The following is a 55,730-nucleotide window of genomic DNA, read 5'->3' on the forward strand; positions in this document are numbered from 1 at the left end:
GTCGGCCTCCCTGGAAGCGTGCTTCCTGGCCTCGGGTGAGCCGGACGAAAACACCCAGTGGACTGAAGTGCTGTCCGCCGTCGAGCTGCAAGGCAACAGCCACCACTACCACGAAATCAGCAACGACCAGGCGTTCAGCCACCTGCGCTTCAACATCTACCCGGATGGTGGCGTGGCCCGTCTGCGTGTTTACGGTATTCCGTTCCGCGACTGGTCCGCAGTGGGCGACAACGAGCAAGTTGATCTGGCAGCAGCCCTGAACGGTGGCCGCGCCCTCGCTTGCTCCGACGAACACTTCGGTCGCATGAGCAACATCCTCAACCCGGGCCGTGGCATCAACATGGGCGACGGCTGGGAAACCGCACGTCGTCGTACGCCAGGCAATGACTGGGTCATCGTCGCGCTGGGTCATGCCGGCGAGATCGAAAAAGTCATCGTCGACACCCTGCACTTCAAGGGCAACTACCCGGACACCTGCTCAATCCAGGGCGCGTTCGTGAAGGGCGGCACCGACAGCCAGATCGAAACCCAATCGCTGTTCTGGCGCGAATTGCTGCCGGCGCAGAAACTGGAAATGCACGCCGAACACACCTTCGCCGAGCAGATCAAGGCGCTGGGGCCGATCACCCACATCCGCCTGAACGTGTTCCCGGATGGTGGTGTGAGCCGCCTCCGCGTTTTGGGCAAGGTCGCTAAATAAGCGGCTGATGAAAAACCTGTAGGAGCACAGCTTGCTGGCGATGGCGTCAGTGAGGGCCCCATCGCCAGCAAGCTGTGCTCCTACAAAGGGCAATACAACAACGAATTCAAGGTAAGAAGACCAGCATGCGCACATTGACGATTGAACCGCTGACCAAAGAAGCCTTCGCCCCTTTCGGTGACGTGATCGAAACCGACGGCAGCGATCACTTCATGATCAACAACGGTTCGACCATGCGCTTTCACAAACTGGCGACGGTTGAAACCGCCAAGCCAGAGGACAACGCGATCATCAGCATCTTCCGCGCCGACGCGCAGGACATGCCGCTGACCGTCAGCATGCTGGAGCGTCACCCGCTGGGCAGCCAGGCTTTCATTCCGCTGCTCGGCAACCCTTTTCTGATCGTGGTCGCGCCACTTGGCGATGAACCTGTATCAGGCTTGGTCCGCGCCTTCGTCACCAACGGCAGGCAGGGCATTAATTACCATCGCGGCGTTTGGCACCATCCGGTGCTGACGATCGAAAAGCGGGATGACTTCCTGGTGGTTGATCGCAGTGGCACAGGCAACAACTGCGATGAGCATTTTTTCAAAGAGGATGAGCGTTTGATCCTCGCCCCCCACCAATAAGAGAAGGTCTGATCACTCGACAACAGAGTGACAGGCGAGAGGTAAAGACTGTGGAAGCACATCTGTTGGAATGGCTGAACCTGAGCGTGCGCTGGGTTCACATGATTACTGGCGTGGCCTGGATCGGTGCGTCGTTCTATTTCGTCTGGCTGGAAAACAACCTCAATCGGGTCAACCCGAAAAGTGGTCTGGCGGGCGATTTGTGGGCGATCCACGGCGGCGGTATCTACCACCTGGAAAAATACAAACTGGCCCCACCGACCATGCCGGACAACCTGCACTGGTTCAAATGGGAAGCCTATTTCACCTGGATGTCGGGGATCGCGCTGCTGTGCGTGGTGTTCTACTCCAACCCGACGCTGTACCTGCTGGCACCGGGCAGCAGCCTGACCGGCCCTGAAGGGGTCGCACTGGGCATTGCCTCGTTGTTCGTCGGCTGGTTCGTCTACTCCTTCCTCTGCGACTCGGCCCTGGGCAAACGCCCTGCCCTGCTAGGCGTAATCCTGTTCGTGCTGATCATTGGCGCCGCTTACGGCTTCAGCAAAGTGTTCAGCGGTCGTGGTGCGTACCTGCACGTCGGCGCGATCATCGGCACCATCATGGTCGGCAACGTGTTCCGCATCATCATGCCGGCACAGCGTGCACTGGTTGCCGCGATTGCCGAAAACCGCACACCGGATCCGGCGCTGCCGGCCAAAGGCTTGCTGCGTTCGCGTCACAACAACTACTTCACCTTGCCGGTGCTGTTCATCATGATCAGCAACCACTTCCCGAGTACCTACGGCAGCCAATACAACTGGCTGATCCTGGCCGGGATCGCGGTGCTGGCGGTGTTGGTGCGTCACTACTTCAACACCCGTCATGACAGCCACAAGTTTGCCTGGACCTTGCCCGTCGCAGCAGTGGGCATGATCTGCCTGGCTTACGTGACTGGCCCGGCGCAGATGCCCAGCGCCCCTGAAGTGGCCAAGGCGCCTGGCACCATCGAGTACCAGCCGTTGCCGGAAACCGCCCTCGGTGGTGGTGCCAAACCTGACGCGGCGAAACCTGCTGCGCCTGCCGCTGCACCGGCTCAGGCGTCCAACGCCGGCCCCGGTTTCGACAAGGTGCACAGCGTGATTCAGGAACGTTGCGCGGTTTGCCATTCGGCCAAACCGACCAGCCCGCTGTTCAGTGCCGCACCGGCCGGCGTGATGTTCGATACCCCCGAGCAGATCCGCCAGAACGCGGCGCGCATCCAGGCACAAGCCGTCACCAGCCAGATCATGCCACTGGGCAACATCACCCAGATGACCCAGCAGGAACGTGACCTGATCGGCGCGTGGATTGTTCAGGGAGCCCCCACCAATTAACCGTTGAAAAGCATCGCGGGCAAGCCTCGCTCCTGTAGGAGCAAGGCTTGCCCGCGATTGGCCGCGCCGCGGTCCCTGATGCACAAAATCACAAGAATAAAAAAGATCCGAGGTGTTGCATGTCCGAGCTATCCAAAGCCCGCATCCCCGACGCACCCGCCATTCAGCGTTTACCCCTTTTGCAACTGATCCTGGTTGGCCTGCAACACGTTCTGCTGATGTACGGCGGAGCCATCGCGGTGCCGCTGATCATCGGACAGGCCGCTGGCCTGAGTCGTGAAGAAATCGCCTTCCTGATCAACGCCGACCTGCTGGTGGCCGGGATCGCTACCATCGTGCAGTCGCTGGGCATCGGCCCCATGGGCATCCGTATGCCAGTGATGATGGGCGCCAGTTTCGCCGCCGTTGGCAGCATGGTCGCCATGGCCGGCATGCCGGGCATCGGCCTGCAAGGGATCTTCGGCGCGACCATCGCCGCCGGGTTCTTCGGCTTGATCATCGCGCCATTCATGTCCAAAGTCGTACGCTTCTTCCCGCCTCTGGTGACCGGCACGGTCATCACCTCGATCGGTTTGTCGCTGTTTCCCGTGGCCGTGAACTGGGCCGGCGGCGGTGCAGGTGCCGCTCAATTCGGCTCGCCGATTTACCTGGCCATCGCCGCGCTGGTGCTGGCCACCATTCTGCTGGTCCACCGCTTCATGCGCGGTTTCTGGGTCAACATTTCCGTGCTGATCGGCATGTGCCTGGGTTACGTGCTCTGCGGCCTGATCGGCATGGTCGACCTGAGCGGCATGGCCCAGGCGCCGTGGCTGCAATTCGTGACCCCGCTGCATTTCGGCATGCCGAAGTTTGAACTCGCACCGATCCTTTCCATGTGTCTGGTGGTGGTGATCATCTTCGTCGAGTCCACCGGGATGTTCCTGGCGCTGGGCAAAATCACCGGCCAGGACGTCTGCCCACGGATGCTGCGTCGCGGTTTGTTGTGTGATGCCGGCGCCTCGTTCTTCGCCGGTTTCTTCAACACCTTCACCCACTCCTCTTTCGCGCAGAACATCGGCCTGGTGCAGATGACCGGCGTGCGTTGCCGCTCGGTGACCATCGTCGCCGGCGGTTTGCTGGTGGTGTTGAGTCTGTTGCCGAAAGCAGCGTTTCTGGTGGCCTCGATTCCTCCCGCCGTACTGGGCGGCGCGGCGATTGCGATGTTCGGCATGGTCGCCGCCACCGGGATCAAGATTCTTCAGGAAGCCGACATCGGTGACCGTCGCAACCAGTTGCTGGTGGCGGTGAGCATCGGCATGGGGCTGATCCCGGTGGTCCGTCCGGAATTCTTCGCCCACCTTCCGCTGTGGATGAGCCCGATCACCCACAGCGGCATCGCCATGGCCACGCTCAGTGCGCTGTCGCTGAACCTGCTGTTCAACATCCTCGGCGGCGCCGAACGCGCGGCCATCAACGACTGCCACGCGCACCCTCACTGATCGAACTCTGTGGCGAGGGGATTTATCCCCGTTGGGTCGCGAAGCGGCCCCAGCATTCTCTCAAGCAAACCGCATTCGCCTGTTTTACGACTGCTTCGCAGCCGAACGGGGATAAATCCCCTCGCCACGAACAATAAAAACAAGAGGGAGCAACAGATGATTCGCACACAGACAAACCTGCTGTTAGGCGGTGGTCTATTGGCCGCCAGTCAGGCCATGGCCGGCGATTTACTGCTGTGGCAGACCAACAGCCTGAGCTATCTGTATGGCAAGGATTTCGCGGTCAACCCGTCGATCCAGCAGACGATAACCTTTGAGCACGCCGACCGCTGGAAGTACGGCGACAACTTCCTGTTCGTCGACAGCACTTACTACAACGGCGAGAAAGACCGGAACAAAGGCGTTCACGCCTATTACGGCGAGTTCAGTCCGCGCCTGTCTTTCGGCAAAATCCTCGACCGTCGTTTCGAATTCGGCCCGATCAAGGACGTGTTGCTGGCCATGACATACGAGAATGGCGAAGACGACACCGAGGCCTATCTGATCGGCCCCGGTTTCGACCTCGCAGTACCGGGCTTCAATTTTTTCACCTTGAACTTCTACTATCGCCAGACCGAAGGCTCGCGTCCCGGCGACGATGTCTGGCAGATCACGCCGGCCTGGTCCTACACCCTGCCATTGGGCAACTCGAACCTGTTGATCGACGGCTACATCGACTGGGTCGTGGATAACGACCAGAACTCACAGGGCACCTACCACGCCAACCTGCACTTCAACCCGCAGATCAAATATGACCTGGGCAAGGCCATGGGCTGGCGGGAGAAGCAGGTGTACGTCGGCGTCGAATACAGCTACTGGAAAGACAAGTACGGCATCGAAAACAGCACCCACTTCGACACCAATGAAAACACCACCAGCCTGCTGGTGAAGGTGCATTTCTAGATGATCCGCAACCGTGCTCCAAACCTGTCGTCGGTGCGCTGTTGCGGGGCACTTGAGACCTGGCCAAGGAGTCAGTATTCTCCGCGGCCGCCCGAATCTGGTCTAAAAAAAAGCCCGGATTTAATTCCTGACCAGAAAGCCAACTTATCCCGGCGCTGGACGGTACCAAGGCACTCCAAAACCTCTCTCAATCGACTGCTCTTGAGCAGCCGAGCGGGAGATTTTTGGCTTTTCAAAAGCCTTGGCTCAGCTCTTGCTAACAGCACTGAAGCTGACCGAATGGATGATTTTTTACAGCTACAGAAAAAGGCGCCACACCAGAGCGCCGACCTTAGAAAAATAACGTGGAACACCTACTTTTTGGGAGCAACCGAATGAAACGTACGTGCACTAGCCTGATGCTGGCGGGATCTTTGCTGGCCGGGGGCCAGGCCATGGCCGGCGACTTGCTGCAATGGCAGAACAACAGCCTGACCTACCTGTATGGCAAGGACTTCCAGGTCAACCCGCGCATTCAGCAGACGGTGACCTTCGAACACGCCGATGGCTGGAAATACGGCGACAACTTCATGTTCGTCGACAAGATCTTCTACAACGGCAAGGAAGATTACTTCGCCGGTGAGAACACCTACTACGGTGAAATCAGCCCGCGCCTGTCGTTCGGCAAAATCTTCGATAAGAAACTCGAGTTCGGCCCGATCAAAGACGTGTTGCTGGCCATGACGTACGAGTTCGGTGAAGACGATACCGAGTCGTACCTGATCGGTCCCGGTTTCGACCTGGCCATCCCGGGCTTCGACTACTTCCAGCTGAACTTCTACAACCGTCATACCGAAGGCGACCGTCCAGGTGACAATATCTGGCAGGTCACGCCGGTCTGGTCCTACACCATCCCGGTGGGCGATTCGAACATCCTGGTCGATGGTTTCATGGACTGGGTGGTCGACAACGACGTCAACAAAAAAGGCGAATACCACGCCAACCTGCACTTCAATCCACAGGTCAAATACGACTTGGGCAAGGCGCTGAACCTGGGCGAGAAGCAGTTGTACGTGGGTGTCGAGTATGACTACTGGAAAAACAAGTACGGCATCGAAGACAGCCAGGGTTTCAAGACTGATCAGAGCGTGACCAGCTTCCTGGTCAAGGTGCACTTCTGATCCGGCGGCGTCTGTAAGGACGCCATCGCGGGCAAGCCCGGCTCCTACAGGTTTTGTGTCGTTCACCAATTATGTGAACGACACAAAACCTGTAGGAGCCGGGCTTGCCCGCGATGGCCGCACCGCAAATCTCAAGCAGTGACCGCTGCCTCGGCTATCCCGAGAAACCGGCACAACTCCCCGCGCTTGGCCAACGCATCCCGCCGCCCCAAATCAATCAATTCGCTGCAATACCCCGCCTCGAACAGCAGATAACTCAGCACCCCCGCCCCGCTCGTCTTGGTCGCCCCCGGCCCGCGCAGAAACAGACGCAGCGCCGCCGGCAACTCCTGTCGATGCCGCGCCGCAATTTCATCGATCGGCTGACTCGGCGAAATAACCAGCACCTCCACCGGCGCCACACCCAGCGCGCGCGTCGGCGTGCCATCGGGCAGCAGATGACTGAACTGATTGAGCCGCTGCAGCAACTCGATGTCACTTTCCAGGCTGTCAATGAACGTGCTGTTGAGCATGTGCCCACCGATCTGCGCCAGGCTTGGCTGCTGGCCGGTGTAGGCGCGTTGCAGCGGTTGTTCCGGGTCGACGCCGCGGGGGTTGCCGCTGACGCCCACTACCAGCACTCGGCTGGCGCCCAGGTGCAGCGCCGGGCTGATCGGTGCCGACTGACGTACCGCGCCGTCGCCGAAATACTCTTCACCGATTTTCACTGGCGCAAATAACAGCGGAATGGCTGAACTGGCCAGCAAGTGATCGACCGTCAATTGAGTGGGGACGCCGATTCGCCGATGGCGCAACCAGGCATTGATGGTGCCGCCGCCCTGATAAAAGGTCACCGCCTGACCGGACTCATAGCCGAACGCGGTCACTGCAACCGCCTGCAACTGCTTCTGTGCAATCGCCTCGGCAATCCCGCTCATCTGCAGTTTATCGTCGAGCAATCTGCGCAGTGGCGAACTGTTGAGCAAGGCCACCGGCACCTGAGCGCCAATCCCGAGCAAACTGTGGCTGACAAAACGGCTGGCCTGGTGGATCACGCCCGGCCAGTCGCTGCGCAGCACCAGATGACTGCGAAAGCCCTGCCAGAAGGCTGTCAGACGTTGAATCGCACCCCGGAAATCCATCGCCCCACTGGCGAGGCTGACCGCGTTGATTGCGCCAGCCGAGGTGCCGACGATCACCGGAAACGGATTGCTCGCGCCGACCGGTAACAGCTCGGCAATCGCCGCCAGCACACCCACCTGATAAGCCGCCCGAGCCCCGCCGCCGGAAAGAATCAACCCTGTAACCGGTTCAGCAGGACTCATCGCAACACTCCATGGTGCTTATAAGGACGGTGGTTCAACCGCGTTTTGCGTACAGCTTTGGCTCGCCCGGTGGACGGCTCTTGAAGCGGCGATGAGCCCAAAGGTATTGCTCCGGACATTCGCGCAAGACGCCTTCGACCCATTGGTTGATCCGCAGGCAATCGGCCTCTTCGGTTTCGCCGGGGAAACCCTCGAGCGGTGCATGAATCACCAGTCGATAACCGCTGCCGTCCGCCAGACGCTCCTGAGTGAACGGCACCACCAGCGCCTTGCCCAACCGCGCAAACTTGCTGGTGGCGGTGACGGTAGCAGCCTGAATCCCGAACAGCGGCACGAAGATACTTTGCTTGGCGCCATAGTCCTGATCCGGTGCGTACCAGATTGCCCGGCCTGCGCGCAGCAATTTGAGCATCCCGCGCACGTCGTCACGCTCCACCGCCAGCGAATCGACGTTATGCCGCTCGCGCCCCAGGCGCTGGACGTAGTCGAACAGCGGATTTTTGTGTTCGCGGTACATGCCATCAATGGTGTGCTGCTGGCCGAGCAACGCCGCGCCGATTTCCAGCGTGGTGAAATGAACGGCCATCAGGATCACGCCTTTGCCGTCGCGCTGGGCTTTTTTCAGATGCTCCAACCCTTCGACATGGGCCAGCTTCGCCAGACGCTCGCGCGACCACCACCAACTCATGGCCATTTCGAAAAACGCGATGCCCGTTGAGCCGAAGTTTTCCTTGAGCAGGCGCTTGCGCTCAGCAGCGGTTTTTTCAGGGAAACACAGTTCCAGATTGCGCTTGGCAATGCGCCGTCTGTCGCCCGCTACTCGATACATCAATGCACCCAGGGCGCGACCGATCGACAGCAACGCCGGATACGGCAGCTGGACAATCAGCCACAACAGCCCCAAGCCACACCACAGCGGCCAGAAACGTGGAGATAGAAATGCTGTTCGAAAACGCGGGCGTTCCATTAAAGGTTCCGGAAAGACAATGGCCGCGCATTCTACATCGTTCGACCCGGCTTGCGGCTCGCGGGCGTTCTCGTTATAAGTCTCGGCACTTTTAGTGACAAGTCGTTGTATGCCGACCATGAGCCAAACCGAACCGCTAGACCAAGATCCCGTGTTCCAGCTGAAGGGCAGCATGCTCGCCATTACGGTGCTGGAACTGGCTCGTAACGACCTCGAGAACCTCGATCGTCAGCTGGCCGCCAAGGTCGCCCAAGCGCCTAACTTCTTCAGTAACGCGCCACTGGTGCTGGCCCTGGACAAACTCCCGGCCGGCGAAGGCGCGGTCGATCTGCCGGGCCTGATGCGCGTCTGCCGCCAGCATGGCCTGCGCACCCTGGCGATCCGTGCCAGCCGTATCGAAGACATTGCCGCGGCCATCGCGGTCGACCTGCCGGTGCTGCCACCGTCCGGCGCCCGTGAGCGTCCGTTGGACCCGCTCGAAGGCCAAGTCCAGAAAAAACCGGAAAAACCGCCGGAGCCGACTATCAAGCCAACGAAGATCATCACCTCGCCCGTACGCGGTGGGCAGCAGATTTATGCCCAGGGCTGCGATCTGGTGGTGATCTCGTCGGTCAGCCCGGGGGCGGAACTTCTCGCCGATGGGAACATCCATGTATACGGCCCGATGCGTGGTCGAGTGTTGGCCGGCGTCAAAGGCGACACGAAAGCCAGGATTTTCTGTCAGCAAATGAGCGCTGAACTGGTTTCCATCGCAGGCCACTACAAGGTTTCGGAGGATCTGCGTCGCGACCCTTTGTGGGGCGCGGGCGTACAGGTCAGCCTGTCGGGCGATGTGTTGAACATCATTCGGCTTTAACGGATACTGCCGCATTTTCCAAACATCTCTAAAACGTAGCGAAAACGGCTCAAACGAAGTAGGAAAAAGGCCATAAGCAGTGTTTACCCGAGGTAAGCGCCGTTCTGGACCGAATTCCAGCCAAGGCTGTCCGACTGCAGTAGTTTTTCTAGAGATGTTTTTCAGGGGCTAAATGTCCTTTTTCCTTAGGGGTGAAACACCTTGGCCAAGATTCTCGTGGTTACATCCGGCAAGGGTGGTGTGGGTAAGACCACCACCAGTGCTGCTATCGGTACCGGCCTCGCACTGCGCGGTCACAAAACAGTTATCGTCGACTTCGACGTCGGTTTGCGTAATCTCGACCTGATCATGGGTTGCGAGCGCCGTGTGGTGTATGACTTCGTCAACGTGGTAAACGGCGAAGCCAACCTGCAACAAGCCCTGATCAAAGACAAACGCCTGGAAAACCTCTACGTACTGGCCGCCAGTCAGACCCGCGACAAAGACGCGCTGACCGTCGAAGGCGTGGAAAAAGTGTTGATGGCGCTGAAAGAAGACTTCGAATACGTGGTCTGCGACTCTCCGGCCGGCATCGAAAAAGGCGCCCACCTGGCCATGTATTTCGCAGACGAAGCGATTATCGTGACCAACCCGGAAGTGTCCTCGGTTCGTGACTCGGACCGCATGCTCGGCCTGCTGGCCAGCAAGTCCCGTCGCGCTGAAAAGGGCGAAGAGGCGATCAAGGAACACCTGCTGCTGACCCGCTACAACCCGCAACGGGTCAGTGACGGCGAGATGCTCGGCGTCGAAGACGTCAAAGAGATTCTGGCGGTCGCCCTGCTGGGTGTCATTCCGGAATCCCAAGCCGTACTCAAAGCCTCCAACTCGGGCGTGCCAGTCATTCTCGACGACCAGAGCGATGCCGGTCAGGCATACAGCGACGCGGTTGATCGTCTGCTGGGCAAAAACGTGGAGCATCGTTTTCTCGATGTAACGAAGAAGGGATTCTTCGAGCGCCTGTTTGGAGGTAGATAATGAATCTTTTTGACTTCTTTCGTGCCAGCAAAAAGGTCAGCACCGCGTCGGTAGCGAAAGAGCGTCTGCAGATCATCGTGGCGCACGAACGCGGCCAGCGCAGTACACCGGACTACCTGCCAGCCTTGCAGAAGGAATTGGTCGAGGTCATCCGCAAGTACGTCAATATCGGGTCCGATGACGTGCACGTCGCTCTGGAAAACCAGGGCAGCTGCTCGATTCTGGAACTCAATATCACCCTGCCAGATCGCTAGTCGATCAGACAGGAGCCACGGCGGCTCAGGCTTGCGCTCTGTAGGAGCCGAGCTTGCTCGCGATGCAGACAACTCGGTCTACCTGATAAACCGAGGTGATGCTATCGCGAGCAAGCTCGGCTCCTACAGAGTGTGGGGGCCTGAGCCGCCGTTGGCGTTTGTTACGAGGCTGTTTTAATGCCGCTGTCCAACATCCGCATCATCCATCAGGACGCCGCCGTACTGGTGGTGAACAAACCGACCCTGCTGCTCTCTGTCCCTGGCCGGGCTGATGACAACAAGGATTGCCTGATTACCCGCCTGCAAGAAAACGGCTACCCGGAAGCGCGAATCGTCCATCGTCTGGACTGGGAAACCTCCGGCATTATTCTGTTGGCCCGTGATCCGGACACGCATCGCGAGCTGTCTCGGCAATTTCACGACCGCGAAACCGAAAAGGCCTACACCGCCCTGTGCTGGGGACAACCGGAACTGGACAGTGGCAGCATCGATCTGCCCTTGCGCTACGACCCGCCGACCAAGCCACGCCATGTGGTGGACCATGAATTCGGCAAACATGCCCTGACCTTCTGGCGGGTATTGGAGCGTTGCGGCGACTGGTGTCGTGTCGAATTAACACCGATCACCGGCCGCTCCCATCAGTTGCGCGTGCACATGCTTTCCATCGGCCACCCACTGCTGGGTGACGGGCTGTATGCCCACGAGCAAGCACTGGCGGCCTGGCCACGACTCTGTTTGCACGCGAGCATGCTGAGCTTCACTCACCCGCAAAGCGGCGAACGCTTGCGCTTCGAGTGTCCTGCTCCTTTTTAAGCAATCGCCGAACTAAAAAACACCCTTCCATTGAAGGGTGTTTTTTTATCTCTTGTTACAAATCGCCATGGAAATGACGTGAAAATATTGTCATGAATTTGTAATGAAACGTAAAATGCCGGTACTTGATATCAGGCAGGAAGTCCTCGTGCTGAGCAACAAGACACTCAAAGACGACTACCCGTTCACCTTCTGCCTGTTCAACACCACGCTACACCTTCTCGAGCAACCTTCAGCCGAAGCACAACAGGCGCTTGAACAGCTCATACACAAACGACGCGCCCACAAGCTCACCCGTGCAAGTGCGCCGCTTGCCTCCGGCGATACGCCGCTGTTTGCCAAGGTCCAGCCACTGAATACCCTGAAGGCAAAAGTGCGCGTGACCTTTGGCAAACCACAGCGCAATGGTCGATTCGACTGGCCGCTGGAAGAATTGATCAATACGCTCGAAGCGCAGCGCCGTGGCGTACAAATGCCGCCGCTGCAAGGGTTCGGTTACACCAAGGACCGACTGGGGCTGACCCGGGAATTTTTCATTATCACGCGCCTGCTCGACGATCATATCGACGGCGTGCAATGGCTTAGACGCAACCCGGACAGCGTCGAAACATTCGTTCTCGACGCCTTCGAATTGCTGAGCTCCTTGTCGCGCAAAAACATCACGCACATGGATTTCTGGGCTGGCAACATCATGATCCCGCAAACACCACAGACTTCGCTCAAAGCCATCGACTTTGAAAACTGCTTTGCCGGCCAGACAAACCATCAAAGCGAAACCCTGGGTTTTCAACTGGGCTACTTCTATCGCCGGGACATCTACAAGCTCATCACCGAAGCGGCCTATGACCGACTGGTGGACGAGTACATTCGACAGATCCCGGGGATATCGAAGGAAAAATTCAACGAGGTGTACCTCGCGAGCAAACATAAATATGTGGGCCGCAAGCAACGCCGCGAAGTGTTCCTCAATGGCAACCTGATCACCGGCTGACTCGTCCTCTTCGCCAATCGGCAGCTGACGTACGTCGAACGGCATTGTCTCTGCAATGCCGTGAGCCAATACGTTAAACTTGCGCCATTGCTGTCTGGAGCTACTTATGCGCGAAGAGTTGAACCAAGGCCTGATCGATTTCCTCAAGGCCTCCCCTACCCCATTCCATGCCACCGCCAGCCTTGTTCAGCGCCTGGAAGCGGCGGGCTATCAACGCCTTGACGAGCGCGAGCCATGGGCCACCGAAGCCAACGGTCGTTACTACGTCACCCGTAACGACTCGTCGATCGTCGCGTTCAAGATGGGCCGTCATTCGCCCCTGCACGGCGGCATTCGCCTGGTTGGCGCGCACACCGACAGCCCGTGCCTGCGGGTCAAACCCCAGCCGGAACTGCAGCGCCAGGGCTTCTGGCAACTGGGCGTCGAAGTCTATGGCGGCGCACTGCTGGCACCATGGTTCGACCGTGACCTGTCCCTGGCCGGCCGCGTGACCTTCCGTCGTGACGGCAAGGTCGAGAGCCAGCTGGTCGACTTCAAGGCGCCAATCGCCATCATCCCGAACCTGGCCATTCACCTGAACCGTGAAGCCAACATGGGCTGGGCGATCAACGCCCAGACCGAACTGCCGCCGATCCTCGCGCAATTTGCCGGTGATGAGCGCGTGGACTTCCGCGCCGTGCTCACCGATCAACTCGCCCGCGAACATGGCTTGAACGCCGACGTGGTGCTCGACTATGAGCTGAGTTTCTACGACACCCAAAACGCTGCGGTCATCGGCCTGCATGGCGACTTCATTGCCGGGGCGCGCCTGGACAACCTGCTGTCGTGCTACGCCGGCCTGCAAGCCTTGCTGACTACCGAAACCGACGAAACCTGCGTACTGGTCTGCAACGATCACGAAGAAGTCGGTTCCTGCTCGGCCTGCGGCGCCGACGGCCCGATGCTGGAGCAGACGCTGCGTCGCCTGCTGCCTGAAGGCGATGAATTCGTGCGCACCATTCAGAAATCCCTGCTGGTCTCGGCTGACAACGCCCACGGCGTGCACCCCAACTACGCCGACAAGCACGATGCCAATCACGGCCCGAAACTCAACGCCGGCCCGGTGATCAAGGTCAACAGCAACCAGCGCTACGCCACCAACAGCGAAACTGCCGGGTTCTTCCGCCACCTGTGCATGGCCGAAGAAGTGCCGGTACAGAGCTTCGTGGTGCGCAGCGACATGGGTTGCGGCTCGACCATCGGCCCGATCACCGCCAGCCACCTGGGCGTGCGCACCGTCGACATCGGCCTGCCAACCTTTGCCATGCACTCGATCCGCGAACTGTGCGGCAGCCATGACCTGGCGCACCTGGTCAAAGTGCTGAGCGCGTTTTACGCCTGCCGCGAACTGCCGTAATCCGTGTAGGAGCATGGCTTGCCAGCGATGGCGATCTTAAGGACGCCATCGCTGGCAAGCCATGCTCCTACAGGTGTTTGCCACTGATCGCTCAAAAGCCACCTAGACTTTAACTACCCCCCTTCGACAAGGCAGTCGCTCATGATCTCGTTGTCTTCGTTTCACGCCATGCTGATTCCGATTCTTGCCGGAATGATCATGCTGGCAATCGGTTTCAATTTTCGCGACAAGAACGTCGGCGTTTTCGCGATGTGGATCGGCATGCTGATGATCCTCGCCACCGTGGTTTTCAAGATCCTCGCCAAACTCAACGAATAAATCCTCGCCCCTGGCTCGCATTGATTTTGACGGGCTCGTACACTCGGTCGATCCGCTCATCCCGAGGTTGACCGCCTAGTGTTCGCTCGTCTTTTTGCCCTGCCGTGTTTATTCCTTGTCTGCCTCATGACGCTGCTGCCGATGGCACCCGCCCAGGCGGTCGGCTTGCCCAGCCTGCTCAACAGCTCGGCAAAACAGCCAGAGGCGCAAGAGCCCTTGGGACAATCCCTGGACGAAGTGATCAAGTCGCTGGAGAACGATCAGCAACGCACCAAACTGCTGGCAGATTTGAAGAAGCTGCGCGATGTCACCAAAAAGGCCCAGCCGATCACCGAAGTAGGCGTCCTGGGACTGATCGGTGGCACCCTGGCCAGTTTCGAAAAACAGTTTTCCGGAGCGGACAGCCCTCTCACTCGCTGGTCCGAAGAATTCAAACTGGCTGAGGATGAACTGACAGCGCTGGTGCTGCCGGCCAATGAATGGCTGCCGATCATCTTTGCCTTTGCCATGATCCTGATGCTCTGGAGCTTGCTGGCCGCGGCGTTGATCTGGGTCAGCCACCGGGTGCGGATGCGCTTCGGCCTGACCGAAGAACTGCCGCAGCACCCCAAGGCCCTGGACATGTTGCGCTTCGCCCTGCGCAAACTCGGGCCGTGGCTGATTGCGTTGGTCATGACGGTCTACATGAGCTACGCCCTGCCTTCGTCATTGGGCAAAAGCCTGGCCATGGTGCTGGCTTATGCGCTGGTGGTCGGCACCTGTTTCTCGGCAATCTGCGTGATCGCCTTTTCGCTGCTCGACGGCCCACACCGTCACCGCGCCTTGTACATCCTGCGGCACCAAGCCTTTCGGCCGCTGTGGCTGATCGGCAGTTTCGCCGCCTTCGGTGAAGCCCTGAGCGATCCGCGACTGGTCGAAAGCCTTGGCAATCATCTGGCGCACACCGCCGCGACGGTCGCCAACGTACTGGCGGCGTTGTCCACGGGGCTGTTCATCCTGCGGTTCCGTCGCCCCATCGCCCACTTGATCCGCAACCAACCACTGTCCCGACGCCTGACCCGCCGCGCCCTCAGCGACACGATCGAGATTCTCGGGACCTTCTGGTACATGCCGGCGCTGGTGCTGGTGGGTATTTCGCTGTTCGCCACGTTCGTCTCGGCCGGCGATACCAGCACCGCGCTGCGTCAGTCGCTGATCTGCACCGTGCTGCTGGTGTTGTGCATGGTCATCAACGGCCTGGTGCGCCGCCATTCACTCAAACCACAGCGCAGCGTGAAGCGTCACGCACTGTATTCGGATCGCCTGAAAAGCTTCTTCTACACACTCGCCCACTTGGTGGTGTGGCTGGCGTTCATCGAACTCGGCCTGCGGGTCTGGGGCATGTCGCTGATCCGCTTCACCGAAGGCGAAGGCCATGAAGTCAGCGTCAAACTGTTCAGCCTCGGCGGCACGCTGATTTTTGCCTGGCTGATCTGGATTCTCAGCGACACTGCCGTGCACCACGCCCTCACCCGCTCTCGCAAAGGCCTGGCGAATGCCCGCGCGCAGACGATGATGCCGTTGATACGCAACGTCTTGTTCGTCGCGATTTTCATCATTGCGCTGATCGTCGCCCTGGCAAACATGGGCATGAACGTCACGCCATTGCTGGCCGGTGCCGGCGTGATCGGTCTGGCCATCGGTTTCGGCGCACAGTCGCTGGTGGCGGACCTGATCACCGGGCTGTTCATCATCATCGAAGACTCGCTGGCCATCGACGACTACGTGGATGTTGGCGGCCACCTGGGCACCGTCGAAGGGCTGACCATTCGTACCGTGCGCCTGCGGGACATTGACGGCATCGTCCACACCATTCCGTTCAGCGAAATCAAAAGCATCAAGAACTACTCCCGGGAATTCGGCTACGCGATTTTCCGGGTGGCGATACCTTCCAACATGGACATCGACAACGCGATCAAACTGATGCGCGACGTCGGCCAGAAGATGCGCACCGACCCACTGCAACGGCGCAACATCTGGTCGCCACTGGAGATTCAGGGTGTCGAGAGTTTCGAGTCAGGCAACGCGATTCTTCGCGCCCGGTTCAAGACCGCGCCGATCAAGCAATGGGAAGTGTCCCGAGCGTTCAACCTGTCACTCAAGCGACACCTGGACGAAGCCGGACTCGACCTGGCGACGCCACGCATGAGCGTGCAGGTGATCACGGCAGGTGGCGGCTCAGTAGTGGAATAACCCTGTAGCAACTGGCAGGCAAAAAAAATCCCCGAACCAGTCGGGGATTTTTTATGTTCGATCAATCAGCCCGAGAGCGGATCAATCTTCGCGATAGCGACGCAGCTTCAACTGCTTACCAGCAACGCGAGTGTCCTTCAGCTTGGTCAGCAGACGCTCCAGACCATCTTCCGGCAGCTCAACGAGGCTGAAGCTGTCACGCACCTGGATGCGACCGATTGCTTCGCGAGCCAGACCACCCTCATTGAGGATAGCGCCCAGCAGGTTCTTGGCAGCGATACCATCACGCGCACCCAGCGCGGTACGGCAACGAGCACGACCTTCGGCCAATGGAACCGGAGCACGACGCTCACGATCACCACGGTCCGGACGATCACCGGTACGCTCTGGACGATCGCCACGCGGTGCGTTGTTCGGCACCAGTGGACGTTCTTTCTCGATGGCTGCCAGGGTCAACGCCTGAGCATTGGTTGCCTTGCGCAGCAGAGCAGCGGCCAGTGCACGTGGGGTGCAACCGATGTCGGCGGTCAGGCGATCCAGCAGATCACCGTGGGTCGATTCGGCATCAGCCACCAGCGGCGACAGGCTGTTGGTCAGTTTCTTGATGCGGGCATCGAGAACAGCCTGAGCGTCCGGCAGGCGAACTTCGGCAACTTTCTGACCGGTTACACGCTCGATCACTTGCAGCATGCGGCGCTCACGTGGAGTCACCAGCAGCAGTGCACGACCTTCGCGACCGGCACGGCCAGTACGGCCGATACGGTGAACGTAGGACTCTGGATCGTACGGCATGTCAACGTTGAACACGTGAGTGATGCGCGGAACGTCCAGACCACGAGCAGCAACGTCGGTCGCCACAACGATGTCCAGACGGCCATCCTTGAGGGATTCGATCACGCGCTCACGTTGGTTCTGAGCAATGTCACCGTTCAGCGCAGCGGCTTTGTAGCCTTTGGCTTCCAGGGCACTGGCCAGGTCCAGGGTCGCTTGCTTGGTGCGCACGAACATGATCAGGGCATCGAAGTCTTCAACTTCCAGCAGGCTCAATACAGCCGAGGTCTTCTGGTCAGCGTGAACCAACAGGTGAGCCTGTTCGATCGCGGTAACGGTCTGAGTCTTGGTCTGGATCTTCACGTGTTGCGGATCGCGCAGATGGCGCTCGGCAATGGCACGGATCGACTGCGGCAAGGTAGCCGAGAACAATACGGTCTGACGGGTTGGAGGCAAGGCCTTGAAGATAACTTCGAGGTCGTCCATGAAACCCAGTTTGAGCATTTCGTCCGCTTCGTCGAGAACCAGGTGGTTCACGGTCGACAGAACTTTTTCGTCGCGACGCAGGTGGTCGCACAGACGACCCGGAGTGGCGACAACGATCTGTGCGCCATTACGGATTGCTTTCAGTTGTGGACCCATAGGGGCGCCGCCGTAAACGGCCACAACGGTAACGCCCGGCATTTGCTTGGCGTAGGTTTCGAAAGCGGTTGCTACTTGCAGCGCCAACTCACGGGTTGGCGCCAGGATCAGGGCTTGCGGCTCGCGCTTAGCAGGATCGATGCGATGCAGGATCGGCAGGGCGAACGCAGCGGTTTTACCCGTACCGGTTTGCGCCTGACCAATCATGTCGTGACCGGCCATGATGATCGGGATCGATTGCTGCTGAATAGCCGAAGGTTCTTCGTAGCCAGTCGCGATGACGGCTGCAAGAATATTCGGATTAAGATTAAAAGCGGCGAAGCCGCCGGTTTCCTGGGTCATGGGTCTGCCTCTAAGTGCATCCGCAAAGACCCATGCTCCAAAGCTGCGCATGCCGTGTAAGACTCAAGAGTCGCCCTGGCTGCTTTGTCGGCGGGGATTTGCGAAAACGAATGAATGAAAAAGATTCGTCAAGGGAGAGTCCGCTGTGCGGACGTGCAGCCGAAGCTGACTTCGGGGAATTGCGCTACCTAAACGCGGCCCGGTTAAAGGCCGGCGCGCACTATACCGGAATTCGCTCAAAAAGGGAGCTTTATTTGTCGGAAAACTGCCGCGTACAGCGTTCTGTCACACGCTTTGCAGACAATCGGGCAACAGTCTATTTTTCAAAGGCCCAGCCCTGCTGACGATCGCGCTAAAACGGTTCACCCTTGTGACGCAGACCTGCCGTCTGACACATCCTTCCCGCCCGAGGAAATGCACCATGAATCAGCCCTGCTCCAGTCGTGTGAGCCGTGAACGGCACGGTCATGTCCTGATGATCGGCCTGGATCGGGTGGCCAAACGCAACGCCTTCGATCTCGACCTGCTCAATGAACTGAGCCTGGCCTATGGCGAGTTCGAGGCCGACAGCGAAGCGCGGGTGGCGGTGGTGTTCGGCCATGGTGAGCATTTCACCGCAGGGCTCGACCTGGTCAGCGCCAGCGCGGCCCTGGCTGACGGCTGGCAGGCACCGCCCGGCGGCTGCGATCCGTGGGGGGTGTTCGCCGGCCCCAGGGTGAGCAAACCGGTGATTGTCGCCGCGCAAGGCTACTGCCTGACCATCGGTATCGAATTGATGCTGGCCGCCGATATCAACCTGTGCGCCAGCAATACCCGCTTCGCCCAGAAAGAAGTGCAACGCGGGCTCTTCCCGTTCGGCGGTGCCACGTTGCGCCTGCATCAGGTCGCTGGCTGGGGCAATGCCATGCGCTGGCTGCTGACCGGCGATGAGTTCGATGCCCATGAGGCGTTGCACCTGGGGTTGGTGCAGGAAGTCATGGCCAGCGAGGACCTGCTGCCACGGGCGATGGAGTTGGCTGAGCGGATTGCCCGGCAGGCGCCGCTTGGGGTTCAGGCGACGTTGATGTCTGCGAGGCAGGCGCGTTATGAAGGGGAAACAGCGGCGGCTCAGGCATTGCCGCCGATGGTGAAGAAGTTGCTGACCAGTGAGGATGCCAAGGAAGGCGTGCGGTCGATGATCGAGAAGCGACCCGGCGTGTTCAAAGGGGTTTGAGGGATGTATTGGCTGTAAGGACCTCTTCGCGAGCAAGCCCGCTCCCATAGGGGAATGCATTTCAAATGTGGGAGCGGGCTTGCCCGCGATGAGGCCCTCACAGACGCCGACTTAGGTCGCCGGGCGGATTGCCTTGATCAACGACTGCAACGAATACCCCAACCTCGGCGCCAGCCCTTCGGCGCGGGCGATCAAGCCGTCCATGTCCAGTTCCTGATCCAGCTCCGAAGGCACGAGCAGAATCACATTGCCCTCCTTCACCGGCAGTTCCCAGTAATGCCGGTGATAGAGCCCGCGAAACAATGCGGCGCCCAACGGCTTGCCATCGTCGGTGGCCCACTGATTGATCACCAACCAACCACCCGGGTTCAGGCGTTTCTGACAGTTTTCCAGGAAACTCCACGCCAGATGCCCGACACCCGGCCCGACATCGGTATAAAGGTCGACAAAAATCAGATCCGCCGGCTCAGCGGTATCGAGCAGTTCCAGCGCATCGCCCACCCGGATATACAGCCGCGGATCGTCATCCAGCCCAAGGTATTCAATGGCCAGGCGCGGCACGTCGGGGCGCAGCTCGATGGCTTCGACGTCTTCCAGCGGCAAGAACTTGAGGCAAGCCTGGGTCAAGGTGCCGGCACCGAGGCCGAGGAACAGCGCGCTTTCCGGCTGCTCGTGGCACAACGCGCCAATCAGCATGGCCCGGGTGTAATCGTATTCGAGCCAGCTCGGGTCAGCCGTGAACACGCAGCTCTGTTCGATGGCATCACCGAACTCGAGAAAACGGTAATCGGCCACTTCCAGCACGCGAATCACGCCGAACTCATCCTGTACCTCGGCGAGCAGATGCTCGACGCGCTCCTCAGTCATTTCGTCTCCTGATCGTTACCGGGCCCGGCAACGCAATAAACCGCAGGGTTGAAGCGGCAAAAGCGCGATTGTCCGCGAAGCGACGGGAACAGGTCACGCACTAATTGCTGATAACATGACAGTCCGAGCGTAAAACACTAGAGACCGTGATGAGCCAACCCTGGAGCCCTGACAGCTGGCGCGCCCTGCCGATCCAGCAACAACCCCATTACCCCGACGCGGCGCATTTGCTGCACGTCGAGCAAACGCTGGCCAGTTATCCGCCGCTGGTGTTTGCCGGTGAAGCCCGGGAGTTGCGCCGTCAGTTTGCCGAAGTGACCCAGGGCCGCGCGTTTCTGCTGCAGGGCGGCGACTGCGCCGAAAGCTTCGCCGAGTTCTCCGCCGCGAAAATCCGCGACACCTTTAAAGTCCTGCTGCAAATGGCGATCGTCATGACCTTCGCCGCCGGTTGCCCGGTGGTCAAGGTCGGGCGCATGGCCGGGCAGTTCGCCAAACCGCGTTCGGCCAACGATGAAACCATCGACGGCGTCACCCTGCCGGCCTACCGTGGCGACATCGTCAACGGCATCGGCTTCGACGAAAAAAGCCGCGTGCCGGACCCGGAGCGCTTGCTCCAGTCCTACCACCAGTCCACCGCGACCCTGAACCTGTTGCGCGCCTTCGCCCAGGGCGGTTTTGCCGACCTGCATCAGGTGCACAAGTGGAACCTGGACTTCATCGCCAACTCGGCGCTGGCCGAGAAGTACAGCCACCTGGCTGATCGCATCGATGAAACCCTGGCGTTCATGCGCGCCTGCGGCATGGACAGCTCGCCACAACTGCGCGAAACCAGTTTCTTCACCGCCCACGAAGCACTGCTGCTGAACTATGAAGAAGCCTTCGTGCGTCGCGACAGCCTGACCAACGACTACTACGATTGCTCGGCGCACATGCTGTGGATCGGCGACCGCACCCGTCAGCTCGACGGCGCCCACGTCGAGTTCCTGCGTGGTGTGAACAATCCAATCGGGGTCAAAGTCGGCCCGAGCATGAACCCCGAAGACCTGATTCGCCTGATCGATGTGCTCAACCCGGACAACGATCCGGGCCGTCTGAACCTGATTGCGCGGATGGGTGCGAACAAGGTCGGCGATCACCTGCCGCAACTGATCCGTGCCGTGCAGCGCGAAGGCAAGCAAGTGCTGTGGAGTTCCGACCCGATGCACGGCAACACCATCAAGGCCAGCAGCGGCTACAAGACCCGCGACTTTGCGCAGATTCTTGGTGAGGTGAAGCAGTTCTTCCAGGTTCACGAAGCCGAAGGCACGTATGCCGGCGGCATCCACATCGAGATGACCGGACAGAATGTCACTGAGTGCATTGGTGGAGCGCGGCCGATTACCGAAGACGGGTTGTCGGATCGGTATCACACCCATTGCGACCCGCGGATGAATGCGGATCAGTCGCTGGAGTTGGCGTTTTTGATTGCTGAAACCCTGAAGCAAGTCCGCCGTTAAATCGCGTTAAGCCCTTCGCGGGCGAGCCTTGCTCCTACAGGATCTTTGTCGCTCATAGAACCTGTAGGAGCAAAGCTTGCTCGCGATGGCGTCAGCTCAATCACCACTGAACTGTGCCAATGCCACCCTCAACCGCGCCGCACTCGCCCGCGGGCAGTTCAACTGAACCCGCTCAAGCCCCAGCCAATCCGCCATTCGCCGCAGATTGACCGCCAACGCCAGCATCCCCTCGTCATCCAGCCCCGGCTCTTCCTCATGCACAGCGTGCACCGCCAGCCGGCCCTGCGCCCGCTCGGCGCGTAGATCCACCCGAGCGGCAATCCGTTCATTGTGCAAAAACGGCAAAACATAGTAGCCGTAGACCCGCTTGTCCTGCGGCGTATAAATCTCCAACCGATAGCGAAAATCAAACAGGCGCTCGGTGCGACTGCGCTCCCAGATCAGCGAGTCGAAGGGTGAAAGCAAGGCGCTGGCTTCGACCTTGCGCGGCACTGTCGGCTCAGGCAGACAATAGGCCGGTTGCCGCCAGCCCTGGACTTCACAAACCAGCAATTCACCCGCCTCCACCAGTTCCGCCAAGCGCGGACGGGCATCACCGGGACTCAGGCGAAAGTAATCCCGCAAGTCTTTTTCTGTTCCCACGCCCAACGCTGTCGCGGCATGCAGCAACAGGCCGCGCTGGGCCTCGGCCTCACTCAGCAGCGGCTGCGCAAGAATCGCCGAAGGAATCACCCGCTCCGGCAGATCATAAAGCCGCTCGAACCCGCGCCGCCCGGCCACGGTCACTTCACCGGCGGCAAACAACCATTCCAGCGCATGCTTTTCCGCGCTCCAGTCCCACCAGGGCCCTGCCCGTTCCTGACGGGTCGACAGGCTGCCGGCACCCAGCGCGCCCAGCTCCTGAACCGAGGCCAGCACCCGGCGAATCGTGTCCTGCCGCTCCCGACCGAAACGTGCCAGTTGCTGATAGATATCTTCGCCACAGGTCGCGCGCAGCATGCGCCAGCGCATCAACGGGTACATCGACAAGGGCAGCAACGAGGCTTCATGCCCCCAGTACTCGAAGAGCGTGCGCCGCCGGCCCGAACTCCAGGCAGCCTGGTCGAGCAAGTCGGATGAGTAATTGCCGAGGCGGGAAAACAAGGGAAGGTAGTGCGAACGCACCAATGCATTGACCGAATCGATCTGCAGAATGCCCAGCCGCTCGATCAGGCGATTGAGCTGGACCGGTTTGATCGCCGCTGGCGGCTGGCGCCCGTTGAACCCTTGGGCGGCCAGCGCCAGACGCCGAGCCTGTTTGATGGAAAAGGACAGTGTTGCGCGCATGAGCATCTCCTTGTCTGCTCGCAACCTACCTCACCGGAAGACGGTTTGTGTAGTTGTGTATGACTCATTTGTGCATCGGGTCATCCCAGAATGGGCGGATGGTTTCGTGCTCGACATCCGCACGACTGAGCCCGATGTCCTTCAACGCTTCATCACTCATGCCCGCCAACATTTCACGTTCACGGTGCAGTTCGTACCAGCGATTGAATTTGTGCAGCAAATCAGAGATCAGGTGCACCGAGTGTTTTTCTACGTCGACATAACCTTTTTGACCTTTCATCTTGTTGCCCTCCGTTTGGATGGCTCAAGTGTCGCGCCGGGGCTAAGATCAATCCAACGAATGTTTCTTATGTAATACATCTCGGAGATTGATGAATGTCTACCTACCCGAGTATCGACACCGAAGTGCTGCGCACCTTTGTTGCCATCGCCGACCAGGGCGGTTTTACCCGTGCCGGCGAGTTGGTCAACCGCACTCAGTCCGCCGTGAGCATGCAGATGAAGCGGCTGGAAGAGGATGTGGTGCAGCGTCAATTGTTCCAGCGCGACGGACGACAGGTGCGGCTGACAGCGGAGGGCCAGGTGTTGCTGGGCTATGCCCGGCGCATCCTCAAGCTGCACAGCGAGGTGTTCAATACGCTGCGCGAGCCGCACATGGTCGGCATGGTGCGCATCGGCACGCCCGACGATTACGTGATGCGTTTTTTGCCGGGGATTCTGCGGCGATTTGCCCAGACGTATCCGCTGATCCAAATCGAGGTGCACTGCGAATCATCAAAACAATTGCTGATGCGCCAGGACCTGGACTTGACCATTGTCACCCGCGAGCCGGGCAACGAAATTGGCCAGTTACTGCGCAAGGAGCATTTTGTCTGGGCCGAGGCACAATGTTTCAGCGCCCATGAGCAAACGCCACTGCCGCTGGCGATGTTCAACAGTGATTGCTTCTGCCGCTTATGGGCCTGCAATGCGCTGGACGCCATGGGTCGCGATTACCGCGTGGCGTACAACAGCGACAGCCTGTCGGCAATCATGGCGGTGGTCAGCGCCGGACTGGCCGTCACCGCGCAACTCGAAAGCCTGATCACGCCCGACATGCGCATTCTCGGTGAAGCCGAAGGCCTGCCGATCCTGCCCGAGGCCAGCATCATGCTGGTGCGCAACCTGCACAACCCGTCGCCGATCACTGAGTGCCTGGCCGAACACATCGTCGAAGGCTTCAAACTTTAAGGGCGAGCATCACCGCGCAGAACACCAGGAACCCACAGAACAACCCGCGCAGCAGTCGCTCTGGCAGTGCGTGGGCGATCCTCACGCCCCAACTGATGCTCATCAGACCGCCAACCGCCAAGGGCAAGCCGATCATCCAGTCCACCTGATGGTGCACCGCGTAAGTCACCAGCGTGACGCCAGTACTCGGCAGCGCCAATGCCAGCGACAACCCCTGCGCAACCACCTGACTGGTGCCGAACAAACTGGTCAGCACCGGCGTTGCCACCACCGCCCCGCCCACGCCAAACAGCCCGCCCATGGTGCCGGAGGCGGCGCCGAGCACACCCAGCCATGGCCATGAGTAATTCATCTGCGCAGACACTGGCGCGTTGGCGCAGAACATTCGCACCAGGTTGTAGGTCGACAGCACAATCAGGAACGCGACAAATCCGACGCGCATGGTTTGCGCATCAATGCCCACCGCCCAGATCGAACCGATCCAGGCAAAACAAAACCCCATCGAAGCCAATGGCAGCGCGTGGCGCAATTCAATGCGATTACGCTGGTGGTAACGCCACAGCGCCAGCATCACGTTGGGCACCACCATGACCAGCGCCGTGCCTTGGGCAATCTGCTGATCGAGGCCGAACAACACACCCAGCAACGGAATCGCGATCAAACCACCGCCAATGCCGAATAACCCACCGAGGGTTCCGAGGGCGGCGCCAAACACCAGGTACATCAAAAACTCAATCACAGGCGATTTTCCCTTCACGTCAGGCTATTCATCCTACGCAGTCGGCGCTGGCGGGGAAACGCACAGCAACGCACAATGGCTGTGCCAATTTCGCACAAGCGCAGACAACACCATGAACCCCAATCAATTGACCGAACAACTGGGTCTGTTCCTCGACGTGCTGGAAACCGGCAGTTTTTCCGCCGCGTCCCGCCGCCACCCGCTGACCCCTTCGGCGGTGGCCCGGCGCATCGACAGCCTGGAAAACGCCGTCGGCAGCCAGTTGTTCGTTCGCAGCACCCACGCCGTGCGCGCTACCCCGGCGGGTTTGGCGTTTGCCGAGCGCGCACGACGGATCGTGGCTGAACTGCGGCTGGCTCGGGCTGAAGCGGTATCCTTGAGCAGCGCACCAGAAGGCTTGATTCGGATCGATGCACCGGCCGCATTCGGACGGCGACATCTGGCGCCGGTGATTGCCGACTTTCTGATGCTCTACCCCGGCCTCGACGTGCAGTTGCACCTGATCGACAGTTTCGTCGACATGCAGGGTTTGAATCTGGGCAAGGTCGATCTGGTGCTGCGCGCCGGGCAAATGGCCGATACCCGACTGGTGGCCACGCCGCTGGCGAGCATGGTGCGCATCGCCTGTGCCAGCCCCGAGTATTTGCAACGGCGTGGTGTGCCGACCGATCCGGCGCAGCTGATTGAGCATGATGGCCTCGACTGGGATGGCCTGGCCCCGCCGTTCGCCTGGCGTTTCGAGCGGGACGGGCAGATGCACTTGCACCGCCCGGCGCGCATCCGCATGAGTGCCAACAATGCCGAGGCGTTGGTCTGCGGCGCTTTGGCCGGGTTGGGTATTGCGCACTTGCCAACCTGGTTGACCAGCGAATACCTGTTACGCGGTGAACTGCTTCCGCTGTTCTGCGAACACGGCCTGCCACCACCGGAATCGACCGGCATTTATGCCTTGCGTCTTGAGCAACAACCCAATCCCCGCAGCCGCTTATTGCTGGAATACCTGAAGACCCGCTTCAGCCCGATCCCGCCGTGGGATCTGGCCCTGCAAAGTACCCTCGACCGGCACTAGGCTAGAATTGTCTGGTGCATTAAAGATTCGCCCGCTAGATTTATGACGATCACTGATCAAGGCTTCGAAATGACCACCGAGCGCAACACCCCGGATAACTGCGACGACCTCCTGCTGGATAATCAGGCCTGCTTCGCCCTGCACTCCACCTCGCTGCTGATGACCAAGGTCTACAAGCCGCTGCTGCAAGCACTGGGCCTGACCTATCCGCAATACCTGGCGATGATGGTGTTGTGGGAACAGGACGGTTTGACCGTAGGCGAAATCAGCACGCGCCTGCTGACCGATCCTGGCTCACTGACGCCCTTGCTCAAACGCCTGGAAGTCGAAGGTTTACTCAGCCGCACCCGCAGTCGTGAAGACGAGCGGGTGGTGATTGTCGAACTCACCGAACAGGGTCGCGCCTTGCGGGAGCAAGCCCGCGGTATTCCCCGGTGCATCCTCGGCGCCAGCGGGATGACCCTGGAGAGACTGCAGAAACTGCAAGCGGAGCTGCAAGCGCTGCGCAGCAATCTGCAGAACAGTCTCTGATCTTCAAACCACCACCCATCCCCCTGTGGGAGTGAGCCTGCTCGCGATAGCGGTAGGTCAGTCAACGTTGAAGTGACTGATCCACCGCTATCGCGAGCAGGCTCACTCCCACATTTGTTTTTTGTGGTGTGCTTCAAATCTTATTCGCCATCCAGTCAAAAAATTCTTCGCTAAAAATCCTTCCGCGACCGCTCTAACTCAATACATCCAATCAGCGCCCACCTCTCAAACCAAAACCTTTTCAAAAATTTATCTTGCGCGCTAAATATTCGCGAGCTACATTTATCTCGCACTTACTTAGCGCGCAAACATTTAGCGCAAAACACCCAACTCCGAATGAGGCTTACACCATGCAAACTCTCTACACCGCTATCGCAACTTCCACCGGCGGCCGTGACGGTCGTGCGGTTTCCAGCGACAACATCCTCGACATCAAACTCGCCACGCCCAAAGAACTCGGTGGTGCCGGCGGTGCAGCGACCAACCCTGAGCAACTGTTCGCAGCCGGTTACTCCGCCTGCTTCATCGGCGCGCTGAAATTCGTCGCCAGCCAGACCAAACGCAAAATCCCGGACGACGCTTCGATCACCGCCCATGTCGGCATCGGCCAGATTCCTGGCGGTTTCGGTCTGGACATCGACTTACACGTCAGCTTGCCGGGTCTTGAACAAGCCGATGCACAAAGCCTGGTCGACGCCGCACACCAGGTCTGCCCGTACTCCAACGCCACCCGTGGCAACGTCGATGTGCGCCTGCACGTCACCGTCTAACCGCTGATTCCCAGGCCCGAACCAGGAAACGCACATGAGCACTTTCAGTAAAGTCTTGACCGGTACCCTTCTCGCCTTGTCCATCCACAGCGTGTTCGCGGGCGACGGGGTTGAACACAACACCCAAGCGTTCCTCGACGTTCTGAATGCCGGCACCGGCAAACCGATGGAACAACTCACCCCTAAAGAAGCCCGCGCCGTGTTGGTCGGCGCGCAGGCCGGGGTGAAACTGACGCTGCCAAAAGCCGATGTCAGCGAGAAGACCATTCAAGTTGACGGCCAACCGCTCAACCTGACCATCGTCCGGCCGGCCGGGGTCAAAGGTGAGCTGCCAGTGTTCATGTTCTTCCACGGCGGCGGCTGGGTGCTGGGGGATTTCCCAACCCACGAGCGCCTGGTTCGGGATTTGGTTACCGGTTCGGGGGCGGCGGCGGTGTTCGTCAACTACACGCCTTCGCCGGAAGCGCATTACCCGGTGGCGATCAACCAGGCTTACGCCGCAACCCAATGGGTGGCCGAGCACGGTAAAGAGATCAACGTCGACGGCAAACGTCTGGCCGTGGCCGGCAACAGCGTCGGCGGCAACATGGCGGCCGTGGTTGCGCTGATGGCCAAAGACAAGGGCACACCGGCGATCAGGTTCCAGGTGCTGCTGTGGCCGGTGACTGACGCCAGCTTCGAGACGGCGTCCTACAACCAGTTTGCCGAGGGGCACTTCCTCACCAAAAACATGATGAAGTGGTTCTGGGACAACTACACCACCGACGCCAAACAGCGTAACGAGATCTACGCGTCGCCGCTGCGGGCAACCACTGCGCAACTCAAGGGCCTGCCACCTGCGCTGGTGCAAACGGCAGGCGCCGACGTGTTGCGCGATGAAGGCGAAGCCTACGCCCGCAAACTCGACGAGGCTGGCGTGCCGGTTACCGCCGTGCGCTACAACGGCATGATCCACGACTACGGTTTGCTCAACGTGGTGAGCCAGGTGCCGGCGGTGCGTTCCGCGATGCTTCAAGCCTCCGAAGAGCTCAAGCAACACCTGAAATAACATCGCCCCCCGTAGGAGCACGGCTTGCCGGCGATGGCGTACTTGAGGCCGCTATCGCCGGCAAGCCGTGCTCCTACAGGGATTGGGTTGTGTATGCACCGCCGTGCGCTACAACGGCATGATCCACGACTACGGTTTGCTCAACGTGGTGAGCCAGGTGCCAGCAGTGCGTTCGGCGATGCTGCAAGCATCCGAAGAACTGAAGCAACACCTGAAATAACATCGCCCCCTGTAGGAGCACGGCTTGCCGGCGATGGCGTACTTGAGGCCGCTATCGCCGGCAAGCCGTGCTCCTACAGGGATTGGGTTGTGTATGCACCGCCGTGCGCTACAACGGCATGATCCACGACTACGGTTTGCTCAACGTGGTGAGCCAGGTGCCGGCGGTGCGTTCCGCGATGCTTCAAGCCTCCGAAGAGCTCAAGCAGCACCTGAAATAAAGCAAAAGATCGCAGCCTCGTTTCACTCGACAGCTCCTACAGGGGAATACAAAACCCATGTAGGAGCTGTCGAGTGAAACGAGGCTGCGATCTTTTGAACTGATCTTCGGCCACAAAAAAGCCCGACTCAATGGTCGGGCTTTTCATTCCTGAAGCAGTGCTTATTTAGCACGACCTTTGTAGGAACCGCCTTCGCGGGTATCGATCTCGATCATGTCGCCGATTTCGATGAAGTCAGCAACCGACAGCTCGGTACCGTTCTTCAGTTTGGCAGGCTTCATCACTTTGCCGGAAGTGTCGCCGCGAGCGGAACCTTCGGTGTAGTCAACCTGACGCACGATAGTGGTCGGCAGTTCTACGGAAACCAGACGCTCTTCGAAGAAGATCGCTTCGCAAACATCGGTCATGCCTTCTTCAACGAAAGGCAGAACGGCTTCGATGTCTTCAGCGTTCAGTTCGTACATGGTGTAGTCGGTGGTGTCCATGAACGTGTAGGAGTCGCCGCTGATGAAGGACAGGGTCGCTTCTTTACGGTCGAGGATTACGTCGTCCAGTTTGTCGTCGGCGCTGTAAACGATCTCGGTCTTGTAACCGGTCAGCAGGTTTTTCAGCTTGGTCTTCATGATCGCGCTGTTACGACCCGACTTGGTGAATTCAGCTTTCTGAACCAGCCAAGGATCGTTTTCGAGACGGATAACCATCCCGGGTTTCAGTTCTTTACCAGTTTTCATTGCGAATATCCGAATTTGGATGGGATTTACAAAAATCTAGGCCGCGTATCATATCCAATTTACATAAAACTGTACCAGCGCTGCGGCAAGATCTGCCTGCAAAGCCTGTTCCAGACACCACTCTTCGGCGTGTTTTTGCAGTTCTGGCCAGTGTTTTCGGGTCAATTGCCAGTGCCCGGTCATATTGTCACCCGCATTCCACGCCCGCCAAAGACCGCTGATCGCCTCGCGGGCAGGCTCGGACAGGCCTTTGGTGTACAGCGCGAGGAAGGCGTCGAGCTTGTCCAGATGGATGTCTTCGTCCTGCTGATAGATGTGCCAGAGCAGCGGCCGGCCCGCCCATTGGGCGCGAACAAACGAGTCTTCACCGCGCACGGCATTGAAATCGCAGCACCAGAGCAGGTGATCGTATTGATCCTGTCGGACGAACGGCAGCACTTGCACGGTCAATTCACCGCGCACATGCACCGCGCCGGCCACCAGACCGTCCACACCGAGCCAACGTTCGACATCCCCAAGAATCCGGCCTTCGGGTACCAGCAGATGAGTGGGCGTCGAGTCGACAGCCATTGCCTCGAGCCAGCTGGCCAGCCCATTATTTTCGTAGGCAAACAGCGAGATCAACTGCGCACCTTGCGCGCGATCAATCCCTAAGCCTTGGAGGAATTCTCGCTGGGCCTCGGGGTTTTGCTGAAACTGCTGACGACGCTCAAGCAATCCGCTTTCACGCAGCAAGCCACCGGTGCCCTTCTGAAACCCCGGAAAGAAGAAGAATTTTTGTACGCTCTTGTATTTCACCGACGGCAAGCCGTGGCAGCCGACGACCCAGTCCTCGGCACTCAGATAGTCGAGATTCATCCACAGTGGCGGTTTTTCCCGCTCGGCCATGGCATCCATGTAAGCACTTGGCAATTGGCAGGCGAACGCGGCGATCACCACATCAGCGGCTTCAGTGGGCTGCCAGTCGGCTGTCCACTGACGCACCTCAACGCCCTGCTGCCATTGCTGTGAGGCGTTGATGTCGATTTCCGGACACAAGCGCTCGAAGGCCCGCAGATCATCGACCCACAAACGCACCGCCACCGAATGTTCGGCCACCAGTTGTCGGGCCAGACGCCAGGTCACGCCGATGTCACCAAAGTTGTCGACCACCGCGCAGAAAATATCCCAGCGCCAGCAGTTTTTTACTTGAGGCATTTCAGGCATTCCAGGCTCCCGTTGGCAAAGGCGCCGATTGTCCTCATAAATTACCCCGTGCAGAAGAGCCGACGGCGATTAATCTTCATGCGACAATCGCCACTCGCCCGCGACCACCCGCCAGGAGGCAGCCATGCCCTACCGTCCCAACCCGCGCCGCCCGTTGCCGATCCAGCTCAGCGCCTTGCAACTGACCGGCAGCATTGCCCTGGGTTTGTGGCTAGGGTTTATCGCGATCGCGCTGACGTGCTGGCTCGCCTCTCGACTGTTGTTCAGCGAACAGCTCGCGCCCGTGGCCGAGGCAGTGCAGCAACTGGCCAAACCACCGGTGGTGGTGCAACCGGTGCCGGCCATTGCGCCGCAGAGCCCGTTGTTCGATCAGTATGAAGAGAACCTGCGCAAGAACGAGCAGCAGCAAAGGCTCGATCAGGCGCGCAGCAGCAACCGCAATCTATCGAACCCCAAATGCCAGTTCTGGCTGCAACAGGACCACACTGCACCGAGCGAAAAAAGCCGCGCCAACGTCCAGCAATTCTGCGATTGATCAAGAAGCTCTCTATGCACAAGCCGACCGTCCACCAACTGATTCTCGACAAGCTGCGGGTCGACCTCGACATCGCCGAGCGTGCCGCACAAACCGCTTACGAAACCGCGACCCACGAAGAAAACATCGCCGAGAACAAATACGACACGCTGGGTCTGGAGGCCTCTTATCTGGCAGCCGGGCAGGCCAAACGTGTGGAGGAAATCAGGCGCTCACTGACGCTTTGCCAGAACCTGACGCTGCGACCTTACGACGATCAGCGTGGCATCGAAGTCGGCGCCCTGCTCGGTCTGGAAGATGAAAAGGGTCGTGAGCAATGGTTGTTTCTGGCCCCCGACGCAGCGGGTTTGAAAGTCGACGTGGTGGGGCAATGGATTACCGTCATCACCCCCCGCTCACCGCTGGGTAAAAGCCTGCTGGGCAAGTTCGAAGGGGACGAGGTGGAGATTCTGGTGGCGGGTGCTCGGCAACAGTTTTCTGTTACCGAGGTGGTCTGACGCCGGAGATTAATGCACCGGCAGTTCGACGCCGTCGAACAGCTCTTCCAGTTCCTGCTTGTTGTGGCACTGGATGGCCTTGGCCATGACTTCGCGGGTCAGGTGCGGGGCGAACTTCTCGATGAAGTCGCACATGAAGCCACGCAGGAACGTGCCGCGACGGAAACCAATTTTAGTAATGCTGGACTCGAACAAGTCGCTGGCATCAAGCATGACCAGGTCGCTATCGAGTTTGGCATCGACCGCCATTTTCGCCACGATCCCCACGCCCAGGCCCAGACGAACGTAAGTCTTGATCACGTCGGCGTCGGCGGCGGTGAACACCACTTTCGGCGTCAGGCCGCGATGACTGAAAGCTTCGTCGAGCTTCGAACGGCCGGTGAAACCGAACACGTATGTCACGATCGGGTATTCGGCCAGGGCTTCGAGGGTCAGCTTCGACAGCTTGGTCAGCGGGTGCCCCTGAGGCACGACCACGCAGCGGTTCCAGCGATAGCACGGCATCATCACCAGATCACCGAACAGCTCCAGCGCTTCGGTGGCGATGGCGAAATCCACGGTGCCGTCAGCGGCCATTTCAGCGATCTGCATCGGCGAACCCTGGTGCATGTGCAGGGCAACGTCCGGGTATTGCTTGATGAAATTGCTGATCACCGGTGGCAACGCATAACGTGCCTGGGTGTGCGTGGTGGCGATCGACAGGGTGCCTTTCTTCTCGTTGGAGAATTCCTGGGCGATCTGCTTGATGCTTTCAACCTTGCGCAGGATCTCGCCGGCGGTGGTGATAATGCGCTCGCCGGCCGGGGTGACGCGAGTCAGGTGCTTGCCGCTGCGGGCGAAAACCTCAACCCCCAATTCGTCTTCCAGCAGACGGATCTGCTTACTGATGCCCGGTTGCGACGTGTAAAGGCTTTGGGCTGTAGCGGAAACGTTGAGGTCGTGGTGCGCCACTTCCCAGATGTAGCGCAGTTGTTGAAGCTTCATATGAATCCCTCAAAGCAGGTAGACGCCACGGGCATCAGCGACGGTATATAACTATATTAATGGTTTGAAGAATAAATCTAGAACTTTTTTGTCAAACTGCCACTATTCGTGTTCTGGTGTCCTGCCTCGTGAATGCGAGGCAGGACACTAACGATCCCCTTGGCGACGACGTTCCACCAGCGGCACCAGATAGACCGGCACCCGAGACAGTTGCAGCACCCGCGCTGCGGTCCGGCCCAAAGGCGTTTCGGCGCCAGCACCATGGCTATGACTACCTACGATCAACAAATCCACGGAGAGTTTCTGCGCCTGGTCGAGAATCACCTGTGACGGATCGCCCTGAAGCACCCGTACTGCTTTGATCCGCTCCAGGTCCTGCTCCCCTTCATCCCCCAATTCTTCACGAAAGCTGTCGAGCACCCGCTGCTCGATATTGGCAATCACCGTGTTCAAGCCCTGACTGTGAAACTCGTTCAACGACTGCTCATCGAGGTAACTCTGAAGCACCGACTCGGCAAACAGCCCCATCGGTTCAACGGCATGCACCACGTAGAGATCGGCATTGAATGTGCGCGCCAGCGCCAAGGCATGCTGCATTACCAAAGGTGCGTACAGGCCGAGGTCAGTGGCGTACAGCATCGAATGAATCATATGACCTCCTCGAGTGCCGACATGGCGGAGATTGATTCAGCTTAGCAGTGCCTTGGCGAGTACGACGTTTCGCGTAACGCGTTGAACCGTGGGCTTAAACCTTTTGCTCGTTGCTTATGCCATGCGGCACGTGACCGGTGGCGACCACCTCGCGGGCCAACTCGCAATGACCGGCCTGATCGTCGAAAAACACGTCGGCGGCAAAGGCTTCAAGAAACGCCGACTTGGTCAGGCCGCCGAGAAACAGCGATTCGTCCAGACGAATATCCCATTCGCGCAAGGTACGGATCACTCGCTCATGGGCCGGCGCTGATCGCGCGGTTACCAGCGCGGTGCGGATCGGACAGGCGTCTTCCGGGAACTCGCGCTGCAACAGATTGAGGGCGGCGAGGAAGCCTTTGAAAGGCCCACCGCGCAATGGCTCACGGGCGGCTTCACGCTCACTGGCCTGAAACGCTTCCAGACCACCGGACTGATAGACGCGCTCCGATTCGTCGGAAAACAGCACCGCGTCACCATCGAAGGCAATGCGCAATTCATCACTGGCCGCACGGCTGGCACCACCCGACAGAATGGTCGCGGCGGCGAACCCTGCATCCAGTGCACTGCGCACGTCTTCGGCATGCGTCGAGAGAAACAGGTCGCAGCCGAACGCCTTGAGGTAGGGATAAGGACTGCGCCCGCCGACAAACGCCGCGCGGGAAATCGCCAGGCCATAGTGGTGGATCGAATTGAAAACCCGCAGGCCGGTGTCGGCGCTGTTGCGCGACACCAGGATCACCTCGACCCGGGCGCGGCCAAGGCTGGTGTTCAAGTTGAGGAGTTTTTGTACCAGCGGAAATGCATCGCCGGGCTCGAGGATTTCGTCTTCGTGTTCGATCTGATATTGCCGATAGGCTTCGACGCCGCTCGACAGATAGACCTTGTGGCTTTCGCTCAGGTCGAACAGCGCACGCGAAGAAATCGCCAGCACCAGTTTGTCGTCGATTGTCTTTGCCATGCCCTTCCCCCTCAGGTTGATCGACTCAGGTGTTACGTCGATCGATAAAACTCAAACTGCGATACAAGGCTTCGATTCGCGGCAATTCGCACCCTGCGGCCTTGGCTGCCGCCAGTGGCCGGGCGTAAATCGCATCCAGCTCAAGCGGTCGTTTGTGCAGAAAATCGTGGTACATGCTCGGCCAATAGTCCGGCATTTTCTCGGTCACCATGAACAGATGATCCGCATAACCGGCGGGTACGTCGTGACCGCAGGCGATTGCTCCCTGAACCACTTCAGCCATCAGCGCCTTGATCAGTTCCCGACTGTCGGCATCGGCCATCAACGGCGTGGTGCTGGCCCCGAGCAGAACCGACAGACCGTTGTAAGGGATATTCCAGACCAGTTTTTGCCAGCGCGCCTGATGCAGGTTCGCCATGGCCTGGGAGTCGATGCCGGCGGCGCGGAACAGCCCGGCGCCCTCCTCGACAATCGCCATGCGCGCCTGCTGATCGGCTGCAGGGCCACTGTGGTAGCCAACATTCACCGCGCCGAGCGCCTGATGAGTGATGACGCCTGGTCCATCGCGATGAACGCAGATATAGCAGAGCCCGCCGAGCACGTGCAGCGAGTCGGGGAGCAACGCTCGCAGACTGTCTTCAACGTCCAGGCCGTTTTGCATCAGCAGCACTTTCGCATCGGGGGCGGCGGCTTGAATGATCGTCGGTGCCAGCTGCGCGTTACTGGTGGTTTTCGCGCCCACCAGCAACCAGTCACAGGGCGGCATGTCTTCGGCATTCGAATAGGCCTGAACCGGATTCAACGTCAGCGCTCCGTGCACCGCACTGTCGAGCTGCAACCCGCGCTCGGCCACCGCCGAAAACTCACTGCGCAACAGAAAATGCACATCGAAACCGGCACGCGCCAGCATCAACCCGTAGAAACCGCCGATCGCGCCGGTTCCGATAATACCGATTGTCGGTTTGGTTACTGCCCCCATCATGGCAACTCCTCTGCAATTCGACTCAGCGCCTGAGCCACGGCTGCATTGAGCTCTGTACGGGTCAGGCGCGATTTTAGTGCCCCGAAGAATTCACCGTCGCGCACCACAAACAGCGCCGGCAAATAAAAAACCTGATAACGCTCGACCACCCCGCCATTGTTCCCGGCATCGATCCAGCACAGCCGATCGACATCCAGATCGAGTCGTGGCAATTGCTCACGGGCAAAACGGCAACTGGCGCAGCCGACGCTGGTGAAAATGACCAGCGAAACACCGTTCATCGCCAGCAGCCGTTGGTCGGCGTCGAAATCAGTCAGTTCCAATTCGACCACTATACTGGGTGGAACAATGTCAGATGGCCGACACATGGAGTCCGTGCTCATGGGACGTTTTATTCCTCACCCTGACGATGTGCCCGTCGAATTAACGTTGCTAAAACCTGAGTGTATTTCACGGCAACAGCTGCACACTATCAGCCTCGGCGGCATGGCTTGCAATTATCACCGGGCGTGGCGCCACGGTACGGCGCTGGAAGTGCGCATGCCGACCTTGAACCCCGACATGCGTTTTCTGGGCTATGTAGCCTGGTGCCTGCGACGCAAACGCGGCTATCTGGTAGGCATTGCCTTTGTTGACGAACAGATGATGTTCAGTGCCCGGATGGGCGAGCAGGTGTGCCAGATCAAACATTACTGTCGCCTGCATGACGCGCATGACGATCTGCAGGAAACTCAGGCCCTGGCCCTCGAATGGGTCCAGGAACATGCCGACGAGTTCTCCCACGACACGGTTCGCAGGGCATTTACGCGGGTTGTGCTGGATTAGCAGGGGCATCCTCAATGGGTTTTCCCGCGCAAACTAATTGAGAATGCCCCTTAAACCGGTGTCTGCCCATTGTCGAGCAACGGTGTAACGCGCTAAGGTTCTGCTCCCCGACGCGCTTAATTTGCTGTGCTCCGCCGCGCGGGTTCGCTGGCGGCCGGCACCCGTGACCTGACGAGTAAACGATGGCTGATTTACCGATCAACGACCTAAACGTCGCTTCCAACGAGACGCTGATCACTCCCGATCAGCTCAAGCGTGATATCCCTCTGAGCGACGCTGCCCTGCGCACTGTCACCAAGGGCCGCGAAGTCATTCGCAACATTCTTGATGGCACCGACCACCGCCTGTTTGTTGTCATCGGGCCTTGCTCGATCCACGACATCAAGGCTGCCCACGAATACGCCGAGCGCCTGAAGGCGCTTGCGGCCGAAGTGTCCGATACCCTGTATCTGGTCATGCGCGTGTATTTCGAGAAGCCACGCACCACCGTCGGCTGGAAAGGTTTGATCAACGATCCGTATCTGGACGACTCCTTCAAGATTCAGGACGGTCTGCACATCGGTCGTCAATTGTTGCTGGACCTGGCCGAGATGGGCCTGCCGACCGCAACTGAAGCCCTCGACCCGATCTCCCCGCAGTACTTGCAGGACCTGATCAGCTGGTCGGCCATCGGTGCACGCACCACCGAATCCCAGACTCACCGTGAAATGGCCTCCGGCCTGTCCTCGGCAGTCGGCTTCAAGAACGGCACCGACGGCGGCTTGACGGTCGCTATCAACGCCCTGCAATCGGTTTCCAGCCCTCACCGCTTCCTGGGTATCAACCAGGAAGGTGGCGTGTCGATCGTCACCACCAAGGGCAATGCCTACGGTCACGTGGTACTGCGCGGTGGCAATGGCAAGCCGAACTACGATTCGGTCAGCGTCGCGCTCTGCGAGCAAGCGCTGAACAAAGCGAAGATCAAGCCGAACATCATGGTCGATTGCAGCCACGCCAACTCCAACAAGGACCCGGCCCTGCAACCGCTGGTGATGGAGAACGTCGCCAACCAGATCCTCGAAGGCAACCAGTCGATCATCGGCCTGATGGTCGAAAGTCACTTGAACTGGGGCTGCCAGGCGATCCCGAAAGACCTCGCCGACCTGCAATACGGCGTGTCGATCACCGATGCCTGCATCGACTGGACCGCCACCGAAAACACCTTGCGCAGCATGCATGCCAAGCTCAAGGACGTGCTGCCGAAACGCGATCGCAGCTGATCACTTTTCGCCGCACAAAAAAACGCCGGGCTTAACCCGGCGTTTTTTTATGCGTTCGATTCTTTGAAAGGTTACTGGCTCAGCTTCGCTGCATGCCGCTGGTGGCGTTCCATGTAGCGTTCCACGTAGGAACACGATGGAATGACGGTGTAACCCATTTCTTCAGCGTATTCCAACGCCTTCTCGGTCAAGGCTGCCGCAATGCCGCGACCACGCAGCGCGTTGGGCACAAAGGTGCGATAGATATCCAGGGTCTGTTTCCCCAGATCCATATAGGTCAGGTAGGCACGATGACCGTCCACATTGGTCTCGAACTGATGACCAGCCTGGTCATGGTGGATGGACAACGCCTCGCTCATCACTACTCCTCGCGGGTCTGGAATTCTGACCCCTACCTTACCGATGTTTTTCCGGCGAAGGAACATCTACGCCACCCCGTGCCTGAATGGACACCGAGAAGAACTGCACCCATCTCGCGCAACCGAGCACGTATCAAATAGTAGGCACCATTGGCAGAAATGCTCAAGGTACGCTCGTCATCACGCTGGGGCGGAGGGATGCTGCTCCGGGTTACGCAGAGACGGCTCGACCAAGATCTCTGAAGGTCGACAGCCTGAACATTGCCGGATGTTGAGACTTAAGACGAGCGCCCTTTGTTAAAGTCACCTGAACATGGAGAAAGATATGAGAGGCGCCACGCAAAATCCGAACAAAAGTGTGGACGAATCCATCTAGGCAGACTTTAGCCTAGACTCGGAAAAGAGCTGTGAGCGCGCGGAACTTTTCTTTGGCGGCTCGCTCAGCTCGGGCCTCCCAGCTGGATATTTTTTAAACAATGCAGTTAAAAGTTGCTCGAAAAAGAATCAACGCCTACAATTTTTTTGGCTTCTTGCTTTACGTCAGTTTACTTACGACAAGTAATGGGTAGTATGTACGCCGGCTATTTCCTCACTCTGAGGAGACAGCTAACTTAATAGAAAGTCCTTGAAGGGGAACACGATGAACAACGTTCTGAAATTCTCTGCTCTGGCTCTGGCCGCAGTTCTGGCTACCGGTTGCAGCAGCGTATCGAAAGAAACCGAAGCACGTCTGACCGCTACTGAAGACGCAGCAGCTCGCTCCCAGGCTCGTGCAGACGAAGCTTACCGTAAAGCTGATGAAGCTCTGGCTGCTGCTCAAAAAGCACAACAGACTGCTGACGAAGCTAACGAGCGTGCTCTGCGCATGCTGGACAAAGCTAGCCGCAAGTAATAATCCTTCGGGATTGTTATCAAGCCGACCCATTTTTTGGGTCGGCTTTTTTATTGCCCGCTATTTCGTACCGGCAATAAAAAACCCGCCGATGCGGTCAGCATCGGCGGGTTCCTTTCAAGCATTACTGCAACGGGTCGATCGGCGCACTCGTCACCATCGGCGCGGAGGAGTTCGGCACTCCGATTTCCACCGGCAGACCATCTTCGGCGGCAACCACGTCGCGGACCACATCCCAGTTCATGCGCAGGTTGTTGGTGATGTCCTCACGCTTGAGCATCGCGTTGATCACCGCAGTGTGTTTGTCGACCACAGAAGGGTTGCCCTTGTCGTCCAGCGGCGTGTGCGCTTCCAGATACACCTTGCCGCCACTGACACCGAACTTGTACGGGTCGCTGATAATGCGCACCGACGTGCCTACCGGCACCATGCTCGCCATTTCCAGCACGTTGTTGTTGAACATGCGGAAGCAACCGTGGCTGGTGCGCATGCCGATGCCGAACTTCTTGTTCGAACCGTGGATCAGGTAGCCCGGCGTGCCCAGCGTGAACTTGAACGGCCCCAGCGGGTTGTCCGGGCCGGCCGGCACCACGTTCGGCAGTGGATCGCCATCGGCGGCGTGCTCGGCCTTGATCGACGCTGGAGGGGTCCAGGTCGGGTTCGGCGTCTTGGCGGTGATGGTGGTATGGGCAATCGGCGAGCCCCAGCCTTCACGGCCGATACCCAGCGGGAAGGTGTACACCACGTTCCGGCCTTTCGGGAAGTAATAGAGGCGGTACTCGGCCAGGTTGATGACGATGCCTTCACGCGGGCCTGGTGGCAGGATGAAACGCGTCGGCAGCACCACTTCGGTGCCAGCGCCCGGCAGCCATGGATCGACGCCAGGGTTGGCCGCGACCATTTCCGAATAGCCCAGATCGTAGGTGGTGCCAAGGTCGGCGAAGGTATCTTCGTACTTGGCCTTGATCACCTGGACCTGACCGACGATGTCTTCACCGGGCGGTGGCAGGGGCAGCTCCAATGCTGCTACGGGACCCGCCACACAAAGGGCGGCGAGAGACAGGTAGCGGGTGACGGCAGGAAAGCGCGGCAACATCCGGAAAATCCTTCGCATGATCGACAAGGGTATAAAAACGAGATTGTACACCGGCGTCTGCAAAATCGGGGAGTTGACCGATAGCAAGCAATCTATCGGCTACTAAAGCTCGAAACGCAGTTCCGGCCAGATCGGCGATGTGCCGCGTTTTTGCGATTCCAGAATGGCCCGGCACAGCGAGCACAGGCGCTGATCCTGGAACACACGGCGATCGACACTCGACCAGCGCGGTTGTGCTGGCAACAGGCTCCCGCACAAGGTCCGGTCCGCCGAGCCGCCCAACTCCAGTTGACGGGTCACCAGATGTACCCGCACTTCCTGGCAGGCGAACAGATCCAGCTGTTCGTCAGGCTCGATCAGTTGATAGGCAAAAAGTGACCAGGCAGGACGCGGCATCGGGGGCTCCAAATCGGGGGCGCCACCTTAGCCGAAACACCGCCGCTAGAAAAGCGTCAAAGCAGCGGTTTCAGTGTAGGCCAGACATTTTCCAGCAACTTGTCCTGAGCCCCGGCAGCCGGGTGCAAGCCGTCGGACTGCATCAAGTCCGGATGACCGCCCACGCCGTCGAGAAAAAATGGCACCAACGGGATCTTTTTCTCCTCGGCCAGTGTGCTGTAGACCTTCGCGAAGGCCTCGGTATAACGAACGCCGTAGTTAGGTGGCAATTGCATGCCGAGCAGCAGCACCTTGGCGCCACTGGCGCGGGAGCTGTCGATCATTGCTGCAAGGTTTTGTTGCAATTGCGTTGGCAGCAATCCGCGCAGGCCATCGTTGCCGCCCAACTCGAGGATTACCAACTCAGGTTTATGCTCTGCAAGCAGCGCGGGCAGGCGCGCCTGGCCTCCGGCGCTGGTGTCGCCGCTGATGGACGCATTGACCACCTTATCGTCGAAACCTTCGCGCTTGAGCCGTTGCTCGAGCAGGGAGACCCACCCCAAGCGGGTATCCAGTCCGAAACCGGCGCTGATACTATCGCCAACGATCAGGACTGTACCCGCCGCTGCGTTCTGGGCCATGCACATCAAGGCCAGGCCAGCACTCAAAAACCACACACGCATCGGATTCTCCATGGGCGCAAGCATTCTCACCGCGAAGAACCTCAGCAAAGTGGTTCCCAGCGCGGAAGGTGAACTGACCATCCTGCACGAACTGAGCCTGAAATTGAACAAGGGCGACAGTCTGGCCATCGTCGGTGCCTCCGGTTCCGGCAAATCCACCCTTCTGGGCCTGCTCGCCGGTCTCGATCTGCCGAGCAGCGGTGAAGTCACGCTCGCGGGTCAAGCCCTGAGCAATCTCGATGAAGACCAACGGGCGCGCATCCGCGCCGAACATGTGGGTTTTGTCTTTCAATCATTCCAGCTGCTGGACAGCCTCAACGCCCTGGAAAACGTCATGCTGCCGCTGGAACTCGATGGCCGCAAAGACGCCCGTGAGCGCGCCACCGAACTGCTGCAACGCGTCGGGCTGGGCCAACGGCTGACCCATTCGCCCCGCCAGCTCTCCGGCGGTGAACAGCAGCGCGTGGCGATTGCCCGAGCTTTTGCCGCCGAGCCCGATGTGCTGTTTGCCGACGAACCCACCGGCAACCTCGACAGCCACACCGGCGAGCGCATCAGCGATCTGCTGTTCGAACTCAACCAGGAACGCGGCACGACCCTGGTGCTGGTGACCCACGATGAACGCCTGGCACATCGCTGCCGACGCCTGATCCGCCTCGACGCCGGCCTGCTCGTCCCGCCGCTGGAGGTTTAATGGCACGCCTGCCGCTGTTGCGCCTGTTCAGTCTTGCCATCCGCCAGCTGCTGCGCGACGCCCGCGCCGGTGAGTTGCGCGTGCTGTTTTTCGCCTTGCTGGTGGCCGTGGCGGCAAGTACCGCCATCGGCTACTTCGGCGCCCGCCTGAACGGCGCCATGATGCTGCGCGCCACCGAGTTTCTCGGTGCCGACTTGCTGCTTGAGGGCAGCTCTCCCGCGCGACCCGAACAGATTAAAAGCGGCACGGAGCTGGGTCTCGAACACGCTCAAGTGGTGGAGTTTTCCAGCGTCATCGCCACTGACAATGGCATTCAGTTGTCCAGCATCAAAGCTGCCGACGACGTCTACCCACTACGCGGCGAACTGAAAAGCGCCCCGGCGCCCTTCGCCCCGGAAGAACCCGGTGGCGGACCGAAACCCGGTGAAGCCTGGGTCGAAGCGCGACTGTTGACGGCGCTGGACCTTAAGATCGGCGACAGCATCGACGTCGGCATGCGAACCCTCAAACTGGCGCGAGTGCTGACCTACGAACCGGACCGCGCCGGCAATTTCTACAGCCTGACACCGAGGGTGCTGATCAACCTCAGCGATCTCGCGGCGACCGGCGTGGTGCAACCCGGCAGTCGGGTCAGTTACCGCGAACTCTGGCGCGGGAAAGCCGAGGCGCTGGAAACCTATCGTCAATTGATCAAACCCGGCCTGTCCGCCAACCAGCGCATACAGGATGCCCGTGATGGCAACCGACAGATCGGCGGCGCCTTGGGCAAGGCCGAGCGTTACTTGAACATGGCCAGTCTGGTGGCGGTTCTGCTGTCGGGTGTGGCGGTGGCGCTATCGGCCACGCGCTTCGCCACCCGCCGATTCGATGCCAGTGCATTGCTGCGTTGCCTGGGGCTGTCCCGACGGGAAACCATGGTGCTGTTCAGTTTGCAGCTGACGGTGCTCGGGCTGCTCGCCAGCATCAGCGGCGCCCTCATCGGCTGGTTCGCACAGCTGGGACTGTTCGCGCTGCTGCATGATTTATTACCGACCGACGTTCCTCCGGGCGGCCTGTTTCCTGCCATTGCCGGGATTGGCACCGGACTGGTGGCGCTGGCCGGTTTTGCCTTGCCGCCACTGGCGGCACTGGGCCGAGTTCCGCCATTGCGGGTATTGCGTCGGGACATGCTGCCAATTCCTTCCAGCACCTGGATGGTTTACGGCGCGGCATTGGGTGCCCTCGGGCTGATCATGTGGCGCCTGAGCCTGGACCTGCTGCTGACCTTCGCCCTGCTCGGCGGTGGCGTGATCGCAGCGCTGATCCTTGGCGGCTTGCTGTTGCTGCTTCTGAAAAGTCTGCGCCGAATGCTGGCGCGCGCCTCTTTGCCGTGGCGCCTCGGGCTGGGTCAATTGCTGCGTCATCCACTTGCGGCCGCGGGGCAATCCCTGGCCTTCGGCTTGATTCTGCTGTCCATGGCGCTGATCGCATTGCTGCGCGGAGAATTGCTGGACACCTGGCAGAACCAGTTGCCAAAAAACGCGCCCAATTATTTCGCGCTGAACATCCTGCCGGCGGACAAACAGGCGTTCACCGATCGCCTGATCGAATTGTCGGCGCAATCGGCGCCGCTGTACCCGGTGGTACCTGGACGGCTGATCAGCATCAACGGCGAGCCGGTACAGGAAATCGTCAGCAAGGATTCGGCCGGTGACCGAGCGATCCAGCGCGACCTGAGCCTGACCTGGGCGGCGGATTTGCCGGCGGGCAACAAACTCACGGCGGGTAACTGGTGGGCCGAACAGACGCCGGACGATATCCCCGGCGTATCGGTGGAAGGCAAAGTCGCCGAAAGCCTGAAACTCAAGCTCGGCGATCACATGGTGTTTACCGTGGGCGGCGTCAATCGCGAAGCGAAAGTCACCAGCCTGCGGGACATCAACTGGGACAACTTCCAGCCCAACTTCTTCATGATCTTCCAGCCCGGCACATTGAAGGATCTGCCGGCGACCTACCTGACCAGTTTTTATCTGGCGGCCGGTCATGATCAGCAGATCGTGGATCTGTCCCGGGCGTTTCCGGCGGTGACCATCTTGCAAGTCGAAGCCTTGCTCGAACAGCTGCGCAGCATCCTCGCCCAAGTCACCCTGGCGGTGGAATATGTGCTGTTGTTCGTGTTGGCGGCGGGGATGGCGGTGTTGTTTTCAGGCTTGCAAGCGACGCTCGATGAACGCATTCGCCAAGGCGCGTTGCTGCGAGCGCTAGGGGCCGAGCGGCAACTGTTGGTCAAGGCCCGGCGGATCGAGTTCGGTTTGCTGGGGGCGGTCAGCGGATTGTTGGCAGCGCTGGGTTCGGAACTGGTGAGCATGGTGCTCTACCGCTACGCCTTCGACCTGCCGTGGCACCCGCATCCGTGGTTGTTGGTGCTACCACTGATCGGCGCGGTGCTGATCGGGGGAGCCGGTGTGTTTGGTACACGCCGTGCGCTGAACGCCAGCCCCCTGACAGTCTTGCGCGAGGGTTGATAGACTCAAGCTCTCTCTACCACAAGAAGTTGCCATGAGCCGTTATCGCCCTCCCCGCACCGCTGGCACCGCGCTGATCACCCCCGAAGGTGAAGCGCGGATGCGGGCCGAGTTTCATGAGCTCTGGCATGTTCGGCGGCCGCAGGTGACACAGTCTGTCAGCGAGGCCGCGGCACAGGGCGATCGCTCGGAAAACGCCGAATACACCTACGGCAAAAAAATGCTGCGCGAGATCGACAGTCGCGTACGTTTTCTCACCAAGCGGCTGGAAGCGCTCAAAGTCGTTAGCGAAAAACCGAGCGATCCGAACAAGGTCTATTTTGGCGCCTGGGTCACGATCGAAGACGAAGACGGCAAAGAGTCGCGCTATCGCATCGTCGGGCCAGATGAACTGGACTTGAAACAAGGTCTGATCAGCATCGATTCGCCGCTGGCCCGCGCCCTGATCGGCAAGGCGCTGGACGCCGAGGTTCGGGTCCAGACACCCACCGGTGAGCAGTGCGTGTATATCGTGGCGATCGACTATCTTTGAGCCGCAGCGCTCTAAACCTCAACGGCGGGTAATCAGCCCCTGTCGGGCAACGCGAATCAATTGCTTGATCACTTCGGGGGCGTCCTCGAGGCTGGGCGATTGAATCACCGCCAGATCGAAACTGTCGCTGGCAAATCGAGCCAGCGATTCACCCTCTTCGACAAACTGGATCAGGAAGGCCGCAGGTCCACCGGTGCGACGTGGCCAGCCATCGAGATAACGCAAGAGTGTCGGCTGATGTTTGCCGCCAAGCAGGATTTTTGGATTGCGCTGGGTGAGGTGTGCCGTGATCGGCGCGGGGCGTATAACTGGGCTTAGTGCATTCATTGTGTCGTGTCTCTGCCTCAAAAGTCTGCATGGCAGGTGAGAGGCAACACCGAACCAGCGCTTTAGCGGTATTTCGAAGCCTGTTTCAAGCTTCTATCGGCAACTGAATGAGTCACCTGGCGCCCCGCAAGTAGCTGTTTAAATCGGCGCATGGGCAACATCCTAGAGAAGCTGACCGGACAGTGTCAAGAATGACGAGCAACAAAAAGGCCCGCGCAATGCGGGCCTTTTGATTGAGCCAGAGCGGTCAGCCGGCGATAGCGCGGTCGGCCGAGAGCTTGCCGGCGCCTTCGATCAGCACCGCGATGCTGCCACCGAGCAGTGCCAGGGCGAATTCATAACCGTTGTTGGCCATGAACAGACCGTGAGGGAGATGCACCGAGAAGATCGCCACCAGCGAGAGGAAGGTCAGGCCGAGGGCTGCCGGGCGAACCAGCAAGCCGATGATCAAGGCCAGACCGGCGAAGAACTCAGTACCGCCCGCCAGCGTCGCCATCAGATAGCCCGGCGCCAGGCCGATGCTTTCCATGTACTGCGCGGTGCCCGCCAAACCGTAACCACCAAACGCCCCAAAGAGTTTCTGCGAGCCGTGGGCAGCGAAGATGATGCCGACGAAAATCCGCAAGACAGTCAGGCCGTAGCCGGCGCGGGTAAACAGTACCTTGTTGATCAGTGTGCTCATGCTGTGTCATCCGTTGTCAATGTGTGTTGGTTGGCCGCTATATTAATCAGTAAATCTCATGTTAAAAGCGCAATTAATGCGACATAACAATCAGTTTATTCGATTACTTGCGTGAGGCAACTTTCTGCCCTTGGGGCTCCAACGACTCCCGCTCCCGATCGAACGCCAGGTAATACTTGTTCACGCTATTAACATAGCTGACGGCGCCCATTCCCACCTGCTCCATGGCGATGCGTTCGACCTGGAAGAACCACTGATTGGGATTCAAACCGCGCCGACGAGCCTCGGCACGCATGCCCTGAACCCGCTCCGGCCCCATGTTGTAGGCCGCCAGCACGAACGCCATGCGCTCGCGCTCGTTGAGTTTGGGGCTGGCAAAGAACTTGCGACGAATCATCGCCAGATACTTGGCCCCGGCCTGCACATTGGCGTCGAGATTCTGGATGTTCTCGACCCCCACCCGCTGGGCGGCGGACGGGGTGATCTGCATCAGGCCGGTAGGGCCACTGCCACTGCGGGCATTGGGTTGCAGGGCCGATTCCTTGAACGCCAGCGCCGCCAGATTCAACCAGTCCATGCCTTGGGCTTCGGCGTGTTTCTGCAGCACCGGTCGAAGTTTCTCGAGGCGCTGCCGATCAGCCTTGGCCAATGGATAGTGCACTTGATACAGACGTCGATAGATCCGCATGAACGCGGCATCCTGATCCGATGGTTGTTTGTAACCGGTCAGGAAGCGATCAATGCTCGCCCGCAACATTGAGGCGTCGCGGCGCACGAACCAGAATTCTTCGCCCGGTTCACTGATGAGCACCTGCCGATCGAAACGCAATTTGGGCAGGATCTTGCCCCAGCGCTCGGCAATGGGTTGCTCGACGATCGTCAGGTGAAAGATTCCGCCCTGGACCATCTCCAGCACGTCCTCGACCGCCAGGCTGGGATCGACCCACTCGATGATCACCGGTGGCAGTTTAAGCAGCGCGAGCTTTTGATTGATCTGGCTGACCGCGTCCCCGGCGGCACTGCCGGTGGGCAACGCCAGGGTTTTGCCGGAGAGTTGTTCGAGACGGGTGTAACGTCGCTCGCCTTTGATGCCGACCAATATCAACGGGATGTTGCTGGCAATCGGTTCACTGGTGCTGATCGCGTGGCCCGGTTGCAGGTCCAGCAATTCCCCCGGTGCGACCAGATCACCCTCGCCGCGCTGCAAAGCGCCGATCAGTTGATCCTTGCCCTTGGGAATAATCTTGAGGGTAATTTCCTGACCGTCACGGGCGTGACCGTTGAGGTACTGCTCGAAGGCACGCAAGCGGTGGTATTCAACACCGATGGCTTGGCCCTGGACTTCGCCGGAGCTGTTGCGGCTCTGGTTGACCAGCACCCGCAACACACGACTGCTGCGGATTTCCGCCAAGTCGCGCACTTTGGTCGAAGGCACGGCTTGCAACGGCCCGGCCAGACGCGCAACCGCCGGCATCGGCAGCAGCAACGAACAACACAGCAGTAGCAAAACCGAGGGACGTATCATCCACTCTCCAGAAAGAATACTGGGCCGATCTCAAGAATTTTCATGAAATCGAACGACAGAAACAGAGCGCCGTGAGCGCTGGCAAAGTGCGCAAGACTGGCACAGTGATGGCACCATAGCCACCCTGACCTGTCTCGCGGCACCAAGAGACAGCTATAACTCGTTGTAGTTCTTGGCTTTTCTTATAAATCTACAGCTCTGATATGCTTTCCGGCCTTTGGTCCGAGGTAGCACCATGCAACTCATCGATATCGGCGTCAACCTGACCAACCCCAGTTTTGCCGACAAACACCAGGCTGTACTCGACCGCGCCTACGCTGCCGGGGTCTGCCAATTGGTGCTCACCGGCACCAGTGTCGAGGGCAGCGAGCAGGCGCTGGAACTGTGCCGGCAACTGGACGAAACGGCTCAACGGCTGTTCGCCACCGCCGGCATTCACCCCCACGGCGCCAGCGACTGGAACGCCGACAGCGACCAGCGTCTGCGCAGTTTGCTCAAGGAGCCAAACGTCGTGGCGGTGGGTGAATGCGGGCTGGATTTCAATCGTGATTTCTCGCCGCGCCCGCAGCAGGAAAAAGTCCTCGAAGAGCATCTGGCGATGGCGGTCGAGCTGCAATTGCCGGTGTTCCTCCACGAGCGCGATGCCAGTCAGCGCTTGCTGGAAATCCTTCGCGATTACCGTGATCAGTTGCCGGCCGCCGTGGTGCATTGCTTCACGGGCGAAAAGAAGGCGCTGTTCAGTTACCTCGATCTGGATTTGCACATCGGTATCACCGGCTGGATCTGCGACGAGCGCCGGGGCACGCACTTGCATCCGTTGGTGAAAGAGATCAAGCGGGGACGGTTGATGCTGGAGAGCGATGCACCGTATCTGTTGCCGCGCAGTCTGCGACCCAAGCCGAAGAATGGTCGTAACGAACCGGCGTATCTGACCGAAGTGTTGCGGGAAGTGGCGTTGCATCGCGGGGAGAGCGAGGAAGATCTGGCGGCTCACAGCACGGCGTGTGCGCGAGCATTCTACGGGTTGCCAATGGTCGACTGACGAACCGAACCTGTGGGAGCGAGCAAGCCCGCTCCCACATTATCAGTGGCTGCTACGCATCATTTCTTTGGGCAGGTACTTGCCGATCTCGAACTTGCCGATCGCCGCACGGTGCACTTCGTCCGGGCCGTCGGCCAGGCGCAGGGTGCGTTGCATCGCATACATGTAGGCCAGTGGGAAATCGTTGGAAACCCCTGCCCCGCCATGGATCTGGATCGCCCGGTCGATCACCCGCAAGGCCACGTTCGGTGCGACAACCTTGATCTGAGCGATTTCGCTTTTCGCAATCTTGTTGCCGACGGTGTCCATCATGTACGCCGCTTTTAATGTCAGCAGCCGTGCCATGTCGATTTCCATCCGCGAGTCGGCGATTTTGTCGATGTTGCCGCCCAGGCGTGCCAAAGGTTTACCGAACGCAGTACGGGTTACCGCCCGTTTGCACATGAGTTCCAATGCACGTTCGGCCATGCCGATTGAACGCATGCAGTGGTGAATCCGTCCCGGGCCAAGGCGACCCTGAGCAATTTCGAAGCCGCGTCCTTCGCCCAACAAGACGTTTTCGTACGGCACGCGGACGTTTTCGAACAGCACTTCGGCGTGGCCGTGGGGTGCGTCGTCGTAACCGAACACGGGCAGCGGACGAACGATCTTCACGCCCAGGGCATCCACCGGCACCAGAATCATCGAGTGCTGCGCATGACGCGGCGCGTCAGGATCGCTCAGGCCCATGAAGATCAGAATCTTGCAGCGTGGATCGCAGGCGCCTGAAGTCCACCATTTTTTGCCGTTGATCACCCACTCGTCGCCATCACGCACGGCACGGGCGGCCATGTTGGTGGCGTCGGACGAGGCCACGTCCGGTTCAGTCATGGCGAACGCCGAACGGATCTCACCGCGCAGCAGCGGTTCGAGCCAGCGTTGTTTCTGTTCTTCATTGGCGTAACGCACCAGCACTTCCATGTTCCCGGTGTCTGGAGCGGAGCAGTTGAACGGCTCGGGGCCCAGCAGCGAACGGCCCATGATTTCCGCCAACGGCGCGTATTCGAGGTTGGTCAGCCCGGCGCCGAGTTCGGACTCAGGCAGAAACAAATTCCACAAACCTTCAGCCTTGGCCTTGAGTTTGAGCTCCTCCATGATTGCGGTCGGCTGCCAGCGATCGCCCTCGGCGACCTGGCGCTCGAACACCGCTTCGGCGGGATAAACGTAGGTGTCCATGAACGCGGTCACGCGCTCACGCAGTTCTTGCACCTTGGGCGAATAAGCGAAATCCATGGGCAGCTCTACCTTTTGACTGAGGGTTTTGATGAGTTGTTCAGGTCATGCAATCGATGCTAGAACAGCTACGAAAATTTACCTAGCCTATTCTCGGCGTGTATTAACATTCATCACCGATATATGATCGGCTGATCGAGAGCCCAACAATAAGAGTGCAGCGCAATGAATCTGAGCAAGGTCGACCTCAACCTTTTCATCGTCTTCGACGCGATCTACACCGAAGCCAACCTGACCCGCGCCGGGCAGATTGTCGGCATCACTCAACCGGCAGTCTCGAACGCCCTGGCCCGTCTGCGCGAGACCTTCAATGATCCATTGTTCGTGCGTACCGCTCAGGGCATGGTCCCGACGCCCATGGCGCAGAACATTATCGGGCCGGTGCGCAACGCCCTCTCCCTGCTGCGGGTGTCGGTGCAGGAAAGCCGTATTTTCAACCCGTTGCAGGCGGTCAAGACCTACCGCATCAGCATGACTGACCTCACTGAAGCGGTGATCCTGCCGCCGCTGTTCCAGCGCCTGCGTCGCCTGGCGCCGACGGTGATTATCGAAAGCTTCCTGTCCAAGCGCCGCGAGACTACCAAGGAGCTGGCGGCCGGGCGTCTTGATTTCGCCGTCGATGCCCCCCTCAACACTGACCCGCAAGTGCGCCACGTCAAGTTGATGGAAGACCGTTACGTGTGCGCCATGCGCAAGGGCCATCCCCTGGCGGGCAAAGAAAAGTTCACCCTCGACGATTACCTGTCGCTGACCCATATCCATATCTCCAGCCGCCGCAGCGGTCTGGGCCATGTCGACCTGGCCTTGGGCAAAATGGGCATCCAGCGCAAGATCGCCCTTCGATCCCAGCATTACTTGATGGCATCTCAGGTGTTGCAGCAGACCGACATGGTGATGACCGTGCCGGAACGCTTTGCCCGTCGCCATGATTTGTACTCGGTGAACTTGCCGGTCAACGATGTGCCGCCGGTAGAAACCCACCTCTATTGGCACGAAAGCACCGACCAGGACCCGGCCAACCGCTGGATGCGCGAGCAGATGATCGAGTTGTGCCAGCAGGTGACGGCACATGAGAAGAAGCTCGATAAGGTGTAAGGCTTTGGACCGAGGCGCCCCCATCGCGAGCTGGCTCACTCCCACATTCGACCGCATTCTTTCTGGAAGAACCGGGTTAAATGTGGGAGTGAGCCTGCTCGCGATGGGGCCGGCACTGACAGCAAAAATCCACGCCCCTTGACGTAAACGTCAACCTGCCATTAGCTTAGCGCCATGACCTTTTTCGAGCGCTTCCATGAGCAGCCAGACCTATAGCATTTCCGACCTCGCACGCGAGCTCGACATCACCACCCGGGCCATTCGCTTTTATGAAGAGCAAGGCCTGCTCAGTCCCGAGCGACGCGGTCAGGAACGCATCTACTCGCCCCGTGACAAGGTCAGTCTGAAACTGATCCTGCGGGGCAAACGCATTGGTTTCTCCCTGGCCGAATGCCGCGAGTTGATCGAACTCTACGACCCCTCCGGTGGCAATCAGAAACAGCTGCAAACCATGCTGACCAAAATCGCCGAACGCCGCGAACAGCTGGAGCAGCAGATGCTCGACATCGAACAGATGAAGCTGGAGCTGGACACCGCGCAAGAGCGTTGCACCCAAGCGCTGGAACAGACCATCAAGAGCCAGCAGCTCGTGTAGGAGCTGAGTTTGGTCCGGGCGGCGTTCCGACGAAAGCGTCAGGTCAGTCGACATCGATGTTGAAGGACACACCGCTTTCGCGAGCAAGCTCAGCTCCTACAGGGTTCTGTGAACATTCATACAATTTCAACAGGTCCATTGCCATGTCCCTCCCCACTCACGTACGCCTGGTCGAAGTCGGTCCACGCGACGGTCTGCAAAACGAAGCCCAACCCATCAGCGTTGCGGACAAGGTGCAACTGGTCGACGCGCTGACCGCCGCCGGGCTCGGCTATATAGAAGTCGGCAGTTTCGTGTCGCCCAAATGGGTACCGCAAATGGCCGGTTCCGCCGACGTCTTCGCGCAAATCCAGCGCAAACCGGGCGTGACGTATGGCGCACTCGCCCCCAACCTGCGCGGTTTTGAAGATGCCATTGCAGCCGGGGTCAAGGAAGTCGCGGTCTTCGCTGCCGCGTCGGAATCGTTTTCCCAGCGCAACATCAATTGCTCGATCAGCGAAAGCCTGGAGCGCTTCGTGCCGATCATGGACGCCGCCAGGCAACACGGTGTCAGCGTGCGCGGTTACGTGTCCTGTGTGCTGGGCTGCCCTTACGAAGGTAACGTCGCGCCCGAGCAAGTCGCTCGGGTCGCCCGCGAGCTCTACGCGATGGGCTGCTATGAAGTTTCCCTCGGCGACACCATCGGCACCGGCACCGCTGGCGCGACCCGCAAGATGATCGACGTGGTGTCGGCCGATGTACCCCGTGAAAAACTGGCCGGGCACTTCCACGACACCTATGGCCAGGCCATGGCCAACATCTACGCCAGCCTGCTGGAAGGCATCTCGGTGTTCGACAGCTCCATCGCCGGCCTCGGCGGCTGCCCATACGCCAAGGGCGCCAGCGGTAACGTCGCCACCGAAGACGTGGTTTACCTGCTCAACGGCCTGGGTATCGAAACCGGTATCGACCTGGACGCCTTGATTCTGGCCGGTCAGCAGATTTGCGCAGTGCTGGGGCGACCGACCGGTTCGCGAGTGGCCAAGGCTCGTAGCGCACAGTGAGTGCGCGGATGTGTCCGGGTGTTACCGCTGCGTCTGAAACGTGGGGCGCAAGCGAGTAACACGGGAACAAATTGTCGGGTTTTGACGGAACGAAAAATCCGACAAAATTATAAACCATTGATTTAAAAGGTTTTTTAAAAGTTGGCACGGCTTCTGCTATCTCTATGGCATAACAAGAACAAAAAAAGCGGCAAACCTAATAAAAATAAGACGTAACGACTCTGACATAACAAAAACAACACGGCAGAGACGCAGCTAACAGATTTTTTTGGAGAGGATGTGCTTTTCAGGGTGCTTTTCGGAGTAACCCGCAACCGGGCAGAGAACAATAAAACTACCTTCAGGTAGCTCCCGAACTGGTTGGATCGCTTAGCGAAAAAGTAGATCAGCGCTCAAAAAAATACGTTTGCTCTTGATCCCGGATGGGGATCGACAAAAACAGCGGTAAAGGGTCACGGTTTCCAAAAACAACAACAGACCGCCCCTCAATAATAAAAAAAGAGCACGCGCAACGACAAAATTAAAGGGGAGCTTCGGCTCCCCTTTGTGCTTTCCGGCATTTAATAAAACTTGTACCTGTAGGAGCATGGCTTGCCCGCGAAGGCGATTTATCATTCAACATTGATGTCGACTGAGTGGACGCTTTCGCGGGCAAGCCTTGCTCCTACGGTATCGCTTTGAGCTCCTCGATACTGATCTCACGCATCCGAAACTTCTGGATCTTCCCGGTCACGGTCATCGGAAACTCATCGACGAATTTAAAGTAACGCGGTGTCTTGAAGTGCGCGATGCGCTCCTTGCACCACGTTTGCAGCTCCTGCTCGGTAGCACTGTGGCCCGGATGGAATTTGATCCAGGCGACAATCTCTTCGCCATACCGCGAGCACGGAATCCCGATCACTTGCACATCCGCCACCGCCGGATGGGTAAAGAAGAACTCTTCCAGCTCCCGCGGGTAAATATTCTCACCGCCGCGGATGATCATGTCCTTGTTACGTCCGGCAATGCATACATAGCCTTCGTCGTTCATGCTCGCCAGATCACCGGTGTGCATCCAGCCGGCCTGGTCGATGGCTTCCGCGGTGCCTTGCGGGTTGTTCCAGTAGCCGAGCATCACGCTGTAGCCGCGGGTGCACAGCTCACCGATAGTGCCGCGCGGCACCAGGTTGCCCGCCTCGTCGATGATCTTGCTTTCCAGTTGTGGCTGGGTGCGACCGACGGTGGTGACGCGCAATTCCAGTTCGTCTGACGGACCGGTCTGCAAAGACACCGGACTTGTTTCCGTCATGCCGTAGGCAATCTGCACTTCGCTCATGTGCATTTCACTGATGACCCGACGCATCACTTCGATCGGACAGGTCGCCCCGGCCATGATCCCGGTACGCAGGCTCGACAGATCGAATTCAGCACGTTTGGGCTGATCGAGCATGGCAATGAACATGGTCGGTACGCCGTAAAGCGCGGTGGCCTTTTCTTCGGCGACGGCGGTCAGGGTCAGCAGTGGATCGAATGCATCGTTGGGGTAAATCATGGTGCTGCCGTGGGTCATGCAGCCGAGGTTGCCCATGACCATGCCGAAGCAGTGATACAGCGGCACCGGGATGACCAGACGATCACTCGCGGTCAGGCCAAGGCTTTCGCCGACCATGTAACCGTTGTTGAGAATGTTGTAGTGGCTGAGGGTCGCGCCCTTGGGGAAACCGGTGGTGCCGGAGGTGTACTGGATGTTTACCGCCTGGTCGAAATGCAGGCTGTGTTGACGTTCACTCAACTGCTCCGCCGACACGTTCCCCGCGAGATCGGTCAATTGCGACCACGGCAGGAAACCCGATGGCGGCTGAGCATCAAGGCTGATGACACCGCGCAGCTCCGGCAGTCGTTCGCTTTGTAACTTTCCGATGGATTGCTCGGCCAGCTCGGGAACGAGGCCTTGCAGCATCCCGTGATAGTCGGAGGTCTTGAAGGCACCGGCGCAGACCAGCCACTGGCAACCGGATTGCTTCAACACGTATTCGAGTTCGGAGCTGCGGTAGGCCGGGTTGATGTTGACCAGAATCACGCCGATTTTCGCGCTGGCGAACTGACTGATACACCATTGGGCGCAGTTCGGTGCCCAGATACCCAGACGATCACCGGTCTGCAAGCCCAGCGCCAACAGCGCTTTGGCATGCAGATCCACGGCTTCGGCCAGTTGTTGCCAGGTGTAGCGCAACTGTTGATGGCGCACGACCAGCGCCTCCCCGGTCGGGTACTGCGCGACGGTGTTATCGAACGCCTGGCCGATGGTCATCGCCAGCAAGGCTTTGTCCTGGGAACCACGGGTGTAACTGCGCTGCGGGCTTGCACTGGGTTGATCCATGACGACCCCTATTGTCTTTATTGTAGGAACTAGCGGTGCGGCGATCCGACTTGCCTGCGATGGGAGCACCGCGGTGTAACTATACGACCGCGCTATCGTTCATCGCGAGCAAGCTTTGCTCCTACAGAGTCGCTCAAGTTGACGTTAACGTAAAGGGTGATTGACAGCCATTCGTCACAGGCTTACGTTAACGTAAAGGTGAGAACCAAATCACGGCCCTCCCTACCCTACAAAAAAGCCAAAAGGTGACCCATGAGCTACCCATCCCTGAACTTTGCCCTCGGTGAAACCATCGACATGCTGCGCGATCAGGTTCAGTCCTTCGTCGCCAAAGAGATCGCACCACGCGCCGCTCAGATTGACATCGACAACCTGTTCCCCGCCGACCTGTGGCGTAAATTCGGCGACATGGGCCTGCTGGGTGTGACCGTCCCGGAAGAATACGGCGGCGCTGGCCTGGGTTACCTGGCGCACGTGGTGATCATGGAAGAAATCAGCCGCGGTTCGGCCTCGGTTGCCCTGTCCTACGGCGCGCACTCCAACCTCTGCGTCAACCAGATCAACCGCAACGGCACTCACGAACAGAAAACCAAATACCTGCCGAAGCTGATCAGTGGCGAACACATCGGCGCCCTGGCCATGAGCGAACCGAATGCCGGTTCCGACGTGGTGTCGATGAAACTGCGCGCCGACAAACGCGGCGATCACTACGTCCTCAATGGCAGCAAGACCTGGATCACCAACGGCCCGGATGCCAACACCTACGTGATCTACGCCAAGACCGACCTGGAAAAAGGCCCCCACGGCATCACCGCGTTCATCGTAGAACGTGATTCCAAAGGCTTCAGCCGCAGCAACAAATTCGACAAGCTCGGCATGCGCGGTTCCAACACCTGCGAGCTGTTCTTCGACGACGTCGAAGTACCGGAAGAAAACATCCTCGGCGTGCTCAATGGCGGCGTGAAGGTGCTGATGAGCGGCCTCGATTACGAACGCGTTGTCCTGTCCGGCGGCCCGACCGGGATCATGCAGGCCTGCATGGACTTGATCGTGCCGTACATCCACGACCGCAAGCAGTTCGGCCAAAGCATCGGC

The 55,730-nt window shown here is 59.2% G+C and carries 58 protein-coding genes and 2 pseudogenes (2 of these 60 cut by a window edge); 37 read left to right on the forward strand and 23 right to left on the reverse strand.

Features of this window, described 5'->3' with window-relative positions; translation table 11 throughout:
• The 7 genes from alc to PMI27_RS17350 form a co-directional block, all read left to right on the forward strand.
• Window positions 1-700 carry the 3' portion of an allantoicase gene (alc, locus tag PMI27_RS17375; RefSeq protein WP_008146152.1) on the forward strand. The gene continues 296 nt to the left of window position 1, outside the view, so the window shows 700 of its 996 coding nt (coding positions 297-996); its start codon lies beyond the left edge, outside the window; the stop codon is at window positions 698-700.
• 125 nt (window positions 701-825) lie between these two features.
• Window positions 826-1,329, forward strand: coding sequence for an ureidoglycolate lyase (locus PMI27_RS17370; protein ID WP_008146154.1), 504 nt, complete (start codon window positions 826-828; stop codon window positions 1,327-1,329).
• 50 nt (window positions 1,330-1,379) lie between these two features.
• Window positions 1,380-2,681 carry a urate hydroxylase PuuD gene (locus tag PMI27_RS17365; RefSeq protein ID WP_008146155.1) on the forward strand — a complete coding sequence of 434 codons (1,302 nt, stop codon included), beginning with the start codon at window positions 1,380-1,382 and terminating at the stop codon, window positions 2,679-2,681.
• A 119-nt stretch (window positions 2,682-2,800) separates the two neighbouring features.
• Window positions 2,801-4,159: a nucleobase:cation symporter-2 family protein gene (locus tag PMI27_RS17360; protein WP_008146157.1), complete on the forward strand. Its 1,359-nt coding sequence runs from the start codon at window positions 2,801-2,803 to the stop codon at window positions 4,157-4,159.
• Between the two features lie 156 nt (window positions 4,160-4,315).
• Window positions 4,316-5,101, forward strand: coding sequence for an outer membrane protein OmpK (locus tag PMI27_RS17355; protein WP_008146160.1), 786 nt, complete (start codon window positions 4,316-4,318; stop codon window positions 5,099-5,101).
• On the forward strand, window positions 5,102-5,479 hold the full coding sequence (locus PMI27_RS31315) for a hypothetical protein (protein WP_150113526.1): 378 nt from the start codon (window positions 5,102-5,104) through the stop codon (window positions 5,477-5,479). It abuts the gene before it with no gap.
• Entirely contained in the window at window positions 5,476-6,261 is a 786-nt protein-coding gene (locus tag PMI27_RS17350) for an outer membrane protein OmpK (protein WP_008146161.1), read from the forward strand. The genes PMI27_RS31315 and PMI27_RS17350 overlap by 4 nt, the downstream gene beginning before the upstream one ends.
• Before the next feature lie 131 nt (window positions 6,262-6,392).
• Here PMI27_RS17350 and PMI27_RS17345 read toward each other — a convergent pair whose 3' ends face one another.
• Entirely contained in the window at window positions 6,393-7,565 is a 1,173-nt protein-coding gene (locus PMI27_RS17345; protein ID WP_008146164.1) for a patatin-like phospholipase family protein, read from the reverse strand.
• A gap of 34 nt (window positions 7,566-7,599) precedes the next feature.
• Entirely contained in the window at window positions 7,600-8,532 is a 933-nt protein-coding gene (locus tag PMI27_RS17340) for a lipid A biosynthesis lauroyl acyltransferase (RefSeq protein WP_008146168.1), read from the reverse strand.
• A 118-nt stretch (window positions 8,533-8,650) separates the two neighbouring features.
• On the opposite strand from PMI27_RS17340, the gene minC reads away from it, so the two are divergent.
• From minC to PMI27_RS17305, 8 genes are all read left to right on the forward strand, one after another.
• Complete coding sequence (minC, locus tag PMI27_RS17335) at window positions 8,651-9,388, forward strand: septum site-determining protein MinC (protein WP_033053358.1); 738 nt, start codon at window positions 8,651-8,653, stop codon at window positions 9,386-9,388.
• Between the two features lie 201 nt (window positions 9,389-9,589).
• A complete protein-coding gene (gene minD / locus PMI27_RS17330) occupies window positions 9,590-10,402 on the forward strand; it encodes a septum site-determining protein MinD (protein WP_008146172.1) in 813 nt (270 codons plus the stop codon).
• A complete protein-coding gene (minE, locus tag PMI27_RS17325) occupies window positions 10,402-10,656 on the forward strand; it encodes a cell division topological specificity factor MinE (protein WP_007898843.1) in 255 nt (84 codons plus the stop codon). Before minD ends, minE begins: the two co-directional genes overlap by 1 nt.
• A 177-nt stretch (window positions 10,657-10,833) precedes the next feature.
• Window positions 10,834-11,469 carry an RluA family pseudouridine synthase gene (locus tag PMI27_RS17320; RefSeq protein ID WP_008146175.1) on the forward strand — a complete coding sequence of 212 codons (636 nt, stop codon included), beginning with the start codon at window positions 10,834-10,836 and terminating at the stop codon, window positions 11,467-11,469.
• A gap of 115 nt (window positions 11,470-11,584) precedes the next feature.
• Complete coding sequence (locus PMI27_RS17315) at window positions 11,585-12,460, forward strand: hypothetical protein (RefSeq protein ID WP_443200783.1); 876 nt, start codon at window positions 11,585-11,587, stop codon at window positions 12,458-12,460.
• A gap of 106 nt (window positions 12,461-12,566) precedes the next feature.
• Window positions 12,567-13,856, forward strand: coding sequence for a M18 family aminopeptidase (locus tag PMI27_RS17310; protein ID WP_008146178.1), 1,290 nt, complete (start codon window positions 12,567-12,569; stop codon window positions 13,854-13,856).
• A gap of 141 nt (window positions 13,857-13,997) precedes the next feature.
• Complete coding sequence (locus tag PMI27_RS31885; RefSeq protein ID WP_008146179.1) at window positions 13,998-14,174, forward strand: hypothetical protein; 177 nt, start codon at window positions 13,998-14,000, stop codon at window positions 14,172-14,174.
• Between the two features lie 78 nt (window positions 14,175-14,252).
• Window positions 14,253-16,406: a mechanosensitive ion channel family protein gene (locus tag PMI27_RS17305; RefSeq protein ID WP_033053185.1), complete on the forward strand. Its 2,154-nt coding sequence runs from the start codon at window positions 14,253-14,255 to the stop codon at window positions 16,404-16,406.
• Between the two features lie 81 nt (window positions 16,407-16,487).
• Here the strand turns inward: PMI27_RS17305 and PMI27_RS17300 are convergent, their stop codons facing one another.
• Window positions 16,488-18,161, reverse strand: a complete 1,674-nt coding sequence (locus tag PMI27_RS17300) for a DEAD/DEAH box helicase (protein WP_008146183.1) — start codon at window positions 18,159-18,161, stop codon at window positions 16,488-16,490.
• 421 nt (window positions 18,162-18,582) lie between these two features.
• On the opposite strand from PMI27_RS17300, the gene PMI27_RS17295 reads away from it, so the two are divergent.
• Complete coding sequence (locus PMI27_RS17295) at window positions 18,583-19,374, forward strand: crotonase/enoyl-CoA hydratase family protein (protein ID WP_008146185.1); 792 nt, start codon at window positions 18,583-18,585, stop codon at window positions 19,372-19,374.
• A gap of 111 nt (window positions 19,375-19,485) precedes the next feature.
• Here PMI27_RS17295 and PMI27_RS17290 read toward each other — a convergent pair whose 3' ends face one another.
• Window positions 19,486-20,241, reverse strand: coding sequence for a spermidine synthase (locus tag PMI27_RS17290; protein ID WP_008146187.1), 756 nt, complete (start codon window positions 20,239-20,241; stop codon window positions 19,486-19,488).
• Window positions 20,242-20,390: 149 nt separating this feature from the next.
• Here PMI27_RS17290 and PMI27_RS17285 point away from each other — a divergent pair, with 149 nt between their 5' ends.
• Window positions 20,391-21,737 carry a class II 3-deoxy-7-phosphoheptulonate synthase gene (locus PMI27_RS17285; RefSeq protein ID WP_008031425.1) on the forward strand — a complete coding sequence of 449 codons (1,347 nt, stop codon included), beginning with the start codon at window positions 20,391-20,393 and terminating at the stop codon, window positions 21,735-21,737.
• A gap of 96 nt (window positions 21,738-21,833) precedes the next feature.
• On the opposite strand, the gene PMI27_RS17280 is transcribed toward PMI27_RS17285, so the two are convergent.
• Window positions 21,834-23,063: a winged helix-turn-helix domain-containing protein gene (locus PMI27_RS17280; protein ID WP_008146190.1), complete on the reverse strand. Its 1,230-nt coding sequence runs from the start codon at window positions 23,061-23,063 to the stop codon at window positions 21,834-21,836.
• A gap of 64 nt (window positions 23,064-23,127) precedes the next feature.
• Window positions 23,128-23,343: a DUF1127 domain-containing protein gene (locus PMI27_RS17275; protein WP_008146193.1), complete on the reverse strand. Its 216-nt coding sequence runs from the start codon at window positions 23,341-23,343 to the stop codon at window positions 23,128-23,130.
• A gap of 95 nt (window positions 23,344-23,438) precedes the next feature.
• On the opposite strand from PMI27_RS17275, the gene PMI27_RS17270 reads away from it, so the two are divergent.
• Window positions 23,439-24,293 (forward strand): LysR substrate-binding domain-containing protein, encoded by an 855-nt coding sequence (locus PMI27_RS17270; RefSeq protein ID WP_008146195.1) that lies wholly within the window; start codon window positions 23,439-23,441, stop codon window positions 24,291-24,293.
• Here the strand turns inward: PMI27_RS17270 and PMI27_RS17265 are convergent.
• Window positions 24,283-25,032, reverse strand: a complete 750-nt coding sequence (locus PMI27_RS17265; RefSeq protein ID WP_033053187.1) for a sulfite exporter TauE/SafE family protein — start codon at window positions 25,030-25,032, stop codon at window positions 24,283-24,285. The genes PMI27_RS17270 and PMI27_RS17265 overlap by 11 nt on opposite strands.
• A gap of 112 nt (window positions 25,033-25,144) precedes the next feature.
• On the opposite strand from PMI27_RS17265, the gene PMI27_RS17260 reads away from it, so the two are divergent.
• The 6 genes and pseudogenes from PMI27_RS17260 to PMI27_RS30430 all read left to right on the forward strand — a co-directional run.
• Complete coding sequence (locus PMI27_RS17260) at window positions 25,145-26,101, forward strand: LysR family transcriptional regulator (RefSeq protein ID WP_008146200.1); 957 nt, start codon at window positions 25,145-25,147, stop codon at window positions 26,099-26,101.
• Window positions 26,102-26,170: 69 nt separating this feature from the next.
• Window positions 26,171-26,632, forward strand: coding sequence for a MarR family winged helix-turn-helix transcriptional regulator (locus tag PMI27_RS17255; protein WP_008146202.1), 462 nt, complete (start codon window positions 26,171-26,173; stop codon window positions 26,630-26,632).
• 350 nt (window positions 26,633-26,982) lie between these two features.
• Complete coding sequence (locus PMI27_RS17250) at window positions 26,983-27,402, forward strand: organic hydroperoxide resistance protein (protein WP_008146992.1); 420 nt, start codon at window positions 26,983-26,985, stop codon at window positions 27,400-27,402.
• 34 nt (window positions 27,403-27,436) lie between these two features.
• Window positions 27,437-28,450 carry an alpha/beta hydrolase gene (locus PMI27_RS17245; protein WP_024164562.1) on the forward strand — a complete coding sequence of 338 codons (1,014 nt, stop codon included), beginning with the start codon at window positions 27,437-27,439 and terminating at the stop codon, window positions 28,448-28,450.
• A gap of 91 nt (window positions 28,451-28,541) precedes the next feature.
• Window positions 28,542-28,670, forward strand: a pseudogene (locus PMI27_RS30425) (alpha/beta hydrolase); the annotation flags it as partial.
• A 91-nt stretch (window positions 28,671-28,761) separates the two neighbouring features.
• A pseudogene (locus PMI27_RS30430) lies at window positions 28,762-28,890 on the forward strand (alpha/beta hydrolase); the annotation flags it as partial.
• Window positions 28,891-29,051: 161 nt separating this feature from the next.
• Here the strand turns inward: PMI27_RS30430 and PMI27_RS17240 are convergent.
• Both PMI27_RS17240 and earP read right to left on the reverse strand, forming a co-directional pair.
• Entirely contained in the window at window positions 29,052-29,621 is a 570-nt protein-coding gene (locus PMI27_RS17240) for an elongation factor P (RefSeq protein ID WP_007899917.1), read from the reverse strand.
• Window positions 29,622-29,669: 48 nt separating this feature from the next.
• The gene (earP, locus tag PMI27_RS17235; protein ID WP_008148556.1) at window positions 29,670-30,827 is read right to left on the reverse strand and encodes an elongation factor P maturation arginine rhamnosyltransferase EarP; all 1,158 of its coding nucleotides are present in this window, start codon (window positions 30,825-30,827) and stop codon (window positions 29,670-29,672) included.
• Between the two features lie 124 nt (window positions 30,828-30,951).
• Here earP and PMI27_RS17230 point away from each other — a divergent pair, with 124 nt between their 5' ends.
• Window positions 30,952-31,362, forward strand: a complete 411-nt coding sequence (locus PMI27_RS17230; RefSeq protein WP_008148554.1) for a hypothetical protein — start codon at window positions 30,952-30,954, stop codon at window positions 31,360-31,362.
• A gap of 14 nt (window positions 31,363-31,376) precedes the next feature.
• On the forward strand, window positions 31,377-31,859 hold the full coding sequence (locus PMI27_RS17225; protein WP_008148552.1) for a GreA/GreB family elongation factor: 483 nt from the start codon (window positions 31,377-31,379) through the stop codon (window positions 31,857-31,859).
• Window positions 31,860-31,868: 9 nt separating this feature from the next.
• Here the strand turns inward: PMI27_RS17225 and cysB are convergent, their stop codons facing one another.
• The 5 genes from cysB to PMI27_RS17200 all read right to left on the reverse strand — a co-directional run bounded on the left by cysB (window position 31,869) and on the right by PMI27_RS17200 (window position 35,859).
• Window positions 31,869-32,843 carry an HTH-type transcriptional regulator CysB gene (gene cysB / locus PMI27_RS17220; RefSeq protein ID WP_008148549.1) on the reverse strand — a complete coding sequence of 325 codons (975 nt, stop codon included), beginning with the start codon at window positions 32,841-32,843 and terminating at the stop codon, window positions 31,869-31,871.
• 147 nt (window positions 32,844-32,990) lie between these two features.
• A complete protein-coding gene (locus PMI27_RS17215) occupies window positions 32,991-33,494 on the reverse strand; it encodes a universal stress protein (RefSeq protein WP_008148547.1) in 504 nt (167 codons plus the stop codon).
• Between the two features lie 94 nt (window positions 33,495-33,588).
• Window positions 33,589-34,494 carry a 5'-nucleotidase gene (locus PMI27_RS17210; protein WP_008148545.1) on the reverse strand — a complete coding sequence of 302 codons (906 nt, stop codon included), beginning with the start codon at window positions 34,492-34,494 and terminating at the stop codon, window positions 33,589-33,591.
• Window positions 34,495-34,519: 25 nt separating this feature from the next.
• On the reverse strand, window positions 34,520-35,476 hold the full coding sequence (locus PMI27_RS17205; protein ID WP_008148543.1) for a putative 2-dehydropantoate 2-reductase: 957 nt from the start codon (window positions 35,474-35,476) through the stop codon (window positions 34,520-34,522).
• Entirely contained in the window at window positions 35,473-35,859 is a 387-nt protein-coding gene (locus PMI27_RS17200; protein ID WP_033053188.1) for a thioredoxin family protein, read from the reverse strand. The genes PMI27_RS17205 and PMI27_RS17200 overlap by 4 nt, the downstream gene beginning before the upstream one ends.
• Between PMI27_RS17200 and PMI27_RS17195 the strand changes: the two genes are divergently transcribed.
• Both PMI27_RS17195 and PMI27_RS17190 read left to right on the forward strand, forming a co-directional pair.
• Complete coding sequence (locus PMI27_RS17195) at window positions 35,858-36,301, forward strand: PilZ domain-containing protein (RefSeq protein ID WP_008148539.1); 444 nt, start codon at window positions 35,858-35,860, stop codon at window positions 36,299-36,301. The two genes, PMI27_RS17200 and PMI27_RS17195, sit on opposite strands and share 2 nt — an antisense overlap.
• A gap of 182 nt (window positions 36,302-36,483) precedes the next feature.
• Window positions 36,484-37,560 (forward strand): 3-deoxy-7-phosphoheptulonate synthase, encoded by a 1,077-nt coding sequence (locus PMI27_RS17190; protein ID WP_007899930.1) that lies wholly within the window; start codon window positions 36,484-36,486, stop codon window positions 37,558-37,560.
• Between the two features lie 71 nt (window positions 37,561-37,631).
• Here the strand turns inward: PMI27_RS17190 and PMI27_RS17185 are convergent, their stop codons facing one another.
• The gene (locus PMI27_RS17185; RefSeq protein ID WP_008057026.1) at window positions 37,632-37,919 is read right to left on the reverse strand and encodes a GNAT family N-acetyltransferase; all 288 of its coding nucleotides are present in this window, start codon (window positions 37,917-37,919) and stop codon (window positions 37,632-37,634) included.
• A gap of 640 nt (window positions 37,920-38,559) precedes the next feature.
• Here PMI27_RS17185 and oprI point away from each other — a divergent pair.
• Window positions 38,560-38,811 (forward strand): outer membrane lipoprotei OprI, encoded by a 252-nt coding sequence (oprI, locus tag PMI27_RS17180; RefSeq protein WP_002553018.1) that lies wholly within the window; start codon window positions 38,560-38,562, stop codon window positions 38,809-38,811.
• 124 nt (window positions 38,812-38,935) lie between these two features.
• Here the strand turns inward: oprI and PMI27_RS17175 are convergent, their stop codons facing one another.
• The 3 genes from PMI27_RS17175 to PMI27_RS17165 all read right to left on the reverse strand — a co-directional run bounded on the left by PMI27_RS17175 (window position 38,936) and on the right by PMI27_RS17165 (window position 40,965).
• Window positions 38,936-39,907, reverse strand: coding sequence for a L,D-transpeptidase family protein (locus PMI27_RS17175; RefSeq protein ID WP_008148516.1), 972 nt, complete (start codon window positions 39,905-39,907; stop codon window positions 38,936-38,938).
• A 102-nt stretch (window positions 39,908-40,009) separates the two neighbouring features.
• On the reverse strand, window positions 40,010-40,303 hold the full coding sequence (locus PMI27_RS17170; RefSeq protein WP_003226812.1) for a hypothetical protein: 294 nt from the start codon (window positions 40,301-40,303) through the stop codon (window positions 40,010-40,012).
• A 56-nt stretch (window positions 40,304-40,359) separates the two neighbouring features.
• Complete coding sequence (locus PMI27_RS17165; RefSeq protein ID WP_008148512.1) at window positions 40,360-40,965, reverse strand: arylesterase; 606 nt, start codon at window positions 40,963-40,965, stop codon at window positions 40,360-40,362.
• A gap of 10 nt (window positions 40,966-40,975) precedes the next feature.
• On the opposite strand from PMI27_RS17165, the gene PMI27_RS17160 reads away from it, so the two are divergent.
• The 3 genes from PMI27_RS17160 to greB are packed head-to-tail and all read left to right on the forward strand — an operon-like array spanning window position 40,976 to window position 44,695.
• Complete coding sequence (locus tag PMI27_RS17160) at window positions 40,976-41,659, forward strand: ABC transporter ATP-binding protein (RefSeq protein ID WP_008148510.1); 684 nt, start codon at window positions 40,976-40,978, stop codon at window positions 41,657-41,659.
• On the forward strand, window positions 41,659-44,163 hold the full coding sequence (locus tag PMI27_RS17155; RefSeq protein WP_008148508.1) for an ABC transporter permease: 2,505 nt from the start codon (window positions 41,659-41,661) through the stop codon (window positions 44,161-44,163). The genes PMI27_RS17160 and PMI27_RS17155 overlap by 1 nt, the downstream gene beginning before the upstream one ends.
• A gap of 34 nt (window positions 44,164-44,197) precedes the next feature.
• Window positions 44,198-44,695, forward strand: coding sequence for a transcription elongation factor GreB (gene greB, locus PMI27_RS17150; protein ID WP_008148506.1), 498 nt, complete (start codon window positions 44,198-44,200; stop codon window positions 44,693-44,695).
• 18 nt (window positions 44,696-44,713) lie between these two features.
• On the opposite strand, the gene PMI27_RS17145 is transcribed toward greB, so the two are convergent.
• The 3 genes from PMI27_RS17145 to PMI27_RS17135 form a co-directional block, all read right to left on the reverse strand.
• A complete protein-coding gene (locus PMI27_RS17145; protein WP_008148504.1) occupies window positions 44,714-45,022 on the reverse strand; it encodes a hypothetical protein in 309 nt (102 codons plus the stop codon).
• Between the two features lie 247 nt (window positions 45,023-45,269).
• Window positions 45,270-45,704 carry a DoxX family protein gene (locus tag PMI27_RS17140; RefSeq protein ID WP_008148503.1) on the reverse strand — a complete coding sequence of 145 codons (435 nt, stop codon included), beginning with the start codon at window positions 45,702-45,704 and terminating at the stop codon, window positions 45,270-45,272.
• A gap of 103 nt (window positions 45,705-45,807) precedes the next feature.
• Window positions 45,808-47,229: a transglycosylase SLT domain-containing protein gene (locus PMI27_RS17135; protein WP_008148501.1), complete on the reverse strand. Its 1,422-nt coding sequence runs from the start codon at window positions 47,227-47,229 to the stop codon at window positions 45,808-45,810.
• Window positions 47,230-47,464: 235 nt separating this feature from the next.
• Between PMI27_RS17135 and PMI27_RS17130 the strand changes: the two genes are divergently transcribed.
• Window positions 47,465-48,271, forward strand: coding sequence for a TatD family hydrolase (locus PMI27_RS17130; protein ID WP_008148499.1), 807 nt, complete (start codon window positions 47,465-47,467; stop codon window positions 48,269-48,271).
• Between the two features lie 42 nt (window positions 48,272-48,313).
• Here the strand turns inward: PMI27_RS17130 and PMI27_RS17125 are convergent, their stop codons facing one another.
• A complete protein-coding gene (locus tag PMI27_RS17125; protein WP_008148498.1) occupies window positions 48,314-49,543 on the reverse strand; it encodes an acyl-CoA dehydrogenase in 1,230 nt (409 codons plus the stop codon).
• 165 nt (window positions 49,544-49,708) lie between these two features.
• Here PMI27_RS17125 and PMI27_RS17120 point away from each other — a divergent pair, with 165 nt between their 5' ends.
• From PMI27_RS17120 to PMI27_RS17110, 3 genes are all read left to right on the forward strand, one after another.
• A complete protein-coding gene (locus PMI27_RS17120; RefSeq protein ID WP_008148497.1) occupies window positions 49,709-50,638 on the forward strand; it encodes a LysR family transcriptional regulator in 930 nt (309 codons plus the stop codon).
• Window positions 50,639-50,834: 196 nt separating this feature from the next.
• A complete protein-coding gene (locus tag PMI27_RS17115) occupies window positions 50,835-51,233 on the forward strand; it encodes a MerR family transcriptional regulator (RefSeq protein ID WP_008148495.1) in 399 nt (132 codons plus the stop codon).
• Between the two features lie 143 nt (window positions 51,234-51,376).
• Window positions 51,377-52,276 (forward strand): hydroxymethylglutaryl-CoA lyase, encoded by a 900-nt coding sequence (locus tag PMI27_RS17110; RefSeq protein WP_008148490.1) that lies wholly within the window; start codon window positions 51,377-51,379, stop codon window positions 52,274-52,276.
• Window positions 52,277-52,940: 664 nt separating this feature from the next.
• Here the strand turns inward: PMI27_RS17110 and PMI27_RS17105 are convergent.
• The gene (locus PMI27_RS17105) at window positions 52,941-54,635 is read right to left on the reverse strand and encodes an AMP-binding protein (RefSeq protein ID WP_008148487.1); all 1,695 of its coding nucleotides are present in this window, start codon (window positions 54,633-54,635) and stop codon (window positions 52,941-52,943) included.
• A 252-nt stretch (window positions 54,636-54,887) separates the two neighbouring features.
• Here PMI27_RS17105 and PMI27_RS17100 point away from each other — a divergent pair, with 252 nt between their 5' ends.
• Window positions 54,888-55,730, forward strand: partial view of an isovaleryl-CoA dehydrogenase gene (locus PMI27_RS17100; protein ID WP_008148486.1) — the 5' portion only. 321 nt of this gene lie beyond the right edge of the window; only the first 843 of its 1,164 coding nucleotides appear in the window; its start codon is at window positions 54,888-54,890; its stop codon lies beyond the right edge, outside the window.

The organism is Pseudomonas sp. GM41(2012) (assembly GCF_000282315.2).
Classification (GTDB): Bacteria; Pseudomonadota; Gammaproteobacteria; order Pseudomonadales; family Pseudomonadaceae; genus Aquipseudomonas.

Bases quoted from the DNA above. Each gene is read 5' to 3' on its own strand.
- PMI27_RS17370 (WP_008146154.1), top strand. From the start codon at position 826: ATGCGCACATTGACGATTGAACCGCTGACCAAAGAAGCCTTCGCCCCT.
- PMI27_RS17360 (WP_008146157.1), top strand. From the start codon at position 2,801: ATGTCCGAGCTATCCAAAGCCCGCATCCCCGACGCACCCGCCATTCAG.
- PMI27_RS17355 (WP_008146160.1), top strand. From the start codon at position 4,316: ATGATTCGCACACAGACAAACCTGCTGTTAGGCGGTGGTCTATTGGCC.
- PMI27_RS31315 (WP_150113526.1), top strand. From the start codon at position 5,102: ATGATCCGCAACCGTGCTCCAAACCTGTCGTCGGTGCGCTGTTGCGGG.
- PMI27_RS17350 (WP_008146161.1), top strand. From the start codon at position 5,476: ATGAAACGTACGTGCACTAGCCTGATGCTGGCGGGATCTTTGCTGGCC.
- PMI27_RS17345 (WP_008146164.1), bottom strand. From the start codon at position 7,565: ATGAGTCCTGCTGAACCGGTTACAGGGTTGATTCTTTCCGGCGGCGGG.
- PMI27_RS17340 (WP_008146168.1), bottom strand. From the start codon at position 8,532: ATGGAACGCCCGCGTTTTCGAACAGCATTTCTATCTCCACGTTTCTGG.
- minC (WP_033053358.1), top strand. From the start codon at position 8,651: ATGAGCCAAACCGAACCGCTAGACCAAGATCCCGTGTTCCAGCTGAAG.
- minE (WP_007898843.1), top strand. From the start codon at position 10,402: ATGAATCTTTTTGACTTCTTTCGTGCCAGCAAAAAGGTCAGCACCGCG.
- PMI27_RS17320 (WP_008146175.1), top strand. From the start codon at position 10,834: ATGCCGCTGTCCAACATCCGCATCATCCATCAGGACGCCGCCGTACTG.
- PMI27_RS17315 (WP_443200783.1), top strand. From the start codon at position 11,585: ATGCCGGTACTTGATATCAGGCAGGAAGTCCTCGTGCTGAGCAACAAG.
- PMI27_RS17310 (WP_008146178.1), top strand. From the start codon at position 12,567: ATGCGCGAAGAGTTGAACCAAGGCCTGATCGATTTCCTCAAGGCCTCC.
- PMI27_RS31885 (WP_008146179.1), top strand. From the start codon at position 13,998: ATGATCTCGTTGTCTTCGTTTCACGCCATGCTGATTCCGATTCTTGCC.
- PMI27_RS17300 (WP_008146183.1), bottom strand. From the start codon at position 18,161: ATGACCCAGGAAACCGGCGGCTTCGCCGCTTTTAATCTTAATCCGAAT.
- PMI27_RS17295 (WP_008146185.1), top strand. From the start codon at position 18,583: ATGAATCAGCCCTGCTCCAGTCGTGTGAGCCGTGAACGGCACGGTCAT.
- PMI27_RS17290 (WP_008146187.1), bottom strand. From the start codon at position 20,241: ATGACTGAGGAGCGCGTCGAGCATCTGCTCGCCGAGGTACAGGATGAG.
- PMI27_RS17285 (WP_008031425.1), top strand. From the start codon at position 20,391: ATGAGCCAACCCTGGAGCCCTGACAGCTGGCGCGCCCTGCCGATCCAG.
- PMI27_RS17280 (WP_008146190.1), bottom strand. From the start codon at position 23,063: ATGCGCGCAACACTGTCCTTTTCCATCAAACAGGCTCGGCGTCTGGCG.
- PMI27_RS17275 (WP_008146193.1), bottom strand. From the start codon at position 23,343: ATGAAAGGTCAAAAAGGTTATGTCGACGTAGAAAAACACTCGGTGCAC.
- PMI27_RS17270 (WP_008146195.1), top strand. From the start codon at position 23,439: ATGTCTACCTACCCGAGTATCGACACCGAAGTGCTGCGCACCTTTGTT.
- PMI27_RS17260 (WP_008146200.1), top strand. From the start codon at position 25,145: ATGAACCCCAATCAATTGACCGAACAACTGGGTCTGTTCCTCGACGTG.
- PMI27_RS17255 (WP_008146202.1), top strand. From the start codon at position 26,171: ATGACCACCGAGCGCAACACCCCGGATAACTGCGACGACCTCCTGCTG.
- PMI27_RS17250 (WP_008146992.1), top strand. From the start codon at position 26,983: ATGCAAACTCTCTACACCGCTATCGCAACTTCCACCGGCGGCCGTGAC.
- PMI27_RS17245 (WP_024164562.1), top strand. From the start codon at position 27,437: ATGAGCACTTTCAGTAAAGTCTTGACCGGTACCCTTCTCGCCTTGTCC.
- PMI27_RS17240 (WP_007899917.1), bottom strand. From the start codon at position 29,621: ATGAAAACTGGTAAAGAACTGAAACCCGGGATGGTTATCCGTCTCGAA.
- earP (WP_008148556.1), bottom strand. From the start codon at position 30,827: ATGCCTGAAATGCCTCAAGTAAAAAACTGCTGGCGCTGGGATATTTTC.
- PMI27_RS17230 (WP_008148554.1), top strand. From the start codon at position 30,952: ATGCCCTACCGTCCCAACCCGCGCCGCCCGTTGCCGATCCAGCTCAGC.
- PMI27_RS17225 (WP_008148552.1), top strand. From the start codon at position 31,377: ATGCACAAGCCGACCGTCCACCAACTGATTCTCGACAAGCTGCGGGTC.
- cysB (WP_008148549.1), bottom strand. From the start codon at position 32,843: ATGAAGCTTCAACAACTGCGCTACATCTGGGAAGTGGCGCACCACGAC.
- PMI27_RS17215 (WP_008148547.1), bottom strand. From the start codon at position 33,494: ATGATTCATTCGATGCTGTACGCCACTGACCTCGGCCTGTACGCACCT.
- PMI27_RS17210 (WP_008148545.1), bottom strand. From the start codon at position 34,494: ATGGCAAAGACAATCGACGACAAACTGGTGCTGGCGATTTCTTCGCGT.
- PMI27_RS17205 (WP_008148543.1), bottom strand. From the start codon at position 35,476: ATGATGGGGGCAGTAACCAAACCGACAATCGGTATTATCGGAACCGGC.
- PMI27_RS17195 (WP_008148539.1), top strand. From the start codon at position 35,858: ATGGGACGTTTTATTCCTCACCCTGACGATGTGCCCGTCGAATTAACG.
- PMI27_RS17200 (WP_033053188.1), bottom strand. From the start codon at position 35,859: ATGAGCACGGACTCCATGTGTCGGCCATCTGACATTGTTCCACCCAGT.
- PMI27_RS17190 (WP_007899930.1), top strand. From the start codon at position 36,484: ATGGCTGATTTACCGATCAACGACCTAAACGTCGCTTCCAACGAGACG.
- PMI27_RS17185 (WP_008057026.1), bottom strand. From the start codon at position 37,919: ATGAGCGAGGCGTTGTCCATCCACCATGACCAGGCTGGTCATCAGTTC.
- oprI (WP_002553018.1), top strand. From the start codon at position 38,560: ATGAACAACGTTCTGAAATTCTCTGCTCTGGCTCTGGCCGCAGTTCTG.
- PMI27_RS17175 (WP_008148516.1), bottom strand. From the start codon at position 39,907: ATGTTGCCGCGCTTTCCTGCCGTCACCCGCTACCTGTCTCTCGCCGCC.
- PMI27_RS17170 (WP_003226812.1), bottom strand. From the start codon at position 40,303: ATGCCGCGTCCTGCCTGGTCACTTTTTGCCTATCAACTGATCGAGCCT.
- PMI27_RS17165 (WP_008148512.1), bottom strand. From the start codon at position 40,965: ATGCGTGTGTGGTTTTTGAGTGCTGGCCTGGCCTTGATGTGCATGGCC.
- PMI27_RS17160 (WP_008148510.1), top strand. From the start codon at position 40,976: ATGGGCGCAAGCATTCTCACCGCGAAGAACCTCAGCAAAGTGGTTCCC.
- PMI27_RS17155 (WP_008148508.1), top strand. From the start codon at position 41,659: ATGGCACGCCTGCCGCTGTTGCGCCTGTTCAGTCTTGCCATCCGCCAG.
- greB (WP_008148506.1), top strand. From the start codon at position 44,198: ATGAGCCGTTATCGCCCTCCCCGCACCGCTGGCACCGCGCTGATCACC.
- PMI27_RS17145 (WP_008148504.1), bottom strand. From the start codon at position 45,022: ATGAATGCACTAAGCCCAGTTATACGCCCCGCGCCGATCACGGCACAC.
- PMI27_RS17140 (WP_008148503.1), bottom strand. From the start codon at position 45,704: ATGAGCACACTGATCAACAAGGTACTGTTTACCCGCGCCGGCTACGGC.
- PMI27_RS17135 (WP_008148501.1), bottom strand. From the start codon at position 47,229: ATGATACGTCCCTCGGTTTTGCTACTGCTGTGTTGTTCGTTGCTGCTG.
- PMI27_RS17130 (WP_008148499.1), top strand. From the start codon at position 47,465: ATGCAACTCATCGATATCGGCGTCAACCTGACCAACCCCAGTTTTGCC.
- PMI27_RS17125 (WP_008148498.1), bottom strand. From the start codon at position 49,543: ATGGATTTCGCTTATTCGCCCAAGGTGCAAGAACTGCGTGAGCGCGTG.
- PMI27_RS17120 (WP_008148497.1), top strand. From the start codon at position 49,709: ATGAATCTGAGCAAGGTCGACCTCAACCTTTTCATCGTCTTCGACGCG.
- PMI27_RS17115 (WP_008148495.1), top strand. From the start codon at position 50,835: ATGAGCAGCCAGACCTATAGCATTTCCGACCTCGCACGCGAGCTCGAC.
- PMI27_RS17110 (WP_008148490.1), top strand. From the start codon at position 51,377: ATGTCCCTCCCCACTCACGTACGCCTGGTCGAAGTCGGTCCACGCGAC.
- PMI27_RS17105 (WP_008148487.1), bottom strand. From the start codon at position 54,635: ATGGATCAACCCAGTGCAAGCCCGCAGCGCAGTTACACCCGTGGTTCC.